The organism is Staphylococcus intermedius NCTC 11048 (genome assembly GCF_002902385.1).
Lineage (GTDB): Bacteria > Bacillota > Bacilli > Staphylococcales > Staphylococcaceae > Staphylococcus > Staphylococcus intermedius.
The window spans coordinates 1-57,671 of the sequence record NZ_PPQH01000017.1 but is presented as its reverse complement, the minus strand read 5'-3'; the positions used below and the strand labels follow the sequence as shown (position 1 = coordinate 57,671).

Genomic DNA, 57,671 nt, shown 5'->3' with positions numbered 1-57,671 from the left:
CGGACCGATTGTGCGTCATCAACAAGTACAAACACAACTCGGCGTGGAATGCTATCGACCACATATTCAAGAAATGTACCATGCTTTTGAGACGTTCCAACAATTTATCAAGCAACACTTACAAGATGAAATTCAATATGTTGTGATTGGACATTATCAGCTCATCGATTTATTGCTCGAGCATCAAGTTGAACGTGATCAGTTACTCACATGGGTGGAACAGCGGAATATTTCGGCACTTAAATCCGAACTCGGCATCAGTCATCCACTCGTACAGCTATTGCTCACACCGACACATCAACAGCTCGAACTTTTAAATACACTTTATCCACACGATCATGTCATCATTCGCAGTTTGAATCGTTGGCAGACGTATTTCAAATCCCTTCACATCGACATGATTCATCTTGATATTACCCCTCAGCCACCGCGTTCTTACTATAAGGAGACATTTATTCATGCACACCTTAAAAACAGCGGTCGAACGTTATCAGGCGGCTATTACAACGGCCCACTAGAGGGTTTCGGTTTAGGGTTAACTTTATAACGAGGAGGAATCACTGTGCTTACAATCGCATTAGCTAAAGGTCGCCTACTAAAAAGTTTTATCGCTTATTTGGAATCACACGGTCAAAACGATTTGGCGACACAATTGAAATCTAGAGACCGTCAACTTCAAATAAAAGTACCACCTTTCCATTTTTTATTCGTTAAAGGCAATGACGTCCCTATCTATGTCGAACAAGGTATTGCAGATATTGGGATTACAGGGAGTGACATTCTTAACGAAGCACCATACGACGTCAACCAACTGCTTGCGCTTCCTTTTGGCCAATGTCACTTTTCAGTCGCAGCGTTCGACGAGACGACGGATTACCGTAAAGTGGCGACCTCTTTTCCGAAAACGGCAGGAGATTATTTTAAAGCAACCGGTCGTGATGTTGAACTGATTGAATTATCCGGCTCCATTGAACTTGCCTGTGTGATTGGCATGGTCGACGGCATTGTTGACATCGTTCAAACGGGGACAACATTACGTTCGAATGGACTCGTCGAAAAAGAACATATTGCGGATATTCAAGCGCAATTGATTACGAATCGTCAAAGTTTTTTCACACAATCATCAGAAATTGATGCATTTATACACATGTTAGGAGTGTCGCTCATTGATCGTTAATAGCCAAACATTTTTACAACAATTTGAAACGACGGAAACATTTAATCCAGAAATCCACGCACAAGTCACAGCCATTTGCGACCGTGTGCAACGTGAAGGTGACCGCGCATTATTGGATTACAATGAACAGTTTGATGGTGTGACTGTGGAGACGTTGGAAGTGCCACAAGCTGACATCGAAGCAGCATATTATCATATAGATGAAGATTTACGTCACGCACTCGAACATAGTTTCCAAAGAATTCGTGATTATCAAACACAGATTAAATACGAAAACCAATATGCGACACCTGAACTTTATGAAGTGTATCATCCGATTGAACGTGTCGGTATCTATGTGCCAGGCGGAAAAGCGAGTTACCCTTCCACTGTACTGATGACGGCGACACTTGCGAAAGTCGCGGGCGTGAAAAATATCAGTGTCGTAACACCACCACAACCGAATGGTATTGCATCAAGTGTACTCGCAGCCTGTCATATCGTGGGCGTTGATCATGTGTACCAAGTGGGTGGTGCCCAAAGTATCGCAGCACTTGCTTATGGCACAGAAACGATTCCAAAAGTGGACAAAATTGTCGGCCCAGGTAATCAATATGTGGCTTATGCGAAAAAAGCATTGTACGGAGAAGTCGGTATCGACCAAATCGCAGGACCGAGTGAAATTGCATTGATCATTGATGACACGTGTGATTTAGATGCGATTGTCTATGATGTCTTTGCCCAAGCAGAACATGATGAAATGGCACGTACTTTTGTTATTTCAACAGATTTGGCATTGCTTGAAAGTTTAGAAACACGGATTCAAGAATTTCTTAAAGATGCACCACGATATGACATTTTAAAGGTCAGTTTAACAGAACATCACTATCTCATTCACGCGACTGACTTTGAAGACAGTTGTCGTGTGATGAATACCATCGCACCCGAACACGCGTCGATTCAAACGGCACAACCAGAAGATTATTTACCACACATTTATTACGTTGGCAGTCTTTTCCTAGGCGGATATGCACCTGAAGCGATTGGGGACTATATTGCAGGACCTAGCCATGTGTTACCTACACAACGGACAGCACGCTTTCAACACGGCTTATCAGTGAATGACTTTTTAACAAAACATACGGTCATCCACTTATCACAATCAACATATGAAAAGACATATCGAGATGCCGCACGTATTGCTCAAGATGAACAACTGTATCACCACCAAAAATCATTAGAAATCAGACAAAGAGGTGACGACGTATGATTCGCATGAACAAAAATGAAAGTCCGATTAAGCCACTATCGACAGAGACACTCGCAGCACTGATTGAACAGTGTGACTATCACCACTACCCTGACGAGGCATATGACCGCTTCTTGACTGCGTATGCACATTATTATGGTGACACCTTTACACCTGCACAAATCACTTGCGGGAATGGCTCTGATGAACTCATTCAAAAGCTCATGCTCATCATGCCAGATGGTCCATGTTTAACGCTCAATCCCGACTTTTTCATGTATCAAGATTATGCGCGCCAAGTGAACCGTGACATTCAATTTGTGGACGCTACACCAGAATTATCTTTTCCACTTGAAAACGTATTGGAGAAGATTGAAGTGATTCAACCGAGTTTCTTCATTTTAAGCAATCCGCACAATCCAACAGGTCACCGTTTTGATGAACGTTATTTGACGGCCATTGCCGATCGTATGAAACAACTCGGGGGGTATCTCGTCATTGATGAAGCATATATTGATTTTTCGACACCACTCGATATTGCGTTAGAAGATCACATTTTGGTCATGCGTACCTTGTCAAAAGCTTATGCGATGGCGGGCTTACGACTCGGTGTATTAATCAGCACTGAAAAGACGATTCAACACGTTCGTCAAATTGAACACCCATACCCACTCAGTGCACTCACAATGGCAGTCGGTATTCAATTATTCGAAAACCAAGCAGATACAGAAGCATTTGTTGCACAACAACGTCATTTGAGCACACGTTTGAAAGCTATTTTACAACAATATGCCAGCCCACATATGACGATTTATCCGAGTGAGACAAACTTTGTGTTAACTGCTGGACCTCAAGCAATGGCACTCGGGCGTTATGTGGAACAGCACGGCTTTCTTCCTCGTTTTTACAATGATCCGTCTGAAGCAGTGATGGCAGGCTTTGTCCGTTATTCGATTGCGACAGATGCACAGCTAGACCGCTTTGAACAAGTCGTCAAAGAATGGAGTGAACAAAATGACATATCAAATTAACCGTGAAACGAAAGAAACAAAAATTGCGATTGAACTTTCAGAATCTCAAGAATCAAGCCATATTGATACGGGTGTCGGCTTTTTAGACCATATGTTGACACTTTTTAGCTTTCACAGCGGCCTTCACTTAAATATTGACGTTGATGGCGATACATGGGTAGATGACCACCATACGACGGAAGATATCGACATTGTCCTCGGTCAACTGTTGTTACAATTGACGCGCGATAAAAAGCATTTCGAACGTTATGGCCAACAATATTTGCCTATGGATGAAACTTTAGCACGTGCCGTTGTCGATATTAGTGGGCGTCCATATTTAAACTTTAATGCGCAATTCAGTAAAGAAAAAGTCGGTCAATTTGATACAGAATTGGTAGAAGAGTTTTTCAGAGCGTTCGTCATTAATGCCCGCCTTACTGTACACATCGATTTACTGCACCAAGGCAATACACATCACGAGATTGAAGCGATATTCAAAGCATTCGCTCGCGCCTTAAAACAAGCGTTGCGTCCATCAGAAGAAGCACGCATTCCTTCATCTAAAGGTGTGATTGAATCATGATTGTTATTGTAGATTACGGTTTAGGTAATATTTTAAATGTCCAACGCGCCGTGCAACATCTCGGGTATGATGTCGTCGTCTCCCGTGATCCAGAAGTCATTGAACGTGCCGATCAACTCATTTTACCTGGTGTCGGTCATTTTAAAGACGCCATGCAAGCCATTGATCGTTATGAACTTGCACCATTACTTAAAAGTCAACAGAAGCCCATCATCGGCATTTGTCTCGGGATGCAACTACTCTATGCCTTTAGCGAAGAAGGTCATGTCCCAGGACTCGGCTTTTTTGAAGGCCATGTGCGCGCTATTGAGACGCCTTACACTGTGCCGCACCTCGGTTGGAATCAGTTAAAAAGTGACGTCCCTGGCTTAGATAAAGATGTCTATTATGTGCACACGTACCAAGCACCGATGAACGAAGATGTCGTCGCATATACAGATTACGGTACACAAATTCCAGGTATCGTCCAACGCGGTCAGTATATCGGCATTCAATTTCACCCAGAAAAAAGCGGTGATTACGGCTTGGACATATTAGCACAAGCATTAAAAGGAGGATGGCAACATGATTAAAATTTGGCCCGCTATTGACTTAATTGAAGGCAAAAGTGTACGCCTGACTGAAGGTGACTACAACACTTCTGAAGCGATGACAAGAAGTGCAGAAGAGAGTATTCAATTTTATAATCAGTTCGAAAGTGTCGACCGTATTCACATTATTGACCTGATTGGCGCAAAAGCTCAACGCGCGATTGAAATGGATTATATTCAACAACTCATTCAAGCGAGTGACAAACCCATTGAAGTCGGTGGCGGGATTCGGGATGAGGCAACACTTCGCCGCTATTTTGACTCCGGCGTTGACTACTGTATTGTCGGCACGCAAGCGATTACGAATACCGCGTGGTTGGCTGAAATGAGTCAGTTATTTCCCGGGAAAATTTATGTGTCCGTCGATGCGTATCGAACAGCCATTAAAATTAATGGTTGGACAGAAGACGCCGCGTTAGACTTATTTGAATATGTCGCAAAAATTGAAGATTTACCTTTAGGGGGCATCATTTATACAGATATTTCAAAAGATGGTAAATTAGCAGGACCGAACTTTGAAATCACGGCACAACTTGCTCAAGCGACGTCCTTACCTGTTATCGCATCAGGAGGCATTCGCGATCGACAAGACCTTGAAAAACTTGAAGCTTCAGGTATCACTGCAGCAATTGTGGGTAAAGCAGCGAACCAAAGTGCATTCTGGGAGGGATTAAGTTGATTAAAAAACGCATTATTCCTTGCCTCGATGTTAAAGATGGTCGTGTCGTGAAAGGCATTCAATTTAAAGGGTTAAGAGACATCGGTGACCCCGTTGATTTAGCCATGTACTATAATGAAGCCGGTGCGGATGAACTCGTCTTTTTAGATATTTCCAAAACAGAGCGAGGCCATGCTTTAACGTTAGATATTATCCAACAAACTGCCGAACAGCTGTTTATCCCTTTAACGGTTGGGGGCGGTATTGCTTCAATCGATGATATTTCTGATTTGTTAAAACATGGTGCAGATAAAGTGTCACTGAATTCGGCAGCGCTCAATAATCCTGAACTGATTCGTCAAGCGAGCGAAAAGTTTGGACGACAATGCATCTGTATCGCGATTGACAGTCAATATGACTCAGAGTTGGATGATTATTTCTGCTGTACACACGGCGGTAAAAAACGTACGGACAAACGGGTGTATGACTGGGTCCAAGAAGTCGAATCCCTCGGTGCAGGAGAACTCCTCGTCACAAGCATGGATTTTGATGGGATGAAACAGGGCTTTGACCTTAAACATTTAAATGGCATCGCTGAACGTGTCAATATTCCCATTATTGCGTCGGGTGGTGGTGGCAATGCACGTCACTTTACTGAACTTTTCACGCAAACCCCTGTTTCAGCGGGACTTGCGGCGAGCATTTTACACGACAAAGAAACGACTGTACACGAAATTAAACAAGAACTCGAAAATGGAGGTGTGCCTGTCAGATGGCCTTAAAACCAGATTTTTCAAAAGGATTACTCCCTGTCATTTTACAAGATGCCGATACAAAACAAGTGTTGATGTTAGGTTATATGAATGAAGATGCGTTCCAAAAAACGGTTGAGGAAGATGTCGCTTGGTTTTATTCTCGCTCCAAAGGTCGCCTATGGAAAAAAGGCGAATCGTCTGGACACATTCAAAAAGTGAAAGAGATGTATTTAGATTGCGATCAAGATACATTATTGCTGTTTGTAGAACCGATGGGCCCCACATGCCATACGGGTGCGCAAAGTTGTTTTGGAACAGAAAGCGGCTTTAAAGTACAACAACTAGAAGAAACGGTTGCTTCGCGAGCACAGGAAGCAGAGAGTGGCTCGTATACACAGTACTTACTCAATGAAGGTAAAGAGAAAATCACGAAGAAATTTGGTGAAGAAGCTTTTGAAGTTGTGATAGCGACGATGAAAGATGATCGTGATGAGCTTATTGCAGAAAGTGCAGATGTGTTGTATCACTTGTTCGTGTTATTGCAAGCGCAAGATGTGACGTTTGCGGAAGTTGAAGCATTGTTGGGAGAACGGCATGAGAAGCGCAATAATTTTAAAGGTGAACGCCAAGACATTGAGGAATGGTAGGATGTGCTTATACTCAACCTTGATGCGCTGCACTTCCGAGCTCATGTTGCTATCACATCAAGGTCACAATATAAAAACATCAGATTCCCCCTTTTCCTAAGAGTCTTGCCATCTTGAATGAAGGCAAAAAGTACAAATATCCGCCACGCATCCATATCTTGTTATATACGATTAAAACCCACTCCAATGCAGTTCAATACATTGGAATGGGTTTTTATTGTTGCTTTTATTTAAAACAGGTCGCCGAGTGTTGCGGCCATGATGGCTTTGATGGCGTGCAAACGGTTTTCTGCTTGTTCAAAGACGACGGAATTTGGACCGTTGAAAACTTCATCCGTCATTTCTAACGCTTCTAATCCGAATTGGTCATAAAGTTTTTGGCTCGTCGTCGTTTCTAAATTGTGAAATGCTGGTAAACAGTGCATGACAATGAGGTCTGGGTTGTCTGCCTGAGCAAGAAGTGTGTCATTAATTTGATAAGGCAACATGTTTTCGATGCGTGTGCCCCACTCGCTTTCATCTGTTCCCATCGACACCCAGACGTCTGTATAGAGCACATCCGTATGATAGACAGCTTGTTGGACATTGTCAGTAATCATGATATTCGCGCCTGATTGTTGTGCATAATGTTGGGCAATGGCTTGAACTTCAGGATGTGGTTGTAACTTTTCTGGTGCAGCGATATGAACATTGACGCCTAATATCGCCCCAGTCACAAGTAAATCATGTGCCACATTGTTTGACGCATCACCGACATACGTTAATGTACAATTTTCTAATGTACCAAAATGTTCTTTGATGGTCATAAAGTCTGCAATCATTTGTGTCGGATGCCATTCATTCGTTAAACCATTCCACACAGGCACACCCGAATGTTGACTTAACTGTTCTACATCTGATTGGTGGTAGCCACGAAACTCGATACCATCATACATACGACCGAAAACTTGCGCTGTATCGGCAATCGATTCTTTGACCCCTAGATGAATGTCCCCTTTTTCATAGTAATCCACATGTGCACCTAAATCATGCGCCGCTACACTAAATGCTGCTCTCGTTCGTGTAGAGGGCTTTTCAAAAATAAGCGCAATGTTTTTCCCTTTCAAAAATGGATGTGGCAAGTGATGCTGCTTCTTATGTTTTAATTCCATCGAAAAATCAATTAACGTCATTAAAGCTTCAGCATCAAAGTCCTTTGTTTTCAATAAACTTTTTCCTTTAAAAGCCTTCAGTTGTTTTAAAGTTGTTGTATACGTCCCATCTTCATCACACCTTTTATGATTATTTATTCTTTATACTGCATTATTATACACATGAGGCATTTTCAAGTCAACCACTTTTCTGTATCAGAAGCGTTAGTATAAGCGATTGAAATTTAAACGTCATGGAAAGGTTATTCTAAAAAGCAATTTGGCTTCTATCAAGTGTGAGATTTCAATCAAGCCAAATTGAGTTGACATCATCCCCTAGGAAATGGAGACCAAGGTGGCAATCTAAGTCATTCAAGAAACCTAAGCAATCACCCACTGCTCCACTCCATTTTCAGTGCTCAAATAAAAAAGCGACTGATCTTGAAATCGTCGCAACAATCTCAAAATCAATCGCTATTCGTATCATTTCTTAATCAATCGCACCTGCATCTGGATGACTCTTACCATGAACATAATAATCCACATATTCAGGTTCTAATGGTTGTCTACCGCGAATAATGTCAGCTGCTTTTTCCGCAAGCATCAAGACCGGTGAATGAATATTACCATTTGTCGTTGTTGGCATAACGGATGCATCCACAACACGTAAGTTTTCCATACCATGAACTTTCATTGTTAATGGATCTACCACTGCCATTGGATCACTCGCTGGACCCATTTTCGCACTACATGATGGGTGTAGGGCTGTTTCGGCATCACGACGTACCCAATCTAAAATTTCTTCATCCGTTTGTACACTTGGCCCCGGTGAAATTTCGCCACCGTTAAATTTGTCTAATGCAGGTTGTTTTAAAATGTTACGTGCGACACGAATGGCTTCAACCCATTCGCGCTTATCTTCTTCTGTTGATAAGTAGTTAAACACGAATTTCGGTTTCACATACGGATTCGTTGACGTAATTTTTAAACTACCGCGTGAGTTAGAGTACATTGGACCCACGTGCACTTGATAACCATGCGCCGTTTCTGCTTTTTGACCATCGTAACGTACAGCTAATGGTAAGAAATGGAACATTAAGTTTGGATAATCCACTTTATCGTTTGAGCGTACGAAGCCGCCACCTTCAAAGTGGTTACTTGCCGCTGCACCTGTACGGCGTGTGAGCCATTCTAAACCGATGAACGGCATTTTGAGTTTGTTTAAACTTGGTTGCATTGAGACAGGCTCTTTACATGTATGTTGAATGTAGACTTCTAAATGGTCTTCAAAGTTTTCACCCACACCTGGTAAATGAATACGCGGTTCGATACCGAGTGAACGTAAATGTTCCGAATCACCAATCCCTGACAGTTGTAATAATTGTGGTGTATTGAACGCGCCACCAGATAAAATCACTTCTTTTGCAAGCACTTTGTGTAAACGGCCGTTACGTTTGTATGTCACACCTGTCACTGTGTTACCGTCGAAATGCAGCTTTTCTACAAATGCACGTGTTTTTACTGTTAAATTAGGTCGTTTCATGGCTGGACGTAAATACGCACGTGAAGCCGATACACGACGACCGTTATGAATTTGGCTATCAAATGGTCCAAAACCTTCTTGACGGAACCCATTCACATCTTTTGTTTTTCTATAACCTGCTTCTACAGCGGCATCGAAAAAGGCGTGGAATAATGGGTTGTCAGCTGGACCACGACGTAATTTGATTGGGCCGTTTAAACCACGAATCGGATCATCCGCATCTGCGCCAAATGTTGTTTCTAAACGTTTGAAGTATGGCAGACAGTGTGCGTAATCCCACGTGTCCATGCCTTCTGGTTGACCCCATTTTTCATAGTCTAATGGGTTCCCACGTTGATAAATCATACCGTTAATTGAGCTTGAACCACCGAGTACTTTCCCACGTGTATGGAACACTTTACGGCCACCCATATGCGGTTCACCGTCAGTTTCGTATTTCCAATCATAAAAACGATTGCCAGATGGATACATGAGCGCGGCAGGCATTTGAATTAATAAGTCCCATGGGTAATCACTACGTCCCGCTTCAAGGACCAATACCTTTTTATCTTTGTCTTCGCTTAAACGTGCACCTAAAACTGACCCCGCACTACCGCCACCGATAATGATATAGTCATACATTTTATCGTACGCTTTACTCATAACAAAAACTCCTCCATAACTTTGTATTTTCTCGTCTTTTTATGTACAAAAAGTCATGAACTGTCGTGGTTGTCGGTACGTGATGTGAATCATGACCTTCTTATCAATCCGTTTTTCTCACTGATGTTACTCGATTTTTAAGATTGGCTAAACCATTTCACGGGTTCCGGATTCGTATTCATTAAAATATGTTTCGTTTCTAAATATTCTTCTAAACCTTGATGACCTAACTCACGGCCGATACCAGATTGTTTGTAACCACCCCATGGTGCTTGCGCGAAATAAGGATGGAAGTCATTGATCCATACGGTACCCATTCTCATTTTGCTTGCGACGCGTTGAGCTTTACCGATATCTTTCGTAAAGACACCACCAGCAAGTCCGTAAATGGAATCATTTGCTAAACGGATCGCTTCTTCTTCTGTGTCAAAGCCTTCTACTGTCACAACAGGTCCGAATACTTCTTCTTGAACGATACGCATAGAAGTGTCGCAATTTGTAATCACAGTCGGTTCAAAGAAAAAGCCGTTTTGTAAGTCTTCGCGCTCTGGACGTTGACCACCAACCGCAATCGTAGCGCCATCTTCTTTCGCAACTTCCATATAACTTTCAACTTTGGCACGGTGTTCTGCTGAAATCAGTGGTCCGAGTTCAGTCGATTTGTCAAAACCGTTACCGAGTCGGATTCTTTTCACAGCGTCAATGAGTGCTGCTTCAAATTTATCTTTAATAGCGTTATGCACGATAATACGTGAACCGGCTGAACATACTTGACCCGCATGGAAAAAGCCGCCATTTAACGCTTGGTCTACCGCAAGTTCGAAATCCGCGTCATCAAAAATAATGTTTGGATTTTTACCGCCTAATTCAAGCGCAATGTTGGTCACATGATCCGCTGCTTTTTTCATAATATGTTTACCTGTTTTAATACCACCTGTGAATGACACTAAGTCCACTTCAGGATGTGATGATAAGACATCGCCAATTTCAGAACCTGCACCTAAAACTAAATTGATAACACCTTTTGGAAAACCAACCTCTTCCATTAATTCAAAAACGCGAATTGTCGTTAAAGGTGTAATCTCACTTGGCTTCATGACAAGCGAGCAACCCGTCGCTAAAGCTGGTGCGATTTTCCATGATGCTTGTAATAATGGATAGTTCCAAGGTGTAATTTGTGTCACAACACCAATGGGCTCCTTCACAACTTTGCTTTCTGTGTTTTCAATCGGTGAGTTGATTAATTCACCACCGTCTTTATCTGCTAAACCTGCAAAATACATAAACACGTTATGAATGTCATCCATGTCTACTAACGACTCTTCATACGTTTTACCTGTATCTAACGTTTCTAAATAAGCTAATTCTTCACGGTTTTCTTTAATTTTATCTGCAATGGCACGTACTTTTTGGCCTTTTGCTTCGCCAGTTTCATTCGCATAAGTCCCTTCGTCAAATGCGCGACGAGCTGCAAGAATGGCACGTTCAACATCCGCTTCAGTTCCTTCTGACACCTCTAAAATGACTTCTTGATTGTACGGATTAATGATTTCACGTGTTGCTTTATTACTACTCTCAACCCATTCACCATCTATATATTGGCGACGAGATAATCGGTTTACAGCTTCCATCAGTATCCCTCCGTTAAGTTTGTTAAGTTTTTATTTAACGAATTTCACAAACTTAACTTTATCACATGAAAAATCACACTGTCAACTGCTAGCGATTGTATTGCACATTTCTACAAAAAGCGTTAAATTGATAAAGAATGTTAGAAATTTTATAAATTAATGACTCGCTTTTCTCAAGTAAAATGTTAAAATGTTTTATGATGATAGGAGGTGTCGTATTCATGGCACGCGCAAAAACATATGAAGCCAAACTAGAAGAAGCGAAAGATATTGTCATTAATTCTATTGCTGAGACGATGGACCTTTACGGCATTAATCGTAGCGTAGGGAATTTGTATGGCATTATGCTTTTTAAAGAGAGTATGACGCTGGATGAAATGCGCCAGGAATTACAGATGAGTAAGCCCAGTATGAGTGCGGGTGTGAAAAAGTTACAAGAGTTCGATATTGTGAAGCAACGTTTGACACGCGGCAGTCGTAAGCAACATTTTGAGGCTGAAAAAGATTTCTTTGAGTTTTTCTCTAATTTTTTTGCCAAAAAGTGGAATCGTGAAATTTCGATTAATTTGGCAGCATTGAAAGAGTCTGAGGCCCTGATTGATGAGATTATTGCGGCAGATGATGTGGATGATGCGTTGAAGGAAGAGGCTATTGAGATCAAGGCGCACATGGCAGATTCACGTGTTTATTATTATTGGCTTGAGTCGATTAGTGATGCGTTGAAGAGTGGGAAGATTTTTGAGTATTTTCCTATTCCAGAGTCGAAGGAATGATGATAAGGGCTTTATGCGATGTTGTTCAAATGACATGCATAAAGCTTTTTTGTTTGAGCATTTTTAAATTGCAGAACTTGCCCTCGCGTTTCCCAGGGGACTCGCCTCAACTAAATTCGGCTTGATTATAATGTACATTGCTTTGAAGCCGAATTGGATTTTCGGCTTCGTCTGATCCCTCGGGAGTCTCGGGCTGTCTTGCAATTTTAAATTACGTCTCGCTCCACACCCTATTGCTTTTGCTGTCTTTCTTTACGCTTCGACTCTGGAGTTTAGGAAATATGCACAATCATACTCACACTAATGGTTTGTATAAAGTAACGTCAGGCGTCTTGCATGGTTCTTGCAATCTTGGGTATGTCTGTGCATTGTTATTCACTGCGAAATGATTGACTCTATCATTATCATTCATACTTCGATTCCGGAATCTGGTCAAATAAGAAAATCTATTATCTCCACTCTACAATCTAAAGAAATGTGAGATAAACGAGTAGCGGGCTGTTCTGCAATTTTGAGTTATATTTCGTTTTAGTCGCACGCGTTAGCACTTCTTTTACGGTTATCGAAAGTGTTGTATTTTTTAGTAAGCGATGATACAATTTAGATACTAAAAAAAACACCTAGTAAGTCGGGAAAACTTGTCCTAGGTGCAAAAACATAGTAACATATTAGTGAGCTGTTAGAACTCAATGTATGTTAATCATTATAGCCTATGATTAGGTGCTCTCGTTATTGCCGTAACGGGAGCTTATTTTTTTGACTTTTTATACAAAACAATGGTCATGCATAAAGTACCTATCATCGTCAAAGATATTGGTAGATAAATATCTAAATTGATTATGATTGTCATATGCTATCACCTCATATCATTATAAATTTCATAGGTGAGAATGATTGACATATGGCTCATAGGCTTCTATGTTTAATGCAATTGATTATACTCCGATTTCCCTCTCATTAAAAGTACTCATATTTCACTTTATTTGATGTATGCAAACTTCATACAAAGTGCATTATAAAAACTTATATACATTCGCATTACGGATTATTTCCTCTATCATGATTCTTACAAAAAGTATTCCCTTCACAACAGTTTAACAATTGTTAGTCCAATCCTGTTTTTGAATAAGTCCGAAATATTTATTGTAACTCATAAAAAATGGTGTAGGACACCGGAACCTCGTTAATGAGATTTCTGCCCTACACCTTTATTTTGTAGCGTTATAAATTGTCGTCTTCTTCATCTTCACCGACACGTAAGATTCTTAATGAGCGGCGTTCGATACGTTTAAAGCGATCGGCACGGCTTTGTAAGGCTATGCGATCCCCACCTAAAATCATCATAAAGGAGATCATGATGATAATAAAAATGACAATCAATGGCACACCTGCAACAATTGAAGCGGTTTGTAAAATTTCTAATGCTTTTTCACCACCGACTAACATGAGCGAAAATGGCAGTAAACAAAGCGCAAATGCCCAGAATAAACGGTTTAACTTGATAGGCTCGCCTTTCACACGTGTTTGTGTCGCCGCAGCAACAATGTATGAAGCTGAGTCAAAGGTTGTCACTAAGAATAAGAACGCTGACAAGATAAACAAGCCGATCACGATTTTTGAAAATGGCAGTTGGCTAATCACTTCAATAATGGTTGCTTCTGTACCGTGTGAATTTAAAAATTGGATGACATCGAATTGTCCTGAAATTTGTAAATATACGGCGTAGTTACCGAAAATACCGAAGAACAGTACACAACCGAATGTCCCATAAACAATCGTACCTAAAATAACCTCTTTCAACGTACGCCCTTTTGAAATACGTGCAATGAACAATCCGATGAATGGTGCGTATACAATCCACCATGACCAATAGAATATCGTCCATTGTTGTGGGAAGTTCGTTTCTTCACGTCCACCGATACCGCCGAACGGTTCGAGCCATGTGGCCATTTGGAAAAAGTTTTTCAACATGTTTCCAAATCCTGTGACTGTCGTTTCCATAATAAAGATAGTTGGGCCAACGACAAAGATAAAACCTAATAAAACAAATGATAACCAAACGTTCAAGTCACTGAGCACTTGAATGCCTTTTTTCAAACCTTGATACGAACTGTAAGCAAATACTATCGTAATACAAATTAAGACGATACTTTTGACGACCATACTTGACCCGTCGAAACCAAATAACTTTTCAAGACCCGCTGAAATCATTGGTACGCCTAACGCAAGTGATGTTGCTGTACCACCAATGAGCCCGAAAATAAATAAAATGTCCACAAGTTTACCTAACGTTTTATCTGTCTGTCCTTTTAAAATCGGACGACATGCTTGGCTAATTTTAAAAACGGGTTGCTTTTTAACGAATACTAAATAGGCGATCGGCAATGCTGGCAAAACATAAATCGACCATGCGATAGGACCCCAATGAAACATCCCATACATTGTCGCATAGTTTAAAGCTTCCTCAGAAAATGGCTTCGCACCATGTGGCGGCCCTTGATAATAATACGCCCATTCGATAACGCCCCAGTACAAGATATCTGAACCGATACCTGCGCAAAATAGCATGGATGCCCACGCAAAGTCACTAAATTCTGGCTTATCACTGGCACGTCCTAAAGTGACCGAACCATATTTACCAAATGCTATGTATAACACAAAACAAAAAATCGCAAGTCCCAATACAAGATAAATGGCGCCCATTTTGGTTGTAACGAACGAATTCATTGCGACTACGACCGAACGACTCTGTTCAGGAAACACCATCATCGGTATCACGGCCATCAGTAACACAATTGCCGTACCGATGAACACGACCCAATCCATCAATTTATTATTTTTATGCAATTTTAAGCACCCCTTATTCTTTTTAGCTCCTTCTCTGTCGATTCGTGTTGTGCAACGTCTTGATACAAGCAATAGGTTATCGAAAATCAAAAATTAATGCAAATTACATACATTCAATTTAATCTCATGTTTTGAATATATATAACTTTCCAACAATCAAACTATTGTAAAAACGCCTTTATAAATTACATAAAGAATGTTAAAAATTTATTTAACGAATTGAATTGTGATTATTTATGCAATTTCAATGAATATATATTTATTTTTAACCATTGCTATTTTCAAGCGTAAATAGAAAACAATTGGGTATATTATTCTTCTCCATTTTTTTAACAAATGAAAAAAGCCTGAACAAATGCTTGTCCAAGCCCTGATTTCAAAATATTAAATGAGTTCGCCAAAAGTTGCGTAAATGAGATAAATATTAAGCACTGTTAAAATCACAGCTAATCCCCATGCTACGATATTCACCCAACGTGGATTAGTGAAGTTTTCTCCCATAATTTTGGGATTATTTGTCGCAATGACTAACGGAATGACACTTAAAGGTAAGGCTAAACTTAAAAAGACTTGTGTAAAGATGAGAAGATTTTCGATTTTTTCGGTACTCGAACCATATAACCATAAACAGAAAAAAACTGGCATCACGGCAATGACACGTGTCACAAGGCGTCGAACCCATTGTGCCATTTTTAAATGTACGAAACCTTCCATTATAATTTGTCCTGCTAACGTGCCGGTAATAGTAGAGTTTTGCCCTGATGCTAACAATGCTACCGCAAACAACGTACTCATCACAGCACCACCAATCACAGTAGAAACTTGTGAATGTGATAACGCATCGTATAAATCATAGAAACCACCGAGTGCTTCACCGCTTCCAAAAAACAGTGCCGCCCCTAAAATTAATAATAAACAGTTCACGACAAAAGCTAGTGACAACTGGACATTAGAGTCAATCGTCGCATATCGAATGGCTTCACGTTTTTCTTCATCTGATTGGCGTCCATAGTTCCGTGACTGAACGATAGATGAATTTAAGTATAAGTTGTGTGGCATAATCGTTGCACCGATAATCCCTAATGCAATGTATAAAGCACCGGGTTGTGTCACGACTGAAGATTGCGGTAAAAAGCCACTAAACACATCGCCCCATACAGGATCTGACAAATACACTTCAAAGACGAAAATGATGAACACTGTTAGAACTAATACCGTGACAAGCGCCTCAATTTTGCGGAAACCGAGCTTGATCATCCCTAACAATAAAAACACGTCTAATACTGTCAATGTCACACCGAGCCATAACGGAATATGAAAAAGTAAATTCAACGCAATCGCACTTCCGATAACCTCTGCAATATCTGTTGCCATAATCGCAAATTCTGTGAGAAGCCATAAAACAATCGCTACTTTTTTAGAGGTCATCGTACGCGTCACTTGTGCTAAATCCATCCCGCTTGCGATACCTAAACGTGCAGACATACTTTGGAGTAACATCGCAGCTAAGCTTGACATTAAAATGACTGACAACAAGATATAACCATATTGTGCACCTCCAGCCATCGACGTTATCCAGTTCCCCGGATCCATATAACCTACCGCAACAAGCGCACCTGGTCCGAGAAAGAAAAACACTTTTTTCCATGCTGGTGCATCACGTTGATATGTGACCGTCCCATTAATTTCTTCCAAACTTTTTCTCATCTTACTCTACCTTTTCCTCTTCTATCTCTCTCGTCAAATATAACCGAACTGAAAATTAGGATTACCTAAATTAATATCATTATTATAGCTAGATTGAGGCAAAATTAAAAGCGACGCATATCGCAATCGCTTTTGTGGCATAGTATTGATTTGTGTTAATGTTTTAATTTACGACCTCAAATACTAGTTATTCAATTTATTTATAACAAAATTATACGACTTCTACTTGTCCTTCGTATTTATTTTGATGCTTTTTCAAAATTTTGTTGTCTATCTCTATAATTTGCTTAAAAATTTCTTCTAAGACTTGGACAACGATACTGTTACCAGCAAGTTTAATCAATTTAGACTTTGTTAACATTTGTTTATTTGCCGACACCTGAATATTATTGTTTATTAATAAATCAAAAGCTTCTTCATTAAATCCCATTAATAAAAAACATTCTCTAGGTGTTAGATTTCTATATTTTTTATTAATGTCAGTCAATATTTCGTCATATAAAATAATTCCCGAATTTGGATGTCTATCTTGCTTTGTTGTTACTGTTCTAGCAAATGAACTTAGTATTTCATATCGCCCTTTCGCTAATTGTTTATTTAGTTGGCAAATCTTTTCTCTTGAGCCAGTGAGTTGTGGTGTACTTTCTATCGCTTCGTTCCTATACACTTGATCGCTATAGTCTAATCTTAAGTATTCTTTTAATGGCGTCATTTTTGATATGTCAATTTGATAATTTTCTAGATTATTCATATCAAAATAATTTTGTATTTCTGTTACTTCTTCATAATCTGTAGCTAGCACACTAATCATAAAAGTCCTCACTCTACTCTGAGGAACACCAAACGCACGCGCATCTAGCGTGTAAATTTGATTAATATAGCCAAGTTCTTTAAGAAATGAACTCCATTCATTGAAGTTTTTTATATGCTTATTTGAAAGAATGTTATTTACATTTTCCATCAATAGGAATTTAGGCAACGGTTTATTACTATTTTCAAGTTCAATCAAAATACGTTCAATTTGCCATAATAACGTACTTCTATTATTGGCGTTTCGATCAATACCGCCAACATTTTTGTGCCAATTTCCACTTACCGATAAATCTTGACATGGAAATGAATATGTTAATAAATCCGCAACAGGTAAATTTTCTGCATTGACTTGTGTAATATCGACTAAGTTATGGCTTCTTTCAATTGCAGCTAAAATTGCTTTCAATTGTACCATACTCATATGATTAATACCCCTTTTAGATATAGGGCTTTTTCCATCGTTTGAAATATTATACTTTGATATTTCTTCAACAAGAGATTGTTTTGTATGGTGCCTATAGTCTTTTAAATTTTGAGGGCCGTTATGAATAATATCATATGCATAAATGGCAGCAATTTCCCATTCCACCGTTGCAACGACAGAATGATTAGCTCCAATATTTTTAAGCGCTTGAGCTTGGCTACCAATACCACTAAAAGTTTCAATGACTTTAAACATAATCTCCCCCCTATAAACCATTTACTAACGTCATTAAATACACATCATTTTCCTTTTTTTCAAAATAAAAAGAAGTATATCCCAACTCTCTTAAATGTGTATGATTAATTGGTAATTTGCTATTTAAATCCAACCATTTAAATAACTCATCATAAAAGTTCCATCCTTCTACGTGTAGTTCCCTGTAAAAATTACCTTTTAATTTTGCATCGTAACATTTTCCATCATATGCTATTATTTTGAATTCATCAATAGTAAAAAATTCTTTTAAAGAATGATTATTCGCCTTTCTCAAATAAGAGTCTCCACTGTGAAAAACACCGTTCACTCCGGTTTGATTCCAAAGCTTGTTGGCATTTTCATCAGTTACAATCGGCAATAAATAGCCATTGCTTAAATCTCTAATATCATGCTTCTCATTGAATTTTTGGACCATCCTTTGTAAATCTGATTCGACATTTATTTCTTTTTCAGCATCAACATCATCTTTTTCCGAATTAACAACTTTGTCATCATTAAAAAAATTAATATAATTACCAACATTTTGATCATTACAATGTATTGAACTTTGACTTTGAATATCAAATAGATAATTAAAACTTTCCTCGCTTTGCACAAGTAGCTCTCTATTATTAACAAAACCATTCTCAGTAAAATTTGCTGATCCTACATATGTTGTTGAACTTTTAATTCCATAAAACACATATAGCTTTATATGCGTAGGTTTACCTTTATATTGATAAAAAACATTTACATTAGGATTAGATTTACAAAGAGATTGAAACCTTTGATGTTCGTTTAATGAGACGCCCTCTTGAGACATACCAATGTATAAATCAATAATTACTTTATTCGCATTATTTAATACATATTCTAAAAAGGCACTTGATGCGTAACCACTGATAATTTTTAGTTTGCTGTACTTTTCAAAGTTGCTTACAATGACTTTTGAATAGAGTGAATCACTATTTTCCATACTTATTTAACCGCTTCATATAAACTTTCAACGTAACCTTTGATTCCTTCTTCAAATAATTCTGGGGTCACTGTAAGTACTCTTGCAACGTTTAATTTTAATATCCTTCTAAACAAACTTCTATCATTGTCCTTATAATTTACGTACTGTCTCATTATTTCTCGGTATAAATCAATGTTGTACCCTATACCTGAGCGGTCTACAAGTTGCATAATCGTATCAGTAGTATTGTTTTTCAAAATCTCAAATGTATCTTCCTGGTTACCTTGCCATGACAAGTGTATGTACCACCAAATTGTTTTCAGCCAAATTCTACGTGGTTTTTTATAAAAATATTCTTCTTTAAATTGTTGCCTTGAATGAACGATATCAGGAATAATTTCAATAGATAAAAATCTCCAAACATCATCATTGCTAGCCGCTCTATTTGAAAATCCGCAACTTTCATTTAAAATTTCATATACTTTTAATCCAAATAGTAAATCAAATTTATAATCCAACTTATTTGATGTATCGAATTCATTTTGATCATAGACTTCATCTCTTGCCTCTAATAATTTTTGTCTCAACTTTTCAAATTCTGAACTTATTTCTATTGGATTAATTTTTTTACTCTCCACACTCAATGAAGCAAAATCTTTAGATGCTTTTCCAATATCGTAAGAAATAATATCCCAATTAATCATCTTCTCACTCCTGAGTCACTTCATTTTCCATATTTGCAAATAAAGAGCTTTGTATTGTAAATATATCTTGGGTTTGTACTTCAAAAGTTTTAACCCAATATGAAACTGCTGCTAATATTGTCCCCTCTATTATTTCTTCTTCATCTTCAATGCTTTGGTTTTCTTTATTAATCACTTCATCTATTATCATCGATATAACTTGTAATACTATCGATCCCGTTAACATTTTGTCACTTTTTCCACTAGTTACTTTGTGGTATAACGAGTGTTTATTATTAATCATTAAGCTAACATTGGAACTATCAAAAGTATCTTCACTTGCATCAATCCAGCTTTTATTAACTTTCCAAAGTGGCCCACCTTTTTCACTGAATTCTGTAATCGGAAAAATTGAACCTGAGCCATCCACAATAATTTTGAAAGTATTTAAATCCTCTACTGTTAACTTCATGCCTATTTTATTAGCAAAATAAGGTTTTGTTTTCTTTACTTCTTTTAAATATAAGAAAAAGTCAAAATTTATAGAGCCCCTTAAAAAATCTTTATCAAACTTTTCTTTATATATTAGCTTTAATTCTTCGCTATCATTAAAAGTAATGCTTCCAATTTCTTTAACTTTTTGATAATATGACGTTTTTGAATGGATATGTACGGCGAAACCAATAGTATTATCTTCACAAGTTACACCTTTTTCTCCAAATAATGCTTTTGGGTTGCCTATAATTAACTCCTGCTCTATTTGCAACTCGTTTTCATAAGGGGACCACATGGAGTCGATTTCATTGATTAATATCTCTTTATCTTCAGTAATATCTATGTCAATAGTTTTAATTTCATCATCATTTTCATAACAAATTTTTAATGGCGAAAAGTGCATCTGGGCCTCTTTGGTTATTTCACTGTTAATTTTCCTATAAAGTGCTATTTGGTTAACTGATTGTTTCATAGTTTTTCCTCCGCCTTTTCATTTTCTGAGGAAATAGCAATACTCGGTATAAATTCGCTAGAATGCATTTTTAATAATAGTTTGCCTTCAATCATGATTTGACTGTCTAAAGTAGTTTCTATAAAAATTTCACTTTTATCTTCTTGACAAAAAGAAATATGAGGGTCTTTAAAATATTTAAAACTCATGCCAAATTTTTCAGTATCAATGTAATCAATAATTAAATCTTCTATTTCAAATGGAAAAATAGTATGTGTACTAATTGAATCTGACCATACCTTTTTAGTTATTTTCTTTTCTTGAGACAGAATTTGTATGAATATTCTATTTAAAGATGCTTTTTGTATTCTCGCTTTAAATTTGACTTCTACATTAGTTTCATCAATTGGGTTAGATTCAATCACTCTTATATCAGATACTCTATTTCTACTCCCTACATTTCTGGATTTTCTTTCGTCATGCTTCCAACTTGAAGATGACTTACCAAAATTTCTTTTTGGCATTAATAAATTCCCAAACTTACGAGACAATCCCGATGTAGCAGACGTTTGATTGTCCGAAATATTCTCTGTGTAATGAGACAGTATTTGTTTTGCAGTATAATCTTTGATACGACGTATAACTCCAAATCCTGTTTCATCTATCCAACTCGCGTGATCAGCATTCTCTGTAGCTCTTAAGTATTGTTCTAATGTTGAATATCCAAGCTTTTCATATTTTTCAATAAGGTTCCCATCTGAGTTAGGAACAAAAAAGCCAAATAAATTAATTTCTTCTCCTAAAATATTGGTTTTATTAGGTGACCATTCTCCATCTAGATTATATTCAATAATCATACCTGGCTTACGAGTATAGGCAATGACTATAGAGCTATTCCTTTCGACTTTATTTTCATCTTTAGAACCAATGTAAGCTAAAGGTGAGAATTTATTGTCAGGGGGCATCATTTTCATTTCCTCTTTCCCAACTTCACAAAAAGCAACCCTTCCAACTCGTGTCTCCTTTGGAATTTTCATTGCATTTCCTTTAAGAAATACTTCTTTTACAGTTATATTTTCATTTTGTGGATCTCCTGTTGCAGCCGAGTTATATAAATCTTGAAATAGATCAAAAACAGGCTCTGTATTAAAACCTTTAATAAAGGGTTCTCCATTTACTGTACATATTAAAACGGAATTATCACATACCTCGCTATATTTGTCGTTACTTAATCTTGGCATATACCATCTTTGAACCGCTAATTTAATTGCATCTTTCCTTTTCATTTCCCAAGGATATGGGACACTTTCTTTATTTTCAATAAATAATTCATTTTCTCCAATATAAGGGACGATAATAGTCGTTCCTGTTTCATCCTCTTTATACCTTTCAATATTAAAAACATTTAATATTTCTTTAATATCATTAGACTCGGTCAATGGTAACAATTGCGAAGATTTATCATTTTCGTATTCTCCCCACCAAGCAATACCTCTTTCATTTTCAGGTAACAATCTAAGTTTTTGCTTTGGGCTTTCTATAAGTGATGCTATAAGTCTTTCTTCATATCCGTTCTCATTTTTGACTCTTGTATAATAAATTACGATGCCTATACCAATTCTAAAGTAGCTCGTTTTTCCTAACCCCCAACTACCTCCTGCACCATCCATTTCTTGATTTTTACCAATACTAAAGACAAGTTTAAAAAAATTACTTTTATTAGCTATCCGAGCGTCTGTAGATTTGTAATCACCTGTTAATCCCGTTGTATTACTATCTTTTATTGCTATAAAATCTGCTGGCGCTTTAAATCTTGAAGTTAATTGTTCCGATATCCCTTCAAAATGTGGCGCCAATAATGAAGAATTGAATTCCCCTAAAATAAAATCAACTTTTGTTTCCTTAGATTCTGGCAATGTTGCATCCAAACTATTTTGTAGTGATTCACGGACCAACAAATCTATAACGGGCATACTCTTATTTTGTAATGAACGCAATATAGCATCACCGTCTTGAGACATGCTCTGCACATCATTAAATGCCTGCTTAATCTTCATTCTCATATTCCTCCTTATCTATAAATTGCTCCTCCTCTACATCTCTAATAGTAGGATCTATCTTAGCTTTAATATACGCTTCAAAATTCTTTTTCTTTTTATTTGGCGCACTTGGTATCATAAGATTTATACCTATAATATCTTCATCAAAATCCAGAGGAACTCTATTTTCGGTACTTGCCTTTGTAGGTTTAGAATTCTTATCAATTCTATAAATAACCAGTTGTGGCGTTCGACTTAGCCCATTTTTATTTCGAATTTCCATGACTTCACTAATTTTGCTTATATTATAGTTAACACTTTCCCCTTCAACATCAGCTAACAAATCACTTGGTGATCTTAAGGCACCAATGGATGCTAATACATTATCGCTTCTCTTACCATGTTTCGAACGGTTAACCTTTTTTGGTGAGAAGCCATGTATGTTCCAATCATTCTCTGTATTTTTTGTATTTTCTACGTGGCCAACACTCGATAATATGATGTTCCAACCATCAAACTCACCTGTATTTTTTTCGAACCATTCTATTAAAAGAGGAAGTGTTGACATTTTTATGTCTTGCTCACAAACATGGTATTTTTCTAGAAACTCGTTAACCGAATGTGTTGGAATATTTCTCCATATCATTTTGCTTTTTTTTATTTCAGGTTTTGGTAAAGCATTAAGAAACGATTCTGTATTTAACAAATTGTCTTTTAAAATTTGAATGTTGTTTTCAAAATATATTGTTTGACTGTTAAATCCTGTAAAATCATATGAATCAGGAATAGCTGATTGCATCTTATTACTTGCAGTTATTTTTAATAGTCTATAATTGGGTGAATTTTTAATTCTAGGTTGATATTCGATTGGTGTCATTTTGCTTTGCGCATACATTCTTATCTCTTCTCTTAATTCTTCATTCATTTGACTAATAAAAGTGAATTTTTCTTGTGCCAATTCGTCCATCCATACCCTAGGAAACAATTCATAGCCTTTCCTATAACCAAACCAACGCCCCATTTGCATTAAAGTATCAGCTTGATTAGTTGCTCTTAAAAAGTAAGTTGATGTTAGTCCTTCAATTGTTAGTCCCCTTGAAAGTGTATTCCCTCCTACTACAATGAATGCTGGTGCTTTTTCAGGCATATCTTGTTTTTCAGGATAAAGAAGTCTCACATGTTGGTCCTTAGCTTTTGATTTACTGTTATCGATGGCTAAATGGATGCCATTATGATACATAGGTACACCATCTTCAGATAAGTTAATATGTGATATAAAAGTGTTATCGTTTAAACTCATTAGTTCACGAAGTTCCAACAAAATTTCTGACCATGTTGGATAATCCACAATTTCATCTAATGCTGAATAGTTGGTCATCGTTTCCTTAAATCTTTCAATTGTCAACGACTGCTTTTCTTTCAAATATAAATCTTTCATAAGTGGTTCAATATTATTAAAATTAGATTTTACATAAGATAAATATTTTCTAATTTTATCGGCAATCACACTATGATGATCAATCTTAAAACTTGTATGTACTAACATGCTAATTGGTTTTCTATATTTTAAACTCCTCATTGCACCAACTGTGATTAAAAACCAATGAATAGCATCTTTAAAACTCAGAGGTAGTGGTTCTCCAGATTCTCCACTTTGAATTTGTTTCACAATATCTGCATCACGATTGTTGATTTGAATCACGATATCAAGTGCTGGACTACGCTCAGGTTCTTCTGTTCCAAATAATTGTGTAGGCCCTATATAATCTTCAGAATCCTCTAGCACCGCTATAAAGTTTTTAGGATATAACGAGTTTTTTCCTGTTTCATTTAGTACATTTGCGTACGGCGTTGCGGTATAAGAAATGTAATTCATTCCTTCAAATTTATTACTATTTACAATATTACGAATTATTCCATTAATCGCAGTATACTCATTTGATTGAACATCTTTCGTATTTATACTCGCTTGGTCTGCTTCATCATCAATAATTAATACTTTTAATTGTTTCGCTTTGTTTTTATCAAATAATAACCATTTTTTCAGTTCATTTAGTCTGCTTTTATTTTTTAAGCAAACCGTAAAAAATTTATCTTTACTATTACTTGATAAATTATATTGGCTCATATTCATTTCAGAATCATTAGATTTCAATGTAGGATTATCAATTTTTCGCCAATGACAATTACCATATCCATAAGTGTTTAAATCCTGAAAAAGACGATTTGCAGTTTGTTGACGCAAGTTTTCAATCAAACCTGAAAGAACAATAAAATAATTAAAACCATTATCAGCCGCCATAGCCATAACTGCAGCCATATTTGCAGTTTTACCTGATTGTACGTTACCAACTACCAACCCTTTTATAGGTCCATCTTTTACAGTGTTAGTTGATAACCCTCTTAGAATATCTATTGACGACTGTTCGATTCTCTCAATTGATTTAGTTGAAAATCCATTTTCTTTCAATTTTTCTTTATACTTAATCCATGCAGAATAAGGATCACTAGGCAGTTGAAAGTTACTTTTAACTCAATCGCTAAGTTTTCTTAGTTCTACCTTTTTTTCTAACTCTTCCATTTCATTAACAATCTCATCCCAATCACTTGAAGTCACTGGTTTTTTAGCTAAAACATATCGACTCACTACGTTTTTTAGATAACTTTCTTTTGAACCGCTGTCAAAATCGGTATTCTTTATTTCAGACCATGAATATCCCATTTTTCTTATGTCGTGTATTTGTGATTTAATCTTTGAGCGAGTCTCTTCATTCATACTAAAACCCCTTTGTCTATAGCTTTATATATATAATCAATATAATATGATCTAATAACTATAATTATACGATATTACAACAGCGTGTGAAGCAAAATATAAAAGAAAAATTAAAATTATAAAACAAATACTTCCATGGTATACTGTTTATAAAATAATAAAAAACACTCACAATAAACATAATTGTCTAATGTGAGTGCTTTTTTAATTTATTCCTACCTCTTAATTCTACTTAACTACATCCCCAAAAAGTTGAAGATGTTTTTCGCATTGTCTGTGTTATCGATATTGCCTCGGAACTGGTCAGCACCTGGTCCAAATGCATACGTATTGGCGTCTACACCAGTATGGCCTGTTGTTGTCCAACCTGTATTAGATTTTTTATTAATAGGGGCTTGAATGGCGTCGGCCAATTTTTGTTGTTGCTTTTCATAGTCGTCGCTCTCTTCGTCTAACTGTTTCAATTGATCCGCTTCTTGTTGAATGGCTTTGATTTCTTTTGAAGTTAAGTCAAATCCATATCCTGCTCGAATTGTTTCTTCAACACCTTTACCGTCCACAATTTGTTCTGTCATCCATTTTCCTGAGTGCTTCATTTGTTGGATTGGTTCAGGATTCCATTCATAAGTGCCACCTTCTCCCATACTTAAGCCACCAGTTGAATGGTCGGCAGTTGCTACAACGAGTGTATCTGGATTTGCTTTGGCGTAATCAATCGCGTTCGCAAATGCTTTTTCAAATGCTTCCATTTCAGACATGACACCTGTAACATCGTTCGAATGACCTTGTTTATCAATCGATGCACCTTCCACCATTAAGAAGAAACCTTTGTCATTTTTCGAAAGACGATTGAGTGCCGCATTTTGCATATCCGCCAATTCAGGTTGGTCGTTATCTGCATCAATTTCTAGTGACATATTTTCATCCGCAAACAATCCCAGTAATTGATTTTCACTCGCGTTCTCTAATTCTTGGCGATTGGTCACCACGCCATAACCATCTTTTTTAAATTTCTGGCTAATGTTGCCATTTTCCTCGCCAAAATATTTCGCACCGCCACCTAACATGACATCAATTTTATGTTGATTTTGAATCCGTTGATCGTAAAACTGTTGTGCAATTTCATCTTTTTTGTCACGATCATCAACGTTTGCAGCATAAGCCGCGGGTGTCGCATCTGTAATTTCAGCAGTTGAGACTAAACCTGTGGATTTTCCTATTTTTTTCGCACGTTCAAGTACAGTTTCTAAATCATTTTGCTGTTTGTCGACACCAATCGCACCATTATACGTTTTATGCCCCGTACTTATTGCCGTCCCAGCCGCTGCAGAATCCGTAATATTTTCTTTTTCATCATCTGAATGTGTTTGTTGTGTTCCTACTAAATAATCATCAAAAGCTGTTCGTTCAATTTCTTTAGTGTCAGGATTATCCGCAAAGTAACGGTATGCGGTGTTATATGATGGTCCCATACCGTCACCTACTAAGAAAATCACATTTTTAGGATGTTTCGTATCTCCATATAATGTTGCTTGTTGATCAGGCGCACCACCCGCACTTGACGCGGATGCTACATTTCCCGTTCCTAGCGTTGATGCGATGATCGCACTCGCGATGGATAATTGTGCAAACTGCCTTTTAAATTTCATAATTGTCATAACCCCCATAGCAAATATTAGATACACTGCTATTGTAATCAATCAATTTAAATATGGTTTTAGGTCATTATTAAAAGTATGTAAATAGAGGTCATCCAAATCATTACACTTGCTTCTATTCCATCCGAAACAAGCCTTGTGGGATGAAATGAAAGGGAGAAAAGGACGTCTCATTTACAAATAAATTTTTCATTATTTTTTGCATTTTATAGTTGTTTCCGATTCTGCAACTACTTATAATGACAATATTAAAAGAAATAAAGGAGGTTATTTTTTGAAAAGCGACCTCACACCTCGTCAACAAAAGCATGCCAACCGATCACATCAACATCCACCCCAATATGAACCTGTTCCATCATCTAATCCGAAATGGCTCATTGCGTTCATCATCTTAATCATCATCAGTGTAGTCGGTGCAATGATATATGGCGGCTACCGTTTGTCGCAATTTGATTTCCAATTCAATATGGCTCAAAATCACACGACAAAGCATCATCAAGATACTCAAACCGTTCAAGTTGACGTTCTATCATACGATTTCAGCCAAGACTTTATGCATAGTGATCGCATCGATGGTTACCAAAATTTTCACATCGGCGAAACACGTAAAGACGTCGAAGCCACACATGGTCCTCCAGAAAAGACTGTTGAAATTGATGGTCGTGATGCAGCGTCATATGGGGATCTTGCTATCAGTTATAATGCACAACATCAAATCGAACACATTTATGTCACACCCCATCAAGTGTCGACTTCGCAATTTATCAGTTTCCATCAAGCACCTAACGTGACAGATGGCAATATTTGGTATTACGATAGTCGTCAAGACAATCCATACACGATTAAAGTCTATACACAAAACGATCAAGTCATCGCTATTGAAAATATTCCACAAATTTAAGTCTAACCTAATAAGAATGCCCAGAATCCTTCAGCAATCTACTTGAGATACAAAAATCACGGTCACACTTCAAAGCCGAAGTACACCGTGATTTTTTATGTTTTCGTGTAGTTTAAATTTCCAACAAACTCTATCGTTTCACATGAAACATCGCTATGCTTCAACTTTTTCAAATGTCCCAGGATTAAATTGAAATTTCGCACGTTCTAAAGGCCAATATCTCAGAAATGCTTCTCCAACAATACTTTCATGTGCCACGAACCCTACTGTAAATGAGCGACTATCGATACTGTTCATACGATTGTCACCGAGTACTAGGTAATGTCCTTGAGGTATCGTGGTCCTTCCATCTGAACCTTCAATATCTGATACATCGAAGTTTTCCGTCAAAAATTCGGCTGCTTTTTCTTTTTGATTACTTTTTAAATAAGGTTCATTGATCTTTTGGCCGTTAATATACAGTTGATCATTTTGATATTTCACCTGATCACCCGGCACACCGATGATGCGTTTAATAAAATCACGATCCGCATCTTCATGAAATACAATAACATCACCATGCTGCAAGGTATTGAGTTTTTTAGAGAGTTTATTAACAATAACACGGTCACCTGTTTCGAATGTAGGATGCATAGATGCGCCATTAACAGTGTATGGTGTGAAAATAAGCCATTTGATGCAACCAACGATTACAAGCCCAATCACAACAACTATTAATATATCTTTTGTTTCTTTTCTCATTCTATGCTCCTTTCAAGCTTCCATTTTATTTCCTATACTACTGAATTTTTCATCACTTCACAACAAGCGGTAGTCTACCGGCACACTCACCGCAGACTCCCCCTTCATTAATATTGAATTGTCGCCGTAATTCTCAGCTGTTCATCTGTTTGGTTACGATACGTATGCGTTGTATTCGCATTAAAACTGATCGCTTGTCCCGCTTCAATTTCATACTGTGCATCACCAACAGTTAATGTGAGTATTCCCTCATTGACAATAATATATTCTTTCGCACCTTCCTGATGGGCATCCGATTCGAGTATACTATCCGCATTCATACGCATACAAAACATTTCAAACGCATGCGCCGCCTCATATGGGAAGTATGGATAAACTACAACCGAGCGATCATCATTATAAATCGGTTGAATGTCTGAGCGGTCTATTTTTTGAATGGCTTCATTTTCTTCACTAATTAATGAAGTCAACGGAATACGTAAGCCATTTGCGATTTTCCATAATGTATTGATACTTGGATTTGCTGCACCTTTTTCAATTTGACTAATCATTGTTTTACTAATGCCTGTTAATTGTGCAATTTTATCCAAACTCAAACGATGTGTTTGTCGGTAATATTGTAAGTTTTCTGCAACAACTGTATTAATATTTTCCATTTTGAGCCCCTTCTATTTACAATATAGTGAACATCATGTACGATATAGTGTGTTCTTTATATAGAACGTTTTGTCAATTATAACAAATGTTGAAAGGAGTTTACACCTTGGAACAACAATCCAACCGTATCAATTGGCTGCTTTTCATTGGAATTATGCTAATTGCCGCCAATCTCAGAGCACCCATTACTTCAGTAGGCGTGGTATTACCCGCGATTAAAGATACATTAAACTTATCCAACACAGCTGTTAGTTTGATTTCCATTATTCCTTTATTAGCTTTTGCGGTGATTTCATCAGTTGTCGCCAAAGTCAGTCACCGTTTTGGTATGGCGCGTTCACTCTTTGTCGCTTTATTACTTATTCTATTCGGTGTCATTTTAAGAAGTATGACAGAAGTGAGTTTATTATACATTGGGACCATTCTCATTGGCATCGGGATTGCATTCGGTAATGTCCTGGCGCCTGGCATGATTAAATCCAAGTTCCCGTATCGTATTGGCATCATGACAGGTTATTATACCGTTGTCATGAACATCTTTGGTGCCCTTTCATCTTATGGTGCCGCACCGTTACTTAAAAATTACAATTATAGTATTGCATTAGGCAGTATTGGCATCGTGACTTTCATCGCAGTGCTCGTTTGGACATTCCAATTACGTCATCATACCGCACAAAAGCGAGTCGACCTGTCCGATGCTGTTAACGTATGGAAATCACCACTCTCTTGGCAAATCACGTTACTTATGGGTGGACAATCACTTATTTTCTACTCACTCATCAACTGGTTACCGGAATTTTTGTTATCGTATGATATCCCGGTGTCACGTGCAGGCCTTTATTTATCGATATTACAAATTGCCATTATTCCATTAACATTTGTCACACCGATTTTTGCTGCTCGCCTGAAAAACCAAGTCTTACCGATCGCATTCACAGGTATTCTCTTTACCGTCACTATTTTAATATTAATGTTTGCACCACGCATGGCACTTTTATCATTAATCATCATTGGTATAGCACTTGGAATCGCATTCGGTTTGGTGAATACACTGTTCAGTCTACGTACCGAAAGTGGTTTAACTGCAGCCAAATTAGCAGGGATGTCGCAAGCAGTGGGCTATTTATTCGCATGTATCGGACCATTGTTCTTCGGTGTTTTACATGATTGGACAGGCCAATGGTTTGTATCACTATTCGTATTACTCGTGACTGCACTTGCTATTATGACGATTGGCGCAAGATCAGGGAGAAATACAACCATTGAGAAGACTTTAGGGAAATAATGTTTTAGGATACGAAATCATCACTTTGTTGAAATATCAATCGTCCTCAAAAGTAGATGTTATTTAACGATTGCTGAACCGTTCTGCGCATTCCTATGTGCCTCAGGAGTCTTGCACGGTTCTTGCAATATTTAGTGCCTACCTCTTATGTTTTTCTTTAATTTAAAAGACAGGCGCTTGTTTAGATTTTCAAACAAGCGTCTGTCTTATTTATGTTTTATAAATGTTAAACTACGTGTTACAATTAGCTCCATTTTTCCTCAAAGCGACCGACTTTCCATACTACCATCGCAATGAGCCATGAAAGAATTAACACGATGACTAAAGCGTACCCGAGCCAACCGAAATCTAATTGAGTTACCCAGCCGAGAAAACCATTTTGCCAATGCCATTTTTCACCTAGCAATTGCACAATTTCAACGTCTCCGATAAGAATTGCGGCAACTACTGAAATGGCGGTCATCGTAATGTTATAGAAAATTTTGCGTGCAGGTTTGTCAAATGCCCAATGATACGCGTTTGTCATCAATACACCGTCCAATGTGTCTAACAAGCTCATACCCGCAGCAAACAAAATAGGTAATGTGATAATACCTAAAAATTGCACGGTATGTTGAGCAGCCCCTGCTGATAATGCGAGTAATGACACTTCACTTGCCGTATCAAAGCCCAGTCCAAATAAGAAACCTAATGGGTAGATATGCCAACTTTTTTGAATAAACTGGAAGAGAGGGCGAACAAAACGCATGATTAATCCACGTGATTCAATAAGTTCATCCATCTGTGCGTCTGTCACGTTTTGATGACGTAATTGACGGAATAATTGAATCAGTTGCACTAAAATCACTAAGTTTAAAATTCCAATGAGCAATAAAAAAACACCTGAAACAATGGTACCGATTAACCCGCCTGTCTCTTGAAAACTTTCCAAATGACGTTGCGCCCAAGTCACCGCAATACCTAATGCAGCAGCCATCAAAAACACAACAGAGGAATGACCTAATGAAAAGTAAAAACCAACCCCCATTGGATTTTGTTTTTGTTCCAGCAATTTGCGTACGGTATTATCAATCGCCGCAATGTGGTCCGCATCAAATGCATGACGTAAACCGAGTGTATACGCAATGACGCCCATACTCATTAACAATGGATATTGCGACCCTCCAATCCACATCAATGCGATACCAACAATATGTAATAAAATAACAATACCGAGATAAGGATAAGCATGTTTTATATTTTTTGTGTTATCCATATGATTTCACCCTATTTCTATTTTTAGATAATAAAATCATACACCTTTTCTCTATTATTTCAAGTTTTTCCCAATATGTCATACCTCAAAAAATATTTAGAAAATAATGATTTAATGCTATCACATTCATTGGCACCACTCCAATACAATGACACATCAAAAGAGCCAGGATCGATAATACATCCTAGCTCTTACGTTTAGTTCTCTTAATGATAAATTTTGCTTCCTTGTGCTTTAAACACTTCAGCCATTTCTTGCATCCCTTCTAATTTTTCTTTATGGGCCCTCACGGATATTGTGAGAAATTCGCATAGAACAGAATTTCGGGCCGCACATACTACAGAAATGGGCAACTTTAGCTGATTCTGCTGGCAATGTTTCATCATGATACGCACGTGCACGCTCTGGATCGAGTGATAAATTAAATTGATCTATCCATCTGAATTCAAAACGTGCTTTACTTATCGCATCATCTCGGTCTGTTGCACCTGGTAACCCTTTAGCGATATCCGCTGCATGAGCCGCAATTTTATACGTCACTACACCATCACGCACATCTTCTTTATTCGGTAATCCTAGATGTTCTTTAGGCGTCACGTAACACAACATCGCCGTACCATGACTAGCGATTTGAGCCGCACCAATAGCCGATGTAATGTGATCGTATGCCGGTGCAATATCAGTTGTAAGTGGTCCAAGAGTATAGAATGGGGCTTCTTTACAATAAAAGTCAGCCAACTCTTGGTTCTCTTTAATTTTGTGCATTGGGACATGGCCAGGCCCCTCAATCATCACTTGAACATCATGTTCCCAAGCAATGTCAGTCAGTTCACCTAACGTTTTGAGTTCGGCAATTTGGCTTTCATCGTTGGCATCATAAATTGAACCTGGACGTAAACCATCCCCGAGTGACACAGCAATATCATAACGATTCAGTATTTGACAAATTTCATCAAAATGCGTGTATAAAAAGCTTTCTTCATGATGCGCTAAACACCACTGTGCCATAATTGAACCGCCACGAGACACGATACCTGTTAAACGGTCTACTGTTAATGGCACGTAACGGAGTAACACCCCAGCATGAATCGTAAAGTAGTCGACACCTTGTTCAGCCTGCTCAATTAAAGTATCACGGTATATTTCCCAGGTTAAGTCTTCCGCAATACCGTTCACTTTTTCTAATGCTTGATAAATTGGCACAGTCCCCACTGGAACAGGCGAGTTACGAATTAAATATTCTCGTGTCGCATGAATGTTTTTACCTGTCGACAAGTCCATCATCGTATCCGCGCCCCAATGAATCGCCCATACTAATTTTTCAATTTCTGCTTCAATAGACGACGACACGGCAGAATTACCGATATTCGCATTAATCTTCACTTGGAAATTTTTACCAATAATCATCGGTTCTGATTCTGGATGGTTGATATTATTCGGGATGATCGCACGCCCTCTCGCAATTTCATCTCTGACATATTCTGGACTGACATTTTCACGTGCTGCAACGAATTTCATTTCTTTTGTGATGATCCCTTGTTTGGCATAATACATTTGTGTGACACGTTTGCCCGTTTTTGCGCGTCTTGGTTGATATTTGAATGGATGTTCAACAATATTTTTGTGCGTTTCTGAGTGGTAACCATTGTCGATAGATTGTACGCGTCGCCCTTCATAATGTTCAACGTCTTGACGGTCTTCAATCCAATCAGTGCGTAAAGCGGGAATCCCTGTCGTCACGTCGACTTCATACGTATCATCATGATAAGGACCAGCCGTATCATACACAACGAACGGGTCATTTTGTGTTGTACCTTGTTCGGTGACTGTTTCAGACAATGCGATTTGACGAAATGGGACTTGGATATCCGCATCTTCACCCTGTTTGTAAATACGTTGACTTGCTGGAAAGTTTTTCTTCAATTCAATTTGTTCTTGTTTCATTCCATTAACCCCCTCTAACTTCACTAAGAGGCATTAACGCACTGAAAATAATAGGCAAAATAAAAACGCACTCAGAATAATTCTAAAGTGCGTACGAAAACGAACGAATATATTAAAATGCGTCAAAAGTGAGCCGAAATGATGGGTGTTACATCACAACATCATTTCGCCTTACAACTGAACACAAGTGTGTCATGAAGGTTTCGTTTGCTTCCCTACGCTAGTATGATCTAGATCAGGTTCAAAGGGTTGAGGCGTTCACCTCTTTCAGCGCATGAATGGCACCCCTAGCAAGTTTCAATTTTAAGTTTTACAACAGTATCGTATCACTAAAAATGTAAAATGACAATTCCTATCATGATATTTATTTCATTGTTTAAATTTCTGTTCGTTTGAATATTTTTAAAAGCTGTAGAAACCTTTCTTACAATTGCCCTCAAATCCAAATAAAGAAAAAACTACAAAATAGGTGACAACAACTTCGCGATAGACTGCTTGAATTTCACCCAATTTGAGCGCGCTGCATAACGTTCTGGCGTCAGTTTTTTCGATACTTTCAAATCTTCTTTAAACGCTTCGATTAATTTTTGCGCAATCTCTTTATTATACATAATTGTATTGACTTCAAAGTTCAGTTTAAAGCTTCGTTCATCCATATTAGCCGAACCGACTGAGGCAACTTCTCCATCAATGACCATCATTTTAGAGTGAATAAAGCCGTTCTCATAAGTATACACATTGACGCCATCTTTCATTAGAAGCGCCACTGTCGTTAACGTCGCCCAATGCACAAAAGGTTGGTCCGGCTTGTTCGGCACAATCAGATGAATATCGACACCTGATTTAGCAGCAATACGTAAGGCATTCACGTAACCCATGTCAGGCACAAAATAAGGTGATTGCATGTAAATCGTGGACTTCGCATTCATTATCATTTTCAAATATGCAAATTCAAGTTGTGGCCACTCTCTGTCCGGTCCACTTAAACCGAGTTGCAATGAGACGTTACCATCTTTGCGTGCATTTTCTGGGAAATAACGTGAGATATATTTCAACTGTTGATCTTCTTCTACTTGCGAATTCCAATCGTGAATAAAGCTTAACTGAAGTGCATCCACCCCATCGCCTTGAATGCGCAAATGGGTATCACGCCAGTAACCCATTTTCTGATCTAAACCGAGATATTCATCGCCAACATTAAAACCACCGACGTAACCAATATCACCATCAATCACGACATTTTTTCGGTGGTTACGATTATTCACACGAAAATTGATAAACGGAATGATTTTCGCATGGAAAAAGGCTTCTACTTCAACGCCCGCTTCAACCAAATCTTTTAATTTCGACTTTCTCATTTTTTTAGAACCGACTGCATCATACAGCACCTTTACTTCGAGGCCTTCCCGCGCTTTATCTTGCAAAATTTGAAGTATTTCAGTGCCTAACCCATCCATATTTAAAATATAAAACTCCATATGAATGTATTTTTGGGTTGCTCTCAAATCTTGTTTCATTTGATTAAATAAATCATGACCATCTGTAAAAATAGCAACATGATTGTTTTCACTTAAAAAGCTCGCTTCTCGTGTTAACATCATTTCAACCAAGTCTGACTGCTTTTCGACTACAGGATTGTTCGTACTGAATTGCTTGTTTTTAAAATGTTCTCTTTGATTTTTAACACGTGTCCGCGCATCCTCTACTTCTTTACTTTCATCATAGCGCGTTTGTTTCAACTTGACTGCGCGACCAAAGAACAGGTACAACAAGAAACCGAATGTGGGCATAATAAAGAGTAATAGTAACCATGCCCATGTCGATGTCGCATCTCGGCGGTCTCTTTCCATAAAAATAATCACAAATGCGAGTACAATATTGATAAGAAAAACCCCACCTAAAAAGATGCGATAAATCGTATTCACTGCTGGGTCAAATATAAGTTGCATTGTGAAAGCCTCCTTTGCGCTGTTTTCACGCCTTTATCATCTTCATCACTATATCACTTTTAATTTTATCTTCATATTCTTTCACGTTTTTATTTTTTTAGTATACACTGTAATTAAAAAATAAGGAGGTTTTTCATGAATTATATCAAGTATATTTCTTCGCAAGACGGCACGCAGCTCTATACGAAAATCAATACAGCCGATGATTTATTCTCTTTTGGTGATGAAACAGTCAATGTGATCATTGTGCATGGTTTAGCTGAACATCTCGATCGTTACGATGAATTGACTGATTATTTGATCAACTATGATTATAATGTCATTCGCTATGATCAACGCGGTCATGGACGTTCTGAAGGACCAAGCGCTTATTATGACAACAAAGACCAAATTATTGAAGACTTAACTGCCGTCGTGGACTATGTGAAGACGCATTTTGAAGGAAAAGTATTCTTAATTGGTCATAGCATGGGTGGTTTCGCGGTCTCTATGTTTGGTACCCGTTTCCCTGGTCGTGTCGATGGTATCATTACTTCTGGTGCAGTAACACGCGACAATAACCAATTATTTGCGGAAGCGTATGGAGAACGCAATATCCCAGCCGACACGTATTTTCCAAATGAAATGAGCGATGGCTTATGTTCAGATCCACGTGTTGTTGAAAATTATCAGCGTGATGCCCTTGTATTAAAAGAAATTTCGATGGGATTAACTTATGCGATTATTGATGGTGTCATTGAATTAAAATCTAAACCAGATGACTTTGTAGATGACGTCCTCATTATGCATGGCACAGGTGATGGCCTCGTCAATCCACAAGATGCCTTACAATTTTATAGTGAAATCGCATCAGAACATAAATCATTACGTCTATATGATGGTTTAGAACATGAACTTTTCAATGAATCCCACTACAATAACGTCATTTTTGAAGATGTCGCAAGCTGGATAACAGAAGTGACCGCACGTAAAAATAGGGATTGAATAAAAAATAAAAGCGGCAGTAAGAAATTTAAATCAAATAAACTTCTTACTGCCTATCTTATTAAAACAGTTCTAATTGTGAATAGTCGTCATTATTATTAAATTCGTCAATTTTCTCTAATTCGTTAGCAATTCTAGTAACAATAGGAACTACTAAAGCATTACCCATAACAAAATATCTCATACGATCTGGCATTTCTTTTGTCCAGTTATCAGGGAATCCATTAAGTCTTTCTGTCTCTATTGGTGTTAATGTTCTATAAATATCTTTATCTTTTATAAAATGGGTACTTCTATTGATAGACCCTTCACTAGTTAACATCGTTCTAGCTGGTAAATCTAAGGAATCCGTTTCAGACATGCCACCTTCAGAAAAATAATACTCATGTCCTGTTTTTGAAGTTCTTAATATTTTTTTCGGGCCGCGTAGGTATTTAAACTTCTCAACTTTTTCTTCTGACAATTCAAATTCTGATGATACGTTCTTTTCTAAAATATCTTTTAATGGTATTGCTTTTTCATGTATAGGAATAGTATCTACTGTGAGAACTTCACCATTTTTCATTATACCTGAATTAAAAAATTGAAAACTAAAGTTATCAGACGTATTAACAATATCATTATCAAGACGGGTAGCTGAAACACGATTTTTATTCGCTTCATTTTCAATTGGAAATGCATTTGCGAACAACCCATTTTTGAATATAATGTCTTCTAAACTAAATTTATTCATTTCTTTTGCATAGTTTAAGCTTCTTCTATAACCAAAAATAAAAACTCTTCTTCTTCTCTGAGCATTACCATAATCAGCAGCATTAATTACACGCCATTCTATATCATAACCAAGCTCATTTAATGTAGCTAACATTACACCAAAGTCTCTTCCTCTTTGCTTTGAGGGAGATTTTAATAATCTATCCACGTTTTCTAACAAAATATATTTAGGAATTGTATTCTGGATAAACCTAACAATTTGCCAAAATAGAACTCCTTTTTTACCTTGAATACCTAACTCTCCATTTAGACTTCTAGCTACTGAGTAATCTTGACAAGGAAATCCACCTACTACCATATCAGCCTTTGTATCCGCCATTTCTTTATCTGATACTTCTGCAATATCAATATTAGAATGGATACCTTTTGTAAACCTATTAGCATAACAATCAAATGCATGCTGAACTTTTCTAGAAGGTTCCCATTGATTTGCCCAGATAACATCAAAGTTTTTAGCATTAGTTCTCTCTAATCCTAAGCGAAAACCACCGACACCAGCAAACAGCTCTGCTACTTTCATTTTACTCATTTTGAAGCTCCTTATAAATAATGAATGTACCTATTATACCGAACGATCGTTCTGTAGTCAATTTATTATAACTACAATTCATTCAGTAAGTATATCCATATTCTCTTATCTAATCTAATAAGTCTTTAATTTGTTCATTAATATACGTATTGTTTATCCAAAAGCTTTGCTTAGTCATCCAATTATCAGAATAACTGCCACTCTCAGGTCTATTAGTCCACTGAATTGGCGTAGGTAACTCGTCTGCGTATTTACCGCCTACACTATAGTCTCTATAGGTTGTATGAGGCCTAACATGACAAATTTTATCACCTTCTTTAGATATAAAGTTATTTGTGATTATCAATCCATCACTTGTTCCTTTGTGAGGTCTTGCTTTTAATTGAACTCCCTCTATAATTTTCTTTTGTGTGTCTTCCCATACTTCTCTTATTGTGCTTTCAATCAATTCTTCAGGAATAGAATGAAACTTAACACCCTTGAAGATATTACCATCTTCCTCTTCTCTAAATACAACGAACAAAAGATGTGTATCAAGCAAGAAAGAATGCCATGTTGCAGTGGCTTCTCCAAACTCATTTTCCCACTCTTCTTCTGCAAGTTCCTTAAATGTGAAAGCAGGGAAAGACATGTGCTCTCTGTTTTTATTTTTATTATTGACCTGAACAGTCTTAACTGCAATTGAAGCTTTTTCAAATTCCTCTATTTTTTCAAAAGAAGAAGCAATAGTATTGTTCCCATTTAAATTCAACATTGCCATCGCAATGTCATTATTTAAACTTTTATGTTTCTTACCTTCTTGTATCTCTATTCCAAAGTGCTTGCATAGTTTCTCAACAGACCAACCAATATAGGGTTCAAATTTTTCTTCCACAAGTTGATAAATCGTTTTATCTGTTAATTCTATCGGATTTTTAATAATTGAATCACTTTTTTTCTCACCAAATACATAATCTCGCAATAATGATGTTACAAATCCGGCTTTAAGTGAAAACGCTCTACTTTTAGCTTTTACATCTGAATTTGGTTGAGTTCTCATCGTTTGACCGTTTTTTCCTTTTGTACAAGGCGACAAGTATTGGAAGTGTCTTTCACTAAGTTCATGTGCTCTACCTTCTTCAACAAAAGTTTTAACTTTCTCCCAGTCTTGTCGAATAACTTCAAAGTCTTTTTTATTTTTTCTCATTTGGTAAAGTACAACTTCTTTTATAGACCAATATTTCTTTTCTATATCTGGTTCATTTTCATAAAAGGCAATTTCTAACGTTCCATTTTTCTTTAAAAAGCGGCTAGTATCAAAATCTTCATGTATTAAATCATGATAATTTATCATGTTTAGTACAAGTCTCTCTTTGGCGCTGTACTTATTATTTTTCATTCTTTTGAAAGGTGTTGCTTTTAATTCAACACCCGCCTCTTCCATATCAGGTTTACTTTCATTATCAGGTTGCTTACCAAACCAATTTTCAAATGCATCACCAAAAGAACTTTTCTTAGAACTCACATAACCTTTGACACTTAAATCTTCTAATGTCATTCCTTTTGCTTCAATAGCTCTATTATGTACTTCTTCTTTTGTCAAATATTGTCTTTCCATTTTAATCATCTACCCCTTGCCTATATGGTTCACTAGTAATTTTACCATATCAAAAATTAAGAAATGCTGCCTATAATTCGATAGAAAAAGTTTTCCTGTATTTTCGACATTCAATTGAACTTATGCAATAGAGTCTTGCGCTTCTGTACACGACATTGTACATTTTAACCAGAGCGTGTGAGACGTCTCAATTTCAATTTAAGGAGAATGATATGAAACCTGTTTATTTTAACCATGATGGTGGTGTCGATGATTTAATTTCGCTATTTTTACTTTTACATATGGATGATGTGCAACTCATCGGCGTGAGCGCTATTGGGGCAGACAGTTATGTAGAACCTGCAGAAAGTGCATCACGAAAAATCATTAACCGCTTCTCAAAATATCCGTTAGATGTGGCGGCTTCAGAAGAGCGCGGTAAAAATCCGTTTCCGAAAGATTGGCGTATGCATGCCTTTTTCATGGATGCATTACCGATTTTAAATGAACGTGTACCGGTACAATCTCGTTTAAGAGACGTCCATGCGTATGAAGATATCATTGAACGTGTGGAAAAAGCTGAACAACCAGTCACTTTACTATTTACAGGGCCATTGACAGACTTAGCGAAAGCGTTAGAAGTGGCACCACACATTACGCAAAACATTGAACGCTTAGTATGGATGGGCGGTACATTCTTAGAGCGTGGTAATGTCGAAGAACCTGAACATGATGGTACAGCAGAGTGGAATGCGTTCTGGGATCCTGAAGCGGTAGAAACGGTGTTCAACAGTGATATTGCGATCGATATGGTGGCCTTGGAAAGTACGAACCAAGTGCCATTAACATTAGATGTTCGTCAAATGTGGGCAGATGAACGCCACTACCCAGGTGTGGACTTTTTAGGCGTAAGTTATGCTGCAGTCCCACCACTGACTCACTTCCAAACGAACTCGACTTACTTTTTATGGGATGTCTTGACGACAGCTTATATCGGTAAACCTGAGCTCGTTAAAAAGGAAAAAGTGAAGGCCTCTGTCTATACGAAAGGCCCAAGTCAAGGACGCACGTATATTGATGAAGTACATGGTCGTGAAATTCAAGTCATTAACCATGTCGAACGTGACGCTTTCTTCCAATATATTACGGACTTAGCAAAAAAAGTCGGTACGGATTCGTAATTCATAAATTAGGATAGAGACTGGGTAATCACTTTTCCCAGTCTCTATCCTTTTATGCGCATATATCGATTAATGATGATCAAACAGCCAAAAATGAGGATGAATGATACGTAAAAATTGAACGTTATGAGGTTTCATTTCATAAACTTGCCCTAAGTGACTATATTTGATGTAAGGTTGCCCAGAAGGCTGAGACTCCTGAGGGATCAGCTGGTCCGGAGAATCCACTAACGCTTCAACAAATGTAACGGTTTAATCAAGCGTTAGTTAGTCGAAGGACCAGCCCCTCGGAAAGCGAAGCCATGAAGGCAATCAAAAATCATAAACCATAGGGAGGGCAAGTTTAACAAAAATATTGCATCAATAGCATCAAAATTTTTGGTGTCTCATTCCCTTACTTTTTATTTTGCTATTGAAGTTTACTTATAAAACTTGAGTTTAAAGTCAAATTGATACTGTTCTTGCAGTAATCGGTACTGCTCGGGTAATTCCGGACCACAACTATTCGTGCCGATACCGCTTTGTACCGCATCAATATGCAAGTAACTTACGCCTGTTTCTTCTAGTTCATCGTCGTGATTTGCTTCGGTCAACATTGCATCAGAATATGGTTTGGCGTTCATACTGAATGGTGCATCTGACCATACGGCACATGTATAGTTATCGTCACATAGCCCTACATAGGTCGTATCGATATGTGCACCGACCTCTTGTGGAAAAATCGGATGTTCATATTGATCACGAACTGTCGTATGAAATAGTGCTAAATGACTTGCTTCTTGCTTATCTTGATAGCTTTCAAATGGTCCTTGTCCGTAATACGTTAATGCTTGGAAGCGGTCCGGCAAACTGAATGTTATACCTAACCTTGGTAAGCTCGGCATGCGCACGTCTTTCCTCAATTGATGTGCCACATGGATCATACCGTCTTCGTATACCGTCCATGTCACTGTCCCTTCAACTAAACGCGGACGTGAGTCTTCCACCATGCTCATATCAAATGCGATAATCACATGATCGTTTTGTTGTTGCACATTCGTTTGATACACTTTCGGATAAGCTGTATCGTATTTCGCTGCACGCCAACCTTGTTGAATTTGAATATCATTGTCCGTCGGTGCACGCCAAATATTTAACTGACTGCCTTCTTTAAGTAATGCGGTTTGTTGATGCGTGACTTGTTGTAAACCACCTGTTTGCTTATCAAACGTATAGCACCATGTTCCACGTTTCACTTGAACCGTCTTCTTCGTCTCTTTTACATCCAATACATCCGCCGTTGTTTCCGGTACAAAATGCGTCGTTGGAATACGTTGAAAGATGATTTGGTCATGACCTAACACTTCACCCGGCGTCAATAATGGATGATCAGCTCTTAAAATATATTGAATTGTACATGTGCTCAAGTCTGCAAGATCATAATGGAGATATGATGCGATGTCCATATCACCATGTGCGTGTGGTGCAATATCAGGTGCATCAACCGTGAACGTTTCCGTATCACCCGCCACCGTTGTCACCGTTATTTCGAGCGCAACATAGTCTTTAATATTCGTAAAGTCCAATTGATTTTTAAATGTTACACGCGTCCCCTCATGCGCAACATAAACGAGCGGACGATGCACTTGTTGAAATTCGTAATATCCCGCGTGTGGTTTGCGGTCAGGGCTTACGATACCATCCACACAAAAATGACCATCATGCACCTTTTCACCAAAATCCCCACCGTAACGGTATATCGGGCGTCCCTCTTTCATACCGACTTGTACAGCATGATCACACCATTCCCACACGAAACCACCGATAAAGCTGTCATAACGTTCAATCAAGTCATGATACGCCTTTAACCCACCTGGTGAATTCCCCATGGCATGCGCGTATTCACATAAAACAAAAGGCTTATCCAAGTTCGGCTTCGTTAAATAACGCGTTTCGATTTCTTCAGGTGACGGATACATGCGTGATATCATATCTAAATTTGAACGATCATGATGGGATGCTGCGTAATGTGCGCCTTCATAATGCAGTGGACGTGATGCATCCAACGTCTTCGCATGTGCGAGCCCGCGTTCCATATTACAACCATATCCAGACTCATTCCCCATAGACCATGAAATAATCGAACTGAAATTTTTGAACGGCACAATCGATGCATCAATACGATCAACAACGGCTTGTTCATAACGTGGATCATCCATCATTAAGTTAAAGTCATCTAAATTTTCATCGCCGTACAAAAGCACCACACCATGCGTTTCTAGATCCGCTTCACTCATCACATAAAAGCCATATTGATCTGTCAATTCGTAAAAACGCTGACTTTTCGGATAATGCGCTGTACGAATCGCGTTGAAATTCGCCTTTTTCATTAATGTTAAATCCTTAATCAACTGTGCTTCCGACACCGTATAACCCGTTTGTGGATGGCTATCGTGATAATTGACCCCACGTAATTTCACAGATTGACCATTAATCCAAAGTTGTTGCTGATCGATTTCCACTTCTCGAATACCGACATATTGCACGATAAATTCTCCGTTTGCTTCAATGATGAGTGTGTATAAATCAGGATGCTCGGCGCTCCAAAGTTGGGGTTCTGGCACATGAATTCGTGTTGTTGTGCCCTCGAGCGTCCCTTCAGTGGTTAAACGTTGATCTGGATCGAGTAATTGATAATGAAGTGACACGCCGTCCGACACATCTTGCACAGTGACATCGATGTAACCATTGCCATTTTCGACCGTCGTATGAATTTGATAATCATTCAATCGTTGTCGCTGACGTCCAACGATGTAAACATCACGATAAATGCCCGAATGACGGAACATATCTTGGTCTTCAAAATACGTCGCATCAGAGTATTTCAATACCAGTACTGCGATATGGTTGTCACCTTCCGTCACAAGCTCAGTAATATCGAACTGCGAAAGTGCATGAGAAATTTGCGCATAACCGACAAACTCGCCATTCACCCATATGTAGTGCGCACCACTCACACCTTCAAACGTTAAGTGATAATCCAATTCTTCTTGATATTTTTTAATCGTAAAGGTCTTTTCGTAATAACCACATGAAGACATATTTGGCACATGGGGTAAATCAAACGGAATCGGAAATTGCACATTACAATATTGCAGTTGATCATAACCTTTTAAATTCCACACACTTGGCACTTCGATTGTGTCTTTTTGCGCATATACTGAACGTTGATAAAACTGCTCGAGTGACGCAAAATATTGAAAACCCCATGTCCCGTTCAATGATGTCACCCGCTGCATATGATGCCTTTCTGGATGCGCTTGATATTCCTCTAAACTAGTGTAAGGGAGCTTATATGCTGTTCGTGGTAACATGTTCACATGCTGTTTGTTGACATCAGTATGAAAATTAAGTTCCATAGAAAGAACCTCCTCGTCTAGATTTGACTAATCATATGACTGTTCTCTTTGACGCTTAATCGTTAATGTCCTTTCGATATCTCGCAAGTAGTCGCCTTTAAGATGGAACGCTTTATGGTATAACAATCCGCTGATGCACACAAGTACGATAGGCATCACAATGACCATCATCCGTAATCCTTGTTGTGTCGCCATCGTTTGTGTCTCATTCGGTACAAAACCTAACATCGACAACCCTAAACCGACAATTAATGCAGAAATGGCCTGTGACGTTTTTGTCAAAAATGTGTTCGTTGACGTAATAATACTTTCATTACGGTGACCAAACTTCACTTCACCATAATCAATCACATCTGCAATCGCAATCGTCGTCATACCAATCATAAAACCTGTACCGATTCTTAAAGCCATCGCACCGATAACGACCCAAATGACAACCTTAGGCGCAACCCAACCGAAAATCAAAATCACTGCAAGGCCCCCAATGATACTCATCATCGCACTATTAAAAGCGGTTTGACGTCCAACTTTACGAATCCATAATGGTAGTAATAATAAACCTGCCATTTCAGCTAAAATCATCGCATTGAAATATGAAAAAAAGTGTGGCATAGCAACCACATATTTAAAGTAATAGATAATTGTCCCATTGAGCGTTTGCACACAGAGATTAAAGGTCAATAGCACGCCCATCATCGCGAGCAACTCTTTATTTTGAAATAAAATCCGCTTCACATCGCGAAAACGTACTTTAATGCCTTCTTGTTGTTCCATCGCACGATCTTCCGGGACGACAATGACCGTCACTGCAATCGTCACGATAAAGACGACACTACACAGTACCGCAAATGTAAAAATCCCAGTTGATGCATTACCATTCCCTAACTGTTCAATGAAATATAAGCCAAATGTCCCTACCGTAAATGCCGCAAGACTTGCAAAAAAGCGTGGAATGACAGACAGCGCTTCACGTTCCTTCGCTTGATGTGTCAAATTCGGCAACCAAGACCAGTACGGAATATCCATCATCGTATACGTCATGCCCCATAAAATGTACATGAAAGAAATGTAAACGTACATCCATATACCAGGTAAATCAAAATGGGTGAATAATAAAACTGTCACGACGGCATTGATTGCTGTCCCGATAACAAGCCATGTTTTAAACTTGCCGAAGCGGTTATGCGTGTTGTCGACAATCATCCCCATAAACGGATCGTTAATCGCATCCCAAATTCTCGCGATAAAAAAGAGTACACCTACAAAAGCCGGGGAAAGACCGACAATATCAGTGATGTAATACATGAGGTAAAGGCTGACGATATTAAAAATGGCGTCCTTGCCAATTGCACCAAAGCCAAATGATAGTTTTTGTATTTTTGATAATTGTTTCAAACGCTGATACCTTCTTTCTCTCTAATCAAAAGCGCTTTCATATATGTTTAACATAGCATGTTTGTTGGAAGTGTAATATTGCGTCATGGAGATAATTATTGTCATAATGTTTCCTATTCAGATACGTTTTTGAAACATTATTCGAATTTCCATGCTTTTATTGTGAAAGGACTATGCTCATGTTCATATATAAACAACATCGTCTTTAACGCCTTTCCACTTCACATTGAAATCCGTATATCACCTTACCACCATACAAATGCCACTCAAATATGGCTGTCTATTTGTGCACTTGTACAATAGTTTTAAAATCAAATCCTCGTCTTTATGATCCATTTCCTTTCATATTAAAACGCTCTCATTTGAAAGTGAGATGATAGAAAATCCCAACACCCCCAACGCTTTTCTCACTTTGATACTCACACATTTTCAAAATTCAAGTTGTTGTCAATCATCATTTCCTTTAGTTTTATTCATCATTCATATCGTTTGATATATTCATTTGCATAAAATTCACGTATAATAGGAACATCTTTTACCATTAAGGAGGGTGCCATTTGATAGAAATAAAAGACCTCAGAAGACACGGTTATCGTCAATTAGTATTAGGAATGATGGCGCTGTTTATCGTTATAGCGTTAGGACGTTTTGCTTTTACGCCCATCTTACCCTTTATGCAACTCGACACCGGACTGGATAACAGAAGCGTCGGTCTATTAGCAACTTTTAACTATTTAGGTTATTTAATCGGTGCCATGTTGCCTATTTTTTACATCATGAAAAATAAAGTTTTCGACTTAAAGTGTTATCTCCTCATCAATGTCGCAACGATGCTATTGTTTGGGATGACGCATCACTTTATCATTTGGTTACTCCTTCGTTTATTGAATGTTATTGCCAGTGGTGCTGTATTTGTACTCGCATCTAACATCACATTAGAAGCATTACATTTAGCGCGCCGTGAAGGCATTGCGGGATTGTTATATAGTGCAGTCGGTCTCGGCTTATTTTCGAGCAGTTTATTTATTTTCCTTTATACAGATGTAACGCATTGGCGTGAAACGTGGATTTGGCTAGGCAGTGCTGCTTTCATCTTAACGCTCATTATTATCGTACGTTTACATGAAAACCCAACTCTACCTGAACCAACATCTCATGAAACAGATGCACCTCCGAAAGTGATACGTTATTCTAAAAAGTTCTATATCCCCTTTGCCATTGCTTATTTTTGTGAAGGTGCTGATTATATCAGTACAGGAACTTTTCTCGTTGCAATCGTTAAAACGATGCCAACCTTATCGGAATATGCGGCACTCAGTTGGATGTTTGTCGGACTTGGTGCGATTCCAGCGACTGTGATCTGGTCACTGATTGGTCAGCGTATTGGTATTTGTCTTTCTGTCATCCTCGCATTTTTATTACAAATCATTGCGGTGTTGATGCCAATCTTTACAGTCAATGCTTTTGCAATCGCGCTCAGTTCAATGATTTTCGGCGCCACGTTTTTAGGCCTTACAACACTTTTCATGTCAAAGTCGCACCAAATCACATTTGAAACGAAAGGGAGCAACTTAGTCGCAGTGATGACATTGATTTACAGTGTAGGCCAAATGATCGCGCCTTACATTTCAGGCATATTGATCGAACGCACGCATAGCTATAATGACGCATTGCTCTTTGCTGCAGCGATTTTAGTCGTCGGCATATTGAGTAGTCTGTACAGCAAACGCTATGCACATCCGATTTAACATATATGCATAGAAAAACACCCCCAACCTTTCTTTATTTGAAGGCTTGGGGGTGTTTGGTTATATTTCGTGGACTGAAGTTTTAATTCCTTGGAAAGCGTCGCACGATCTAGCAATCTTTTTTATATTAATGTAAGTACATGTCACTTCGAATCACATGCCTAAAATCGTCTTAATCGTCAATCCGATGACTACCGTTGTCGTAATTAAGAAAAATCCTGGAATTAAGAAGCTCGTTACTTTTGTTGAGCGTGTCTCATCCACATCTACCGCAAATAAAATCGTCGGTTGTGCAGGTATCACAAAGTTGACGTTTAACGTTTGAACAATCGCAATGAAAAACATCGGTGGAATACCTAAGCTCAACACAATCGGTACCATAATCGAAGCGGTTGCAGATTGCGAAATGACAATCATCGCGACGAGTCCAACTAAAATAATAATGAGCCACGGTGCTTGTGCAATTAATTCGCCGATCCCGTCTTCCATCATCGCACGGTTCGACGGTGCACTGAATATCGTTGCGCCTAACCAACCCGGTCCTAACACTGCAAAAATCGCACCAATCGCAGCCTGTGTAATATGCGTTGTCAAGATTTGGTTTGGTTGAACTTTAACAAGCAGTAAATTAATCATCGCACTCATATACATAAACAGTTGCACTAAATCTGTCATCTGAAGTTCAACGACTTTACCATCTACTTGGAATTTTGGTCCAACTTCTGGGAAAATCCCGAAGAGCAAGATAAAACCGACCGAGACGATAAATGCAAACACACCTAATTTCACACGTGTATCATACTGCTTCGTCGTTTGTTCTTGGTCTAAAGCCATTTTTTGAAGCATCGTTTGTGCTTGTTGTTCGTCAATTTTTGTACGACCAACAAATGTGTTAAAACAGCTTAATACTAACATACTCAATAAGGCAGTTGGTAATACGATAGAAAGGTATTGTCCCATTGAAATGCCTAATCCTGCAAATTCTGAAATCATGTACGCTGTTGCTGAAGCTGCCGGACTACAAAGCAATGCAATGTTCGCTGTTAACACTGAAGCGGTCAATGCTTTTTTAGGTTGAATACGTGCTTTTAATGCTGTCTTCGCAATAATCGGTTCTAATGACAGCGCAATATTCGTTGTACCGATACCGAAAACAAACACAAATACAATCATAGGTGCAATAAAAATAATAGATTTCGGAAAACGTTCAATCATTTTTGATGCGAGGTGCACTAAGTAGTCAATCCCGCCTGTCGCTTGTAACGTCCCACCTGCAATACCGATAGATAAAATAATCAATACGGCTGTGACAGGTGCTGATCCCGGTGGTAAACCAAAACCAAAAATCATCACAATTTGGGCTACAAGTGCAAAAATCCCGCAACCGAGTGCCCCAGCAGTACGTAGGCCCAATACAATTGCGAGAATCATTATTAAAATTTCTATCGTAAAAAGAAGCATCTTTTTCTTCCTCTTTTCTAATTTTTCATGTGAATATTCTAACACAGTTACGTTATCCCTTTAACACGTAAAACCACAAATTCATGTCTAAAAAAGAACAATTGCATCATATTATTATTTCACATGAAATGAACACGATAGTCACTTTAAATTATTTTGGCATTATTACAAAATGTGTTTAATTTGTAATTATTGTATTTCTTTTAAAAACGCACGGATTTCATAAGCCATTTCTGGATCACGTAGCGCAAATTGAATCGTTGTTTTGACGAAACCAACTTTCTCACCGACATCAAATCGCTCACCTTCGAAACGGTAGGCGAATACTTGTTGAGACTGATTTAACCGCTCAATCGCATCCGTTAATTGAATTTCACCACCGGCACCTTCTTCTTGATCTTCTAAATAATCGAAAATATCAGGTGTCAACACGTAACGACCCATGATGGCTAAATTCGATGGTGCAGTGCCAAATGCTGGTTTTTCAACAAATTGTGTCACTTCATATAAACGATCGTGTTGATCTTTCGGGTCAACAATTCCATAACGATGTGTTTCATGTTCCGGCACTTCTTGGACACCGATGACCGATTTACCTGTTTGTTCATATTCTTCCATGAGTTGTTGAATCGCTGGCGTCTCTGATTCGACAATATCATCACCGAGCAATACCGCAAAAGGCTCGTCTCCGATAAATTGTTTCGCCGTCCAAATCGCATGCCCTAACCCTTTTTGTTCTTTTTGACGGACGTAAAACATATTTGCCAGTTGTGTCGCATGTTGTACCTTTTTTAACAAATCATCTTTACCTTTTTCAGCCAAGTTCATTTCGAGTTCAATTTGATTATCAAAATGGTCTTCAATCGCACGTTTATGTTTACCTGTAACGATGATAATATCTTCAATTCCCGCACGTACCGCTTCTTCAACGATATATTGAATCGTTGGTTTATCTAAAATCGGCAACATTTCTTTCGGCATTGCTTTCGTCGCAGGTAAAAAACGTGTACCTAAACCTGCTGCGGGAATCACTGCTTTCGTTATTTTCTTCATTGTGCGTTCCACCTTACTTTTCTATTTATTTAATCCCACATCAAACGCTGACCGCTGGATGTTTTAATTTATTTAAGTCGATGTCGTTATTAGTTTATCATGTCTTTTTTAATTATCATAACGTCCTATGAAACGATATGCCATGTCATACCCCTTTAGTGTTTTTTAGTTTTGTCATTCCATTTCATATCACACGCATATTGACCAACGCTGAAATAGACAATAGCACCGAAAACGTGATGACCAACACCTGAATCATGAAATCAAACTACATGCATTAAAGTAACAACAACAGGCATTTTTTATGACATGTTCATTTTGACAGCGCCAAAGCATAAGAAAGTCATAATATTAATTTTTTTCTCTACAAATTAAATAAATATTGGTAAGATAAATACAATACTTGAGATAGGAAAGGATTATACAAATGAAAAAATGGTTATGCTGTCTGCTCATGATACTTCTCTGTGGTTGTCAACAAGATACATCTATTGCAAATGATACATTAACCATTTATTCCCCTTATCCGAAACACCTGATTCAACCTATACTCAAAGACTTTGAACATCAAGAAAACGTGAAAGTGAGCGTCATTGAAGATTCGACACAAGTTTTATTATCGAAAATTCATCAGACACCGAAACATGCACGCGGAGATATATTTGTAGGTGGGGTGTTAAGTGAAACCATCGATCATCCTGAAGACTTTGTGCCTTATACAGCGCCTGACCTATCAAAGTTTCGCATTTCATTATCAGACCAACCTATCGTGACACCGTTCATCTTAATGCCGACCGTCATCGTTGTGAACACAGACTTACAAGGTGATATTCACATCAATGGTTATTTGGATCTCATGCAACCCGTACTCAACCAACAAGTCGCTTATTCGGATCCTAAAACGACAACGACAGGCTATCAACATATGCGTGGGTTATACCATATTCATGGAAGAACTGACGAGATTCATCAATTCAGACATCAAGCAGTAGCACTTCCAAAGTCTTCTGATGTGATTGCCCAAGTCGCTCAAGGTCACTATTATGCTGGACTCAGTTACGAACAAGATGCACGCACTTGGCTTCAAAAAGGATACCCACTCAAGGTGATTTATCCTATTGAAGGTACTGTGCTCAATGTCGATGGGATTGCTTTAATTAACAACCAACATCCTCATCCGAAAAGAACAGCACTGATACATTATTTAACAAGCTATACTGTACAACAACGGTTAGCCCAACAAAACGGGGTAAAACCGATACGTCGTGATGTCTCAGAAATCAAAGAACCCGGAATCGCACAATTAAGAGATATTCCAGTCATCCCAGAAACTGCATTGCCACATGAAAGTCATCAAAAATTTTTGGAGCGTGTAGAATGAAAACGTATCAACCTTATCGTTATCAATTGCGTCGGTCGCTATTTATTTCGACGATTTTTCCTGTTTTCCTTGTCATTTTACTTGGACTCGTGAGCTTTTATACTTTATACATTTGGGTCGAACATCGGCATATTCACCAACATTTACACGAGGCCGAGCATGATTTAGCCTATACTGAAACTCAAATTAAAACAACGCTTCAGACAGAGAAATCAACGTTGCGACAACTCGATTTATCTAATAAAGCCGATGTCACAACTTTGAAACGTTTGTTACTGAAACTTGTCCATCAACAACCTGGTACGGTCTATTACGTGGTCGATAACGGGAAATCATCTATTACGAACAACTATGAAAAGAAAGATGTCCACCAATTGTATTTAATGCATCAGCAACGTATCCAACTGTTGCATGAAACGGTTGCGCTGTCTTTCTATCTTGCGCAAACACCACATATGGAAGAAATTCAAGACCGTTATGGGCATACGACTTTAATTTTAGATCGCTTTGACAATATTTTATTTTCAAACACGGAACATTTTCATGTTGATGATACATTCCCACCCCCACCATTCGGCTTTATCTCAGAACGTGTCAAACTGAATGACAAAGGGGAGCAAATGATTCAATTCAAGGATGTCCATGACGCATTAGAAGATGGTCTACGATTGTTAGCCATCATCATTATTGCTTTCGTGCTATTGATGATTTTCGGGTTTATGAATGCACATCGAATGGCTAAACGTCAAACACGTGATATTGAATTAATGATTGACCGTATCAACCAAGCACAACGACGTGAACTCGGCGCATACCAACCTTTAGGCCAACCAAGTGAACTCGAAGATATCAACACTTATATTTATGAATTAGTGGAATCAAACGAAACCCTGATTCATTCCATTGAGCAAACAGAGCAGCAATTGCGAAAAATACAATTAAAGGAAATCGAGCGCCAGTTTCAACCGCATTTCCTCTTTAATACGATGCAAACGATACAATATTTAATCACACTGTCACCACGCCTAGCACAAAAAGTCGTCCAACAGCTGTCACAAATGTTGCGTTATACATTGCGGGTCAAGACCGACAAAGTGCCATTAAAAGAGGAGCTCGCTTACATTCAACAATATGTCACCATTCAAAATATCCGCTTCGATGACAGTATTACGTTAAATATTGACATGGATCAACGTCTTGAAAATGAGCTGATTTACAAAATGATGATTCACCCTTTAATTGAAAATGCGATCAAACACGGCCGTGAATCCGAACCATTAATCATCACGATACGCGTGAAACAAACCGCCAAATTTTTACGTATTTTCGTCCATGATAACGGGAGAGGTATGACAGAAGATAGACGTGCTCAAGTCAGACAAATGTTGCAGGAAAATGTATTTGACACATCACATTTGGGCTTGAATCACCTGAACCATAAAGCCCAAATTCAATATGACGTCCGTGCAAGATTGAGAATTTTTTCTGTTTTTCATCAAGGCACGCTCATCGCGTTTCAACTACCAAGAGAGGAGCAAACTGATGTATAAAGTGGTCATTTGTGATGATGAACGTATTATTCGTGAAGGACTAAAACAAGCAATTTCGTGGGAAGACTATCATTTTCATGAAGTGTGGCTCGCCAAAGATGGAATCGAAGGGTTATCGCTGATTCGGGAGCACCACCCTGACCTTGTCATTACAGACATTCGCATGCCACGAATGGATGGCGTTGAACTGTTAGAAGCGATTAAAGACTTGCCGTGCCAAAAGATGATTTTATCGAGTTATGATGATTTTGAATATATGCAAGCAGGCATTCATCATCACGTGTTAGATTATTTATTGAAGCCCATTGATCTGGAGCAACTCCATCAACGTTTAGCGCAATTTGTTCCACATGCACATGCTCATAAGCAAAAATCATCAATGACAACGATATTACCGGTATTTCAACCGTTAATGAAATTAGAGTATCCCGATTATTACGTCAACCACGTCGTGCATCACATCCAACATCATTACGATCAGAAGTGGCAAAGCGCTGCATTGGCAACAGAACTCGGCGTGAGTGAATCCTATTTAATGCGGGTTTTTAAAGCACATGTCGGTATTACGATGTTAGATTATTTAAATCGGTATCGCATTTATCAAGCCATATCACTCTTACAAAGTGGTGATAAACATTATGAAATTGCACATAAAGTCGGCTTTACTGATTATAAAAGTTTCAGCTATCATTTTAAAAAGTATTTACAGATGTCACCGCGAGAATATATGAATTCAAATCAGCAGTGACTGGTAAAGTTAAAAGATAGGAAAGGACAGGGACATCATCATTTTTGATGCTGTTGATGCAGTATTTTTTTAACTTTCCCTCCCTATGATTAATGGCTTCTGATTGCCCTCATGGCTTCGCGTTCCCAGGGGACTTGCCTCAACTCAATTTGGCTTGATAGATGTGAACACTGGATGGAAGCCAAATTGGATTTTCGGCTGCGTCTGATCCCTCGGGAGTCTCAGCCTCTGGTCAATCTTACATTAAATGCAGTCACCTCGGGAAAGTTTACAAAATGGAGACACCCCCATAATATCCGTTGATGACGTCCCATTCACCTTCATTTTTGGCTGTTTTATCATCATTAATCGATATATGTCCATAAAAAAATAGGGACTGGGAAAGCTTAATATCCCAGTCCTCTTCTACGATGCGCGAAAACCAAAATATGGAAATGTAAAGTCCTAGCCCCTAGTCAGCCTTGCGGGGCAGTACGACGAAATCTTTATTACACATGAGATTTCTGTACTGCTCCCAAAATCCATCAAAGCTTCCACTATAAATGTAACAGTAAAAGCAAAGTGCTGATTAGTTGCAGGGTCAGTCCCTCGGAAAACAAGTCCACGACGCCAATTGCGAAATTTAAAAAGATTATCAATGAGAACAATTTGATTAAAATATATCAATGTAAGACAATCAAAAAATTGATGTTTCAGCCTCTCTTATAAATATTATAGATTTAAACTTCTAATTTTCTTTTCTTCAAAATAAGCGACAAGACCGAGCAAGATGATACCTATAAAGAGTGCCGCATAAAAGACGATAAATACATCTGTCCAACCACTTAAAGTATAACCAAATACGGTTAAACCATCACGCTGCGGATCTGCAATTGCCGCGAGCCCCACTTTCGCCATTGAATCACCAAACAAATATGCAAACGAACCGGTCATTCCATTGGCGACACTGATTGCATTTTTCGGTACAAATCCTGTTAATGCAACACCGATGAGTAACTGTGGTCCAAAAATAAGTGCACCTAAAGCGAATAATGATACGTTCACCATTGTCACACTTGTTGCATGTGTATAGAAATGCACGACAAATGTAATTAAAAACATACAACCAATAGCGACAACCGCACGACGGCCTTTGAGTAAATCCGACACATAACCCCATAATAAACTTGCGACTAATGCGCCGATTTCAAAATAAAATATCGTATTCACGGCATCTGCCTTATCAAAATGAAGATATTCAGATACGTAAAGTGGTGCCCAGTTGTCGATACCAATTCTCACAATATATACAAAAACGTTAGACACACATAAAATCCAAATGACCGGGTTCTTTAAAATATATTTCGTGAAGATTTGCCATTTCGTCATGTCTTGTGCATCAATGTTTTCTTGTTCAACAGGCTCTTCCCAGATTTCTTCTGCACGGTTCCAACCGAGTTCTTCAGGGTCATCTTTACCGATAAAGAGTGTCGCCACCCCAATGATTAACGCAATCACTGCAGGGAATACAAACATCCCTATAACACTACCATGGAAGAAAACATTCGCGCCCCATAACGCAAGCCCCCCTGCAATCGCACCACCAATATTATGTGATGTATTCCAGAATCCTAAATAACGACCGCGTTTCGTACGTGGTGCCCAGCGTGATATGGTCGAATAACTTGCTGGTCCACCGACCGATTGAAATACCCCATTTAATCCCCATAACACAATCAATAGTCCCATTACAGAACCGAAATAACTTAACACAAATCCCATAATGAGGACGACTGTTGCAGATAAAACAAGTAAAAAGGAGATGATTTTTTTCGTATTACGACCATCTACAAAATAACCAAGTAACGTCTTCCCTAATCCGTATGTAATACTAAATGCTAAGCCGATATACCCGAGTTGTAATGTCGTCAGCCCAATCTCTTCTTTAAGTAAAGGTTGAGCCGCCTTAAAGTTATTACGAATCAAGTACATCGCCATGTAAGCAAAAAACACAACTAAGAACGCTTGCAAGAAATAGCGTAGCCAAAGTTTACGTTGCATTGAAAGCGAGATCCCTTTATTAGGAATTTTTTGAATGTCGAAAAAGCTCATGTTGTTCACCTCTGTCTTCTTTTGACTTCACTATAGCACTGGGTGTAAGCGCTTAATATCCTAAAAATTATCGTTTTATCCGAAATACTGAACAAAGGCGTTTTATTGAACCATTGCACCTACATTTTCTGTTTCGTTGTTGCAAATTTCAATATTTCATCACAAATGGTTCAAAATTTCGAAATTATCTGCAACTTTTTATTGCGGATATAAAAAATGAAAATTACACTGATGTTGTAACCATTTTTTTATAAGGAGGAATCGTTTTATGAAAAAAATTGCTATCGCTGGCGCAGGTGCTATGGGCGGACGTATTGGGAGCCAAATTAAAGAAGCCGGTTACGATGTGAAATTGATCGACACGTGGGAAGAACATGTGAATGCGATTAATGAAAAAGGGCTTGAAATCCAAACAGAGACTGAAACTTACACGTTACAGATCCCTGCCATTCTACCGCATCAAGTGAACGAAACATTTGATTTAGTCATCATTTTAACGAAATCAATGCATGCCGAAGAAATGTTACGTACGCTTTATGACAAAAATGCTATTAATGAAGATACAGCTTTACTGTCTATGATGAATGGTTTAGGTCATGGCGATCGTCTATCAGCCATTGTCCCAAAAACACAAATCTTTTTAGCTGTAACAATGTGGACAGCGGGATTACGTGGACCTGGTCAATTGTTACTAGAAGGACAAGGGTCTATCGAATTCCAACGTGCTGATGGTCACGCGGATGAACGTACAGAGCGCATTAATCAAATTTTTAACGATGCAAAATTAAATGCCACAATTAGTGATAACGTATTTAAGTCTATTTGGAGTAAAGCAACATTAAACAGTGTTTTAAATCCACTTTGTACGATTTTAGACAAAACGATTAATGAATTCAGTCAATATGACAAATCACGTGACATTGTCGAACCACTTATTGCAGAAATTGTTGCAGTTGCTGAAGCGAAAGGCGTCTCATTAAATGCGGAAACATTGCTCAAAAAGATTGAAGCAGCGTATCCAAATGAAGCACAAGGGTTACACTATCCTTCAATGCATCAAGATTTATACCACGGACGTTATACCGAAGTCGACTACTTAAACGGTCAAATCGCAAAATACGGTCGTGAGCTCGGTATTGCTACACCAAATAACGAAATGTTGACACACTTGATTCATGAATTAGAAATGAAGCACGTGAAATAAGCCGTGTCATTTTAATCATCTTGAATGAGGTAAGCATGTTGATCAGAGGACCCTCTTTTTTTACCCCGATAGGTCAACATACTTACCTTTTTGTGTTTTTTCAACCTTCCCCTTAAAATACGCACAAATTAGTGAAATGACAACGTACCCTATACTTCACATACGATATGAAAATGAATCGTAGCATCACAAAAATGTATATCTTTTTCGTTAAAATTTTGACATAAAAAGCATAAAAATACATACATCATCTTACTGTTAAAAATTTTTATGTCATTTTTTCAGAAAATTATGTTGATTTTTTTACTAACCGCGTTTATACTTTTTACATAGCAAGCAACAAAATATATTTTAAAATCTTATTCGTCGACGAAGGGCTTTGCTATCTTT

Annotated in this window: 43 protein-coding genes, 1 pseudogene and 1 riboswitch (1 of these 45 running past the window's edge); of the genes and pseudogenes, 19 read left to right on the top strand and 25 right to left on the bottom strand. The window is 38.0% G+C overall.

Features of this window, described 5'->3' with window-relative positions:
• The 9 genes in view from CD138_RS04445 to hisIE are tightly spaced (at most 15 nt apart) and all read left to right on the top strand, a layout consistent with a single transcriptional unit that may run on beyond the window.
• Window positions 1–547: the 3' portion of an ATP phosphoribosyltransferase regulatory subunit gene (locus tag CD138_RS04445; RefSeq protein ID WP_019168450.1), read on the top strand. Its footprint begins 263 nt before the window's first position; 547 of the gene's 810 nt are visible here — the last part of the coding sequence; the start codon falls outside the window, past its left edge; it ends in the stop codon at window positions 545–547.
• Between the two features lie 15 nt (window positions 548–562).
• The gene (gene hisG, locus CD138_RS04440; RefSeq protein WP_019168449.1) at window positions 563–1,177 is read left to right on the top strand and encodes an ATP phosphoribosyltransferase; all 615 of its coding nucleotides are present in this window, start codon (window positions 563–565) and stop codon (window positions 1,175–1,177) included.
• Window positions 1,167–2,426, top strand: a complete 1,260-nt coding sequence (gene hisD, locus CD138_RS04435) for a histidinol dehydrogenase (protein ID WP_019168448.1) — start codon at window positions 1,167–1,169, stop codon at window positions 2,424–2,426. The genes hisG and hisD overlap by 11 nt, the downstream gene beginning before the upstream one ends.
• Entirely contained in the window at window positions 2,423–3,436 is a 1,014-nt protein-coding gene (locus tag CD138_RS04430; protein WP_019168447.1) for a pyridoxal phosphate-dependent aminotransferase, read from the top strand. The genes hisD and CD138_RS04430 overlap by 4 nt, the downstream gene beginning before the upstream one ends.
• The gene (gene hisB / locus CD138_RS04425; RefSeq protein WP_019168446.1) at window positions 3,420–4,001 is read left to right on the top strand and encodes an imidazoleglycerol-phosphate dehydratase HisB; all 582 of its coding nucleotides are present in this window, start codon (window positions 3,420–3,422) and stop codon (window positions 3,999–4,001) included. Before CD138_RS04430 ends, hisB begins: the two co-directional genes overlap by 17 nt.
• Window positions 3,998–4,573 (top strand): imidazole glycerol phosphate synthase subunit HisH, encoded by a 576-nt coding sequence (hisH, locus tag CD138_RS04420; protein ID WP_019168445.1) that lies wholly within the window; start codon window positions 3,998–4,000, stop codon window positions 4,571–4,573. The genes hisB and hisH overlap by 4 nt, the downstream gene beginning before the upstream one ends.
• Window positions 4,566–5,270 carry a 1-(5-phosphoribosyl)-5-((5-phosphoribosylamino)methylideneamino)imidazole-4-carboxamide isomerase gene (hisA, locus tag CD138_RS04415; protein ID WP_019168444.1) on the top strand — a complete coding sequence of 235 codons (705 nt, stop codon included), beginning with the start codon at window positions 4,566–4,568 and terminating at the stop codon, window positions 5,268–5,270. The genes hisH and hisA overlap by 8 nt, the downstream gene beginning before the upstream one ends.
• Window positions 5,267–6,031, top strand: coding sequence for an imidazole glycerol phosphate synthase subunit HisF (gene hisF, locus CD138_RS14790; RefSeq protein ID WP_019168443.1), 765 nt, complete (start codon window positions 5,267–5,269; stop codon window positions 6,029–6,031). Before hisA ends, hisF begins: the two co-directional genes overlap by 4 nt.
• Window positions 6,022–6,651, top strand: coding sequence for a bifunctional phosphoribosyl-AMP cyclohydrolase/phosphoribosyl-ATP diphosphatase HisIE (gene hisIE / locus CD138_RS14785; protein ID WP_019168442.1), 630 nt, complete (start codon window positions 6,022–6,024; stop codon window positions 6,649–6,651). The genes hisF and hisIE overlap by 10 nt, the downstream gene beginning before the upstream one ends.
• Window positions 6,652–6,881: 230 nt before the next feature.
• On the opposite strand, the gene argF is transcribed toward hisIE, so the two are convergent.
• From argF to betB, 3 genes are all read right to left on the bottom strand, one after another.
• Window positions 6,882–7,883 (bottom strand): ornithine carbamoyltransferase, encoded by a 1,002-nt coding sequence (argF, locus tag CD138_RS04400; protein ID WP_174700860.1) that lies wholly within the window; start codon window positions 7,881–7,883, stop codon window positions 6,882–6,884.
• Between the two features lie 388 nt (window positions 7,884–8,271).
• Window positions 8,272–9,966: a choline dehydrogenase gene (gene betA / locus CD138_RS04395; RefSeq protein ID WP_019168440.1), complete on the bottom strand. Its 1,695-nt coding sequence runs from the start codon at window positions 9,964–9,966 to the stop codon at window positions 8,272–8,274.
• Between the two features lie 137 nt (window positions 9,967–10,103).
• The gene (gene betB, locus CD138_RS04390; RefSeq protein WP_019168439.1) at window positions 10,104–11,597 is read right to left on the bottom strand and encodes a betaine-aldehyde dehydrogenase; all 1,494 of its coding nucleotides are present in this window, start codon (window positions 11,595–11,597) and stop codon (window positions 10,104–10,106) included.
• A gap of 221 nt (window positions 11,598–11,818) precedes the next feature.
• On the opposite strand from betB, the gene cudC reads away from it, so the two are divergent.
• Window positions 11,819–12,370, top strand: a complete 552-nt coding sequence (gene cudC, locus CD138_RS04385) for a choline uptake/conversion transcriptional regulator CudC (RefSeq protein ID WP_019168438.1) — start codon at window positions 11,819–11,821, stop codon at window positions 12,368–12,370.
• Window positions 12,371–13,591: 1,221 nt separating this feature from the next.
• Here cudC and CD138_RS04380 read toward each other — a convergent pair.
• The 10 genes from CD138_RS04380 to CD138_RS04335 form a co-directional block, all read right to left on the bottom strand.
• Window positions 13,592–15,196 carry a BCCT family transporter gene (locus CD138_RS04380; RefSeq protein WP_026066843.1) on the bottom strand — a complete coding sequence of 535 codons (1,605 nt, stop codon included), beginning with the start codon at window positions 15,194–15,196 and terminating at the stop codon, window positions 13,592–13,594.
• 405 nt (window positions 15,197–15,601) lie between these two features.
• Complete coding sequence (locus CD138_RS04375; protein ID WP_019168436.1) at window positions 15,602–16,924, bottom strand: Nramp family divalent metal transporter; 1,323 nt, start codon at window positions 16,922–16,924, stop codon at window positions 15,602–15,604.
• A gap of 211 nt (window positions 16,925–17,135) precedes the next feature.
• The gene (dcm, locus tag CD138_RS04370) at window positions 17,136–18,416 is read right to left on the bottom strand and encodes a DNA (cytosine-5-)-methyltransferase (RefSeq protein ID WP_019168435.1); all 1,281 of its coding nucleotides are present in this window, start codon (window positions 18,414–18,416) and stop codon (window positions 17,136–17,138) included.
• A gap of 10 nt (window positions 18,417–18,426) precedes the next feature.
• Entirely contained in the window at window positions 18,427–19,392 is a 966-nt protein-coding gene (locus tag CD138_RS04365; protein WP_019168434.1) for a phospholipase D family protein, read from the bottom strand.
• A gap of 2 nt (window positions 19,393–19,394) precedes the next feature.
• A complete protein-coding gene (locus CD138_RS04360; protein ID WP_019168433.1) occupies window positions 19,395–20,078 on the bottom strand; it encodes a DUF6339 family protein in 684 nt (227 codons plus the stop codon).
• A 4-nt stretch (window positions 20,079–20,082) separates the two neighbouring features.
• On the bottom strand, window positions 20,083–21,024 hold the full coding sequence (locus CD138_RS04355; protein ID WP_019168432.1) for a hypothetical protein: 942 nt from the start codon (window positions 21,022–21,024) through the stop codon (window positions 20,083–20,085).
• On the bottom strand, window positions 21,021–23,060 hold the full coding sequence (locus tag CD138_RS04350) for a hypothetical protein (protein WP_019168431.1): 2,040 nt from the start codon (window positions 23,058–23,060) through the stop codon (window positions 21,021–21,023). Before CD138_RS04350 ends, CD138_RS04355 begins: the two co-directional genes overlap by 4 nt.
• Window positions 23,050–25,512, bottom strand: a complete 2,463-nt coding sequence (locus tag CD138_RS04345; RefSeq protein WP_019168430.1) for a Z1 domain-containing protein — start codon at window positions 25,510–25,512, stop codon at window positions 23,050–23,052. Before CD138_RS04345 ends, CD138_RS04350 begins: the two co-directional genes overlap by 11 nt.
• A gap of 63 nt (window positions 25,513–25,575) precedes the next feature.
• Window positions 25,576–25,818, bottom strand: a complete 243-nt coding sequence (locus tag CD138_RS04340) for a hypothetical protein (RefSeq protein ID WP_019168429.1) — start codon at window positions 25,816–25,818, stop codon at window positions 25,576–25,578.
• A 236-nt stretch (window positions 25,819–26,054) separates the two neighbouring features.
• Window positions 26,055–27,467 carry an alkaline phosphatase gene (locus CD138_RS04335; RefSeq protein ID WP_019168428.1) on the bottom strand — a complete coding sequence of 471 codons (1,413 nt, stop codon included), beginning with the start codon at window positions 27,465–27,467 and terminating at the stop codon, window positions 26,055–26,057.
• Between the two features lie 283 nt (window positions 27,468–27,750).
• Between CD138_RS04335 and CD138_RS04330 the strand changes: the two genes are divergently transcribed.
• The gene (locus CD138_RS04330; protein ID WP_019168427.1) at window positions 27,751–28,377 is read left to right on the top strand and encodes a hypothetical protein; all 627 of its coding nucleotides are present in this window, start codon (window positions 27,751–27,753) and stop codon (window positions 28,375–28,377) included.
• A 153-nt stretch (window positions 28,378–28,530) separates the two neighbouring features.
• Here the strand turns inward: CD138_RS04330 and lepB are convergent, their stop codons facing one another.
• Both lepB and CD138_RS04320 read right to left on the bottom strand, forming a co-directional pair.
• Entirely contained in the window at window positions 28,531–29,118 is a 588-nt protein-coding gene (gene lepB / locus CD138_RS04325; RefSeq protein WP_019168426.1) for a signal peptidase I, read from the bottom strand.
• A gap of 107 nt (window positions 29,119–29,225) precedes the next feature.
• Window positions 29,226–29,774 carry a helix-turn-helix domain-containing protein gene (locus CD138_RS04320; protein ID WP_019168425.1) on the bottom strand — a complete coding sequence of 183 codons (549 nt, stop codon included), beginning with the start codon at window positions 29,772–29,774 and terminating at the stop codon, window positions 29,226–29,228.
• 107 nt (window positions 29,775–29,881) lie between these two features.
• On the opposite strand from CD138_RS04320, the gene CD138_RS04315 reads away from it, so the two are divergent.
• Window positions 29,882–31,060, top strand: coding sequence for a CynX/NimT family MFS transporter (locus tag CD138_RS04315; protein ID WP_019168424.1), 1,179 nt, complete (start codon window positions 29,882–29,884; stop codon window positions 31,058–31,060).
• Window positions 31,061–31,304: 244 nt separating this feature from the next.
• Here CD138_RS04315 and CD138_RS04310 read toward each other — a convergent pair whose 3' ends face one another.
• The 3 genes and pseudogenes from CD138_RS04310 to cls all read right to left on the bottom strand — a co-directional run bounded on the left by CD138_RS04310 (window position 31,305) and on the right by cls (window position 36,208).
• Window positions 31,305–32,315 (bottom strand): HoxN/HupN/NixA family nickel/cobalt transporter, encoded by a 1,011-nt coding sequence (locus CD138_RS04310; RefSeq protein WP_019168423.1) that lies wholly within the window; start codon window positions 32,313–32,315, stop codon window positions 31,305–31,307.
• 206 nt (window positions 32,316–32,521) lie between these two features.
• Window positions 32,522–34,259: pseudogene (thiC, locus tag CD138_RS04305) on the bottom strand (phosphomethylpyrimidine synthase ThiC).
• A gap of 195 nt (window positions 34,260–34,454) precedes the next feature.
• Window positions 34,455–34,558: riboswitch (TPP riboswitch) on the bottom strand.
• Window positions 34,559–34,717: 159 nt separating this feature from the next.
• Window positions 34,718–36,208, bottom strand: coding sequence for a cardiolipin synthase (gene cls / locus CD138_RS04300; RefSeq protein ID WP_019168422.1), 1,491 nt, complete (start codon window positions 36,206–36,208; stop codon window positions 34,718–34,720).
• Window positions 36,209–36,343: 135 nt separating this feature from the next.
• On the opposite strand from cls, the gene CD138_RS04295 reads away from it, so the two are divergent.
• The gene (locus tag CD138_RS04295; protein WP_019168421.1) at window positions 36,344–37,192 is read left to right on the top strand and encodes an alpha/beta hydrolase; all 849 of its coding nucleotides are present in this window, start codon (window positions 36,344–36,346) and stop codon (window positions 37,190–37,192) included.
• Window positions 37,193–37,253: 61 nt separating this feature from the next.
• On the opposite strand, the gene dcm (CD138_RS04290) is transcribed toward CD138_RS04295, so the two are convergent.
• Both dcm (CD138_RS04290) and CD138_RS04285 read right to left on the bottom strand, forming a co-directional pair.
• Window positions 37,254–38,495, bottom strand: a complete 1,242-nt coding sequence (gene dcm, locus CD138_RS04290; RefSeq protein WP_019168420.1) for a DNA (cytosine-5-)-methyltransferase — start codon at window positions 38,493–38,495, stop codon at window positions 37,254–37,256.
• Window positions 38,496–38,604: 109 nt separating this feature from the next.
• Entirely contained in the window at window positions 38,605–40,092 is a 1,488-nt protein-coding gene (locus CD138_RS04285; protein ID WP_019168419.1) for a Sau3AI family type II restriction endonuclease, read from the bottom strand.
• 212 nt (window positions 40,093–40,304) lie between these two features.
• On the opposite strand from CD138_RS04285, the gene CD138_RS04280 reads away from it, so the two are divergent.
• Window positions 40,305–41,252, top strand: a complete 948-nt coding sequence (locus CD138_RS04280) for a nucleoside hydrolase (RefSeq protein ID WP_019168418.1) — start codon at window positions 40,305–40,307, stop codon at window positions 41,250–41,252.
• A 419-nt stretch (window positions 41,253–41,671) separates the two neighbouring features.
• Here the strand turns inward: CD138_RS04280 and CD138_RS04275 are convergent, their stop codons facing one another.
• Complete coding sequence (locus CD138_RS04275; RefSeq protein ID WP_026066857.1) at window positions 41,672–44,650, bottom strand: glycoside hydrolase family 2 TIM barrel-domain containing protein; 2,979 nt, start codon at window positions 44,648–44,650, stop codon at window positions 41,672–41,674.
• Between the two features lie 27 nt (window positions 44,651–44,677).
• Complete coding sequence (melB, locus tag CD138_RS04270) at window positions 44,678–46,045, bottom strand: melibiose:sodium transporter MelB (RefSeq protein ID WP_019168643.1); 1,368 nt, start codon at window positions 46,043–46,045, stop codon at window positions 44,678–44,680.
• A 557-nt stretch (window positions 46,046–46,602) separates the two neighbouring features.
• Between melB and CD138_RS04265 the strand changes: the two genes are divergently transcribed.
• Window positions 46,603–47,793 carry a YbfB/YjiJ family MFS transporter gene (locus CD138_RS04265; protein ID WP_019168642.1) on the top strand — a complete coding sequence of 397 codons (1,191 nt, stop codon included), beginning with the start codon at window positions 46,603–46,605 and terminating at the stop codon, window positions 47,791–47,793.
• A gap of 153 nt (window positions 47,794–47,946) precedes the next feature.
• On the opposite strand, the gene CD138_RS04260 is transcribed toward CD138_RS04265, so the two are convergent.
• Together CD138_RS04260 and galU are read right to left on the bottom strand one after the other, a co-directional pair.
• Entirely contained in the window at window positions 47,947–49,254 is a 1,308-nt protein-coding gene (locus CD138_RS04260) for an anaerobic C4-dicarboxylate transporter family protein (protein ID WP_019168641.1), read from the bottom strand.
• Window positions 49,255–49,443: 189 nt separating this feature from the next.
• Window positions 49,444–50,307 (bottom strand): UTP--glucose-1-phosphate uridylyltransferase GalU, encoded by an 864-nt coding sequence (galU, locus tag CD138_RS04255; protein WP_019168640.1) that lies wholly within the window; start codon window positions 50,305–50,307, stop codon window positions 49,444–49,446.
• Between the two features lie 421 nt (window positions 50,308–50,728).
• Between galU and CD138_RS04250 the strand changes: the two genes are divergently transcribed.
• Genes CD138_RS04250 through CD138_RS04240 form a run of 3 tightly spaced genes read left to right on the top strand, consistent with a single transcriptional unit; the run spans window position 50,729 to window position 53,986 of the window.
• Window positions 50,729–51,688, top strand: a complete 960-nt coding sequence (locus CD138_RS04250) for an extracellular solute-binding protein (protein WP_026066856.1) — start codon at window positions 50,729–50,731, stop codon at window positions 51,686–51,688.
• On the top strand, window positions 51,685–53,238 hold the full coding sequence (locus tag CD138_RS04245; protein WP_019168638.1) for a sensor histidine kinase: 1,554 nt from the start codon (window positions 51,685–51,687) through the stop codon (window positions 53,236–53,238). The genes CD138_RS04250 and CD138_RS04245 overlap by 4 nt, the downstream gene beginning before the upstream one ends.
• Complete coding sequence (locus tag CD138_RS04240; RefSeq protein ID WP_019168637.1) at window positions 53,231–53,986, top strand: response regulator transcription factor; 756 nt, start codon at window positions 53,231–53,233, stop codon at window positions 53,984–53,986. Before CD138_RS04245 ends, CD138_RS04240 begins: the two co-directional genes overlap by 8 nt.
• 711 nt (window positions 53,987–54,697) lie before the next feature.
• Here CD138_RS04240 and uhpT read toward each other — a convergent pair.
• Window positions 54,698–56,077: a hexose-6-phosphate:phosphate antiporter UhpT gene (gene uhpT, locus CD138_RS04235; RefSeq protein ID WP_019169011.1), complete on the bottom strand. Its 1,380-nt coding sequence runs from the start codon at window positions 56,075–56,077 to the stop codon at window positions 54,698–54,700.
• A gap of 268 nt (window positions 56,078–56,345) precedes the next feature.
• Here uhpT and CD138_RS04230 point away from each other — a divergent pair, with 268 nt between their 5' ends.
• Window positions 56,346–57,281 carry a ketopantoate reductase family protein gene (locus CD138_RS04230; protein ID WP_019169010.1) on the top strand — a complete coding sequence of 312 codons (936 nt, stop codon included), beginning with the start codon at window positions 56,346–56,348 and terminating at the stop codon, window positions 57,279–57,281.
• Window positions 57,282–57,671: the final 390 nt, after the last annotated feature.

What these genes read in the sequence shown, in the direction of transcription:
- CD138_RS04260 (WP_019168641.1), bottom strand. Translation starts at nt 49,254, where the DNA reads ATGCTTCTTTTTACGATAGAAATTTTAATAATGATTCTCGCAATTGTA.
- hisIE (WP_019168442.1), top strand. Translation starts at nt 6,022, where the DNA reads ATGGCCTTAAAACCAGATTTTTCAAAAGGATTACTCCCTGTCATTTTA.
- hisH (WP_019168445.1), top strand. Translation starts at nt 3,998, where the DNA reads ATGATTGTTATTGTAGATTACGGTTTAGGTAATATTTTAAATGTCCAA.
- CD138_RS04360 (WP_019168433.1), bottom strand. Translation starts at nt 20,078, where the DNA reads ATGATTAATTGGGATATTATTTCTTACGATATTGGAAAAGCATCTAAA.
- CD138_RS04285 (WP_019168419.1), bottom strand. Translation starts at nt 40,092, where the DNA reads ATGGAAAGACAATATTTGACAAAAGAAGAAGTACATAATAGAGCTATT.
- CD138_RS04230 (WP_019169010.1), top strand. Translation starts at nt 56,346, where the DNA reads ATGAAAAAAATTGCTATCGCTGGCGCAGGTGCTATGGGCGGACGTATT.
- CD138_RS04350 (WP_019168431.1), bottom strand. Translation starts at nt 23,060, where the DNA reads ATGAAGATTAAGCAGGCATTTAATGATGTGCAGAGCATGTCTCAAGAC.
- CD138_RS04335 (WP_019168428.1), bottom strand. Translation starts at nt 27,467, where the DNA reads ATGAAATTTAAAAGGCAGTTTGCACAATTATCCATCGCGAGTGCGATC.
- CD138_RS04310 (WP_019168423.1), bottom strand. Translation starts at nt 32,315, where the DNA reads ATGGATAACACAAAAAATATAAAACATGCTTATCCTTATCTCGGTATT.
- hisB (WP_019168446.1), top strand. Translation starts at nt 3,420, where the DNA reads ATGACATATCAAATTAACCGTGAAACGAAAGAAACAAAAATTGCGATT.
- galU (WP_019168640.1), bottom strand. Translation starts at nt 50,307, where the DNA reads ATGAAGAAAATAACGAAAGCAGTGATTCCCGCAGCAGGTTTAGGTACA.
- CD138_RS04320 (WP_019168425.1), bottom strand. Translation starts at nt 29,774, where the DNA reads ATGGAAAATATTAATACAGTTGTTGCAGAAAACTTACAATATTACCGA.
- CD138_RS04430 (WP_019168447.1), top strand. Translation starts at nt 2,423, where the DNA reads ATGATTCGCATGAACAAAAATGAAAGTCCGATTAAGCCACTATCGACA.
- CD138_RS04380 (WP_026066843.1), bottom strand. Translation starts at nt 15,196, where the DNA reads ATGGATTGGGTCGTGTTCATCGGTACGGCAATTGTGTTACTGATGGCC.
- CD138_RS04275 (WP_026066857.1), bottom strand. Translation starts at nt 44,650, where the DNA reads ATGGAACTTAATTTTCATACTGATGTCAACAAACAGCATGTGAACATG.
- CD138_RS04240 (WP_019168637.1), top strand. Translation starts at nt 53,231, where the DNA reads ATGTATAAAGTGGTCATTTGTGATGATGAACGTATTATTCGTGAAGGA.
- uhpT (WP_019169011.1), bottom strand. Translation starts at nt 56,077, where the DNA reads ATGAGCTTTTTCGACATTCAAAAAATTCCTAATAAAGGGATCTCGCTT.
- CD138_RS04245 (WP_019168638.1), top strand. Translation starts at nt 51,685, where the DNA reads ATGAAAACGTATCAACCTTATCGTTATCAATTGCGTCGGTCGCTATTT.
- CD138_RS04355 (WP_019168432.1), bottom strand. Translation starts at nt 21,024, where the DNA reads ATGAAACAATCAGTTAACCAAATAGCACTTTATAGGAAAATTAACAGT.
- betA (WP_019168440.1), bottom strand. Translation starts at nt 9,966, where the DNA reads ATGAGTAAAGCGTACGATAAAATGTATGACTATATCATTATCGGTGGC.
- CD138_RS04365 (WP_019168434.1), bottom strand. Translation starts at nt 19,392, where the DNA reads ATGGAAAATAGTGATTCACTCTATTCAAAAGTCATTGTAAGCAACTTT.
- CD138_RS04375 (WP_019168436.1), bottom strand. Translation starts at nt 16,924, where the DNA reads ATGAGAAAAAGTTTGGAAGAAATTAATGGGACGGTCACATATCAACGT.
- hisA (WP_019168444.1), top strand. Translation starts at nt 4,566, where the DNA reads ATGATTAAAATTTGGCCCGCTATTGACTTAATTGAAGGCAAAAGTGTA.
- dcm (WP_019168420.1), bottom strand. Translation starts at nt 38,495, where the DNA reads ATGAGTAAAATGAAAGTAGCAGAGCTGTTTGCTGGTGTCGGTGGTTTT.
- cls (WP_019168422.1), bottom strand. Translation starts at nt 36,208, where the DNA reads ATGCAACTTATATTTGACCCAGCAGTGAATACGATTTATCGCATCTTT.
- CD138_RS04295 (WP_019168421.1), top strand. Translation starts at nt 36,344, where the DNA reads ATGAATTATATCAAGTATATTTCTTCGCAAGACGGCACGCAGCTCTAT.
- CD138_RS04340 (WP_019168429.1), bottom strand. Translation starts at nt 25,818, where the DNA reads ATGAATGAAGAGACTCGCTCAAAGATTAAATCACAAATACACGACATA.
- betB (WP_019168439.1), bottom strand. Translation starts at nt 11,597, where the DNA reads ATGGAAGCTGTAAACCGATTATCTCGTCGCCAATATATAGATGGTGAA.
- lepB (WP_019168426.1), bottom strand. Translation starts at nt 29,118, where the DNA reads ATGAGAAAAGAAACAAAAGATATATTAATAGTTGTTGTGATTGGGCTT.
- cudC (WP_019168438.1), top strand. Translation starts at nt 11,819, where the DNA reads ATGGCACGCGCAAAAACATATGAAGCCAAACTAGAAGAAGCGAAAGAT.
- dcm (WP_019168435.1), bottom strand. Translation starts at nt 18,416, where the DNA reads ATGTTTAAAGTCATTGAAACTTTTAGTGGTATTGGTAGCCAAGCTCAA.
- CD138_RS04280 (WP_019168418.1), top strand. Translation starts at nt 40,305, where the DNA reads ATGAAACCTGTTTATTTTAACCATGATGGTGGTGTCGATGATTTAATT.